62 protein-coding genes (1 of these 62 running past the window's edge) are annotated in these 55,670 nt (G+C 46.7%); 30 read left to right on the forward strand and 32 right to left on the reverse strand.

Annotated elements, in window-relative coordinates; all coding sequences use genetic code 11:
- The first annotated feature begins 164 nt into the window (after positions 1–164).
- From QUB66_RS14340 to nirD, 5 genes are all read left to right on the forward strand, one after another.
- Entirely contained in the window at positions 165–1,145 is a 981-nt protein-coding gene (locus QUB66_RS14340; RefSeq protein ID WP_332968395.1) for an ABC transporter ATP-binding protein, read from the forward strand.
- 180 nt (positions 1,146–1,325) lie between these two features.
- On the forward strand, positions 1,326–2,114 hold the full coding sequence (locus QUB66_RS14345) for an ABC transporter permease (protein ID WP_265239004.1): 789 nt from the start codon (positions 1,326–1,328) through the stop codon (positions 2,112–2,114).
- Positions 2,115–2,266: 152 nt separating this feature from the next.
- Positions 2,267–2,572: a four helix bundle protein gene (locus QUB66_RS14350; RefSeq protein ID WP_265239005.1), complete on the forward strand. Its 306-nt coding sequence runs from the start codon at positions 2,267–2,269 to the stop codon at positions 2,570–2,572.
- A 294-nt stretch (positions 2,573–2,866) separates the two neighbouring features.
- Positions 2,867–5,416 (forward strand): nitrite reductase large subunit NirB, encoded by a 2,550-nt coding sequence (gene nirB / locus QUB66_RS14355; protein ID WP_332968394.1) that lies wholly within the window; start codon positions 2,867–2,869, stop codon positions 5,414–5,416.
- Positions 5,417–5,575: 159 nt separating this feature from the next.
- On the forward strand, positions 5,576–5,935 hold the full coding sequence (nirD, locus tag QUB66_RS14360) for a nitrite reductase small subunit NirD (RefSeq protein ID WP_265239007.1): 360 nt from the start codon (positions 5,576–5,578) through the stop codon (positions 5,933–5,935).
- Between the two features lie 39 nt (positions 5,936–5,974).
- Here nirD and QUB66_RS14365 read toward each other — a convergent pair whose 3' ends face one another.
- Positions 5,975–6,130, reverse strand: coding sequence for a hypothetical protein (locus QUB66_RS14365; protein WP_332968392.1), 156 nt, complete (start codon positions 6,128–6,130; stop codon positions 5,975–5,977).
- A 113-nt stretch (positions 6,131–6,243) separates the two neighbouring features.
- Here QUB66_RS14365 and QUB66_RS14370 point away from each other — a divergent pair, with 113 nt between their 5' ends.
- Positions 6,244–8,340, forward strand: coding sequence for a HEAT repeat domain-containing protein (locus QUB66_RS14370; RefSeq protein ID WP_332968390.1), 2,097 nt, complete (start codon positions 6,244–6,246; stop codon positions 8,338–8,340).
- A 218-nt stretch (positions 8,341–8,558) separates the two neighbouring features.
- Here the strand turns inward: QUB66_RS14370 and QUB66_RS14375 are convergent, their stop codons facing one another.
- Complete coding sequence (locus tag QUB66_RS14375) at positions 8,559–8,975, reverse strand: hypothetical protein (protein WP_265239009.1); 417 nt, start codon at positions 8,973–8,975, stop codon at positions 8,559–8,561.
- Between the two features lie 255 nt (positions 8,976–9,230).
- Between QUB66_RS14375 and QUB66_RS14380 the strand changes: the two genes are divergently transcribed.
- The 3 genes from QUB66_RS14380 (at position 9,231) to QUB66_RS14390 (ending at position 11,819) form a co-directional block, all read left to right on the forward strand.
- Entirely contained in the window at positions 9,231–11,000 is a 1,770-nt protein-coding gene (locus tag QUB66_RS14380) for a S8 family peptidase (RefSeq protein WP_332968388.1), read from the forward strand.
- Positions 10,997–11,218: a hypothetical protein gene (locus tag QUB66_RS14385; RefSeq protein WP_265239012.1), complete on the forward strand. Its 222-nt coding sequence runs from the start codon at positions 10,997–10,999 to the stop codon at positions 11,216–11,218. Before QUB66_RS14380 ends, QUB66_RS14385 begins: the two co-directional genes overlap by 4 nt.
- Before the next feature lie 412 nt (positions 11,219–11,630).
- The gene (locus QUB66_RS14390) at positions 11,631–11,819 is read left to right on the forward strand and encodes a hypothetical protein (protein WP_332968387.1); all 189 of its coding nucleotides are present in this window, start codon (positions 11,631–11,633) and stop codon (positions 11,817–11,819) included.
- 68 nt (positions 11,820–11,887) lie between these two features.
- On the opposite strand, the gene QUB66_RS14395 is transcribed toward QUB66_RS14390, so the two are convergent.
- Positions 11,888–12,676 (reverse strand): SDR family oxidoreductase, encoded by a 789-nt coding sequence (locus QUB66_RS14395; protein ID WP_265239014.1) that lies wholly within the window; start codon positions 12,674–12,676, stop codon positions 11,888–11,890.
- 208 nt (positions 12,677–12,884) lie between these two features.
- On the reverse strand, positions 12,885–13,784 hold the full coding sequence (locus QUB66_RS14400) for a nuclear transport factor 2 family protein (RefSeq protein WP_265237883.1): 900 nt from the start codon (positions 13,782–13,784) through the stop codon (positions 12,885–12,887).
- Between the two features lie 212 nt (positions 13,785–13,996).
- On the opposite strand from QUB66_RS14400, the gene murG reads away from it, so the two are divergent.
- Positions 13,997–15,061: an undecaprenyldiphospho-muramoylpentapeptide beta-N-acetylglucosaminyltransferase gene (gene murG / locus QUB66_RS14405; protein WP_332968386.1), complete on the forward strand. Its 1,065-nt coding sequence runs from the start codon at positions 13,997–13,999 to the stop codon at positions 15,059–15,061.
- A gap of 249 nt (positions 15,062–15,310) precedes the next feature.
- Here the strand turns inward: murG and QUB66_RS14410 are convergent, their stop codons facing one another.
- The 6 genes from QUB66_RS14410 to QUB66_RS14435 form a co-directional block, all read right to left on the reverse strand.
- Complete coding sequence (locus QUB66_RS14410; RefSeq protein ID WP_332968385.1) at positions 15,311–15,514, reverse strand: hypothetical protein; 204 nt, start codon at positions 15,512–15,514, stop codon at positions 15,311–15,313.
- Positions 15,498–15,947: a Panacea domain-containing protein gene (locus QUB66_RS14415; RefSeq protein WP_332968383.1), complete on the reverse strand. Its 450-nt coding sequence runs from the start codon at positions 15,945–15,947 to the stop codon at positions 15,498–15,500. Before QUB66_RS14415 ends, QUB66_RS14410 begins: the two co-directional genes overlap by 17 nt.
- A 55-nt stretch (positions 15,948–16,002) precedes the next feature.
- Positions 16,003–16,599 carry an urease accessory protein UreG gene (ureG, locus tag QUB66_RS14420; RefSeq protein ID WP_194008569.1) on the reverse strand — a complete coding sequence of 199 codons (597 nt, stop codon included), beginning with the start codon at positions 16,597–16,599 and terminating at the stop codon, positions 16,003–16,005.
- Positions 16,600–16,716: 117 nt separating this feature from the next.
- A complete protein-coding gene (locus QUB66_RS14425; RefSeq protein ID WP_332968381.1) occupies positions 16,717–17,430 on the reverse strand; it encodes an urease accessory protein UreF in 714 nt (237 codons plus the stop codon).
- Between the two features lie 116 nt (positions 17,431–17,546).
- Positions 17,547–17,984 carry an urease accessory protein UreE gene (gene ureE / locus QUB66_RS14430; RefSeq protein ID WP_332968380.1) on the reverse strand — a complete coding sequence of 146 codons (438 nt, stop codon included), beginning with the start codon at positions 17,982–17,984 and terminating at the stop codon, positions 17,547–17,549.
- Between the two features lie 257 nt (positions 17,985–18,241).
- Positions 18,242–18,733, reverse strand: coding sequence for a DUF4168 domain-containing protein (locus tag QUB66_RS14435; protein ID WP_332968378.1), 492 nt, complete (start codon positions 18,731–18,733; stop codon positions 18,242–18,244).
- A gap of 660 nt (positions 18,734–19,393) precedes the next feature.
- On the opposite strand from QUB66_RS14435, the gene QUB66_RS14440 reads away from it, so the two are divergent.
- The 3 genes from QUB66_RS14440 to QUB66_RS14450 are packed head-to-tail and all read left to right on the forward strand — an operon-like array spanning position 19,394 to position 20,704.
- Complete coding sequence (locus tag QUB66_RS14440) at positions 19,394–19,771, forward strand: hypothetical protein (protein ID WP_332968376.1); 378 nt, start codon at positions 19,394–19,396, stop codon at positions 19,769–19,771.
- Positions 19,772–19,784: 13 nt separating this feature from the next.
- Positions 19,785–20,210 carry a DoxX family protein gene (locus QUB66_RS14445; protein ID WP_265237874.1) on the forward strand — a complete coding sequence of 142 codons (426 nt, stop codon included), beginning with the start codon at positions 19,785–19,787 and terminating at the stop codon, positions 20,208–20,210.
- A complete protein-coding gene (locus tag QUB66_RS14450; protein ID WP_332968375.1) occupies positions 20,207–20,704 on the forward strand; it encodes a DUF4385 domain-containing protein in 498 nt (165 codons plus the stop codon). Before QUB66_RS14445 ends, QUB66_RS14450 begins: the two co-directional genes overlap by 4 nt.
- Before the next feature lie 254 nt (positions 20,705–20,958).
- Here QUB66_RS14450 and QUB66_RS14455 read toward each other — a convergent pair whose 3' ends face one another.
- The 5 genes from QUB66_RS14455 to QUB66_RS14475 all read right to left on the reverse strand — a co-directional run bounded on the left by QUB66_RS14455 (position 20,959) and on the right by QUB66_RS14475 (position 23,050).
- On the reverse strand, positions 20,959–21,426 hold the full coding sequence (locus QUB66_RS14455) for a regulatory protein RecX (RefSeq protein WP_332968373.1): 468 nt from the start codon (positions 21,424–21,426) through the stop codon (positions 20,959–20,961).
- 90 nt (positions 21,427–21,516) lie between these two features.
- Positions 21,517–21,924, reverse strand: a complete 408-nt coding sequence (locus QUB66_RS14460) for an AbrB family transcriptional regulator (protein WP_106149805.1) — start codon at positions 21,922–21,924, stop codon at positions 21,517–21,519.
- A 335-nt stretch (positions 21,925–22,259) separates the two neighbouring features.
- Complete coding sequence (locus QUB66_RS14465; protein WP_332968372.1) at positions 22,260–22,463, reverse strand: hypothetical protein; 204 nt, start codon at positions 22,461–22,463, stop codon at positions 22,260–22,262.
- Between the two features lie 182 nt (positions 22,464–22,645).
- Complete coding sequence (locus QUB66_RS14470; RefSeq protein ID WP_332968370.1) at positions 22,646–22,819, reverse strand: hypothetical protein; 174 nt, start codon at positions 22,817–22,819, stop codon at positions 22,646–22,648.
- Positions 22,820–22,864: 45 nt separating this feature from the next.
- On the reverse strand, positions 22,865–23,050 hold the full coding sequence (locus tag QUB66_RS14475) for a hypothetical protein (protein ID WP_332968368.1): 186 nt from the start codon (positions 23,048–23,050) through the stop codon (positions 22,865–22,867).
- On the opposite strand from QUB66_RS14475, the gene QUB66_RS14480 reads away from it, so the two are divergent.
- Together QUB66_RS14480 and QUB66_RS14485 are read left to right on the forward strand one after the other, a co-directional pair.
- Positions 23,039–23,248 carry a hypothetical protein gene (locus QUB66_RS14480; RefSeq protein WP_332968365.1) on the forward strand — a complete coding sequence of 70 codons (210 nt, stop codon included), beginning with the start codon at positions 23,039–23,041 and terminating at the stop codon, positions 23,246–23,248. The genes QUB66_RS14475 and QUB66_RS14480 overlap by 12 nt on opposite strands.
- Complete coding sequence (locus QUB66_RS14485; RefSeq protein WP_265237859.1) at positions 23,245–23,391, forward strand: hypothetical protein; 147 nt, start codon at positions 23,245–23,247, stop codon at positions 23,389–23,391. Before QUB66_RS14480 ends, QUB66_RS14485 begins: the two co-directional genes overlap by 4 nt.
- Here QUB66_RS14485 and QUB66_RS14490 read toward each other — a convergent pair.
- The 3 genes from QUB66_RS14490 to QUB66_RS14500 all read right to left on the reverse strand — a co-directional run bounded on the left by QUB66_RS14490 (position 23,359) and on the right by QUB66_RS14500 (position 26,663).
- Positions 23,359–25,008, reverse strand: coding sequence for a CHAT domain-containing protein (locus tag QUB66_RS14490; RefSeq protein ID WP_332968363.1), 1,650 nt, complete (start codon positions 25,006–25,008; stop codon positions 23,359–23,361). The genes QUB66_RS14485 and QUB66_RS14490 overlap by 33 nt on opposite strands.
- A 4-nt stretch (positions 25,009–25,012) precedes the next feature.
- Complete coding sequence (locus QUB66_RS14495; protein WP_265237856.1) at positions 25,013–25,267, reverse strand: hypothetical protein; 255 nt, start codon at positions 25,265–25,267, stop codon at positions 25,013–25,015.
- A 1,201-nt stretch (positions 25,268–26,468) separates the two neighbouring features.
- Positions 26,469–26,663: a hypothetical protein gene (locus QUB66_RS14500; protein WP_332968361.1), complete on the reverse strand. Its 195-nt coding sequence runs from the start codon at positions 26,661–26,663 to the stop codon at positions 26,469–26,471.
- Between the two features lie 257 nt (positions 26,664–26,920).
- Here QUB66_RS14500 and QUB66_RS14505 point away from each other — a divergent pair, with 257 nt between their 5' ends.
- Complete coding sequence (locus QUB66_RS14505; protein WP_332971246.1) at positions 26,921–32,170, forward strand: cadherin-like domain-containing protein; 5,250 nt, start codon at positions 26,921–26,923, stop codon at positions 32,168–32,170.
- A gap of 288 nt (positions 32,171–32,458) precedes the next feature.
- Here QUB66_RS14505 and phnE read toward each other — a convergent pair whose 3' ends face one another.
- The 3 genes from phnE to QUB66_RS14520 form a co-directional block, all read right to left on the reverse strand.
- Positions 32,459–33,253, reverse strand: a complete 795-nt coding sequence (gene phnE, locus QUB66_RS14510; protein ID WP_332968358.1) for a phosphonate ABC transporter, permease protein PhnE — start codon at positions 33,251–33,253, stop codon at positions 32,459–32,461.
- Between the two features lie 76 nt (positions 33,254–33,329).
- Positions 33,330–34,070, reverse strand: coding sequence for a phosphonate ABC transporter ATP-binding protein (locus QUB66_RS14515; RefSeq protein WP_332968356.1), 741 nt, complete (start codon positions 34,068–34,070; stop codon positions 33,330–33,332).
- 168 nt (positions 34,071–34,238) lie between these two features.
- Positions 34,239–35,213 carry a phosphate/phosphite/phosphonate ABC transporter substrate-binding protein gene (locus QUB66_RS14520; RefSeq protein ID WP_332968354.1) on the reverse strand — a complete coding sequence of 325 codons (975 nt, stop codon included), beginning with the start codon at positions 35,211–35,213 and terminating at the stop codon, positions 34,239–34,241.
- 249 nt (positions 35,214–35,462) lie between these two features.
- On the opposite strand from QUB66_RS14520, the gene QUB66_RS14525 reads away from it, so the two are divergent.
- On the forward strand, positions 35,463–35,768 hold the full coding sequence (locus QUB66_RS14525) for a small RNA NsiR4-regulated ssr1528 family protein (RefSeq protein WP_332968353.1): 306 nt from the start codon (positions 35,463–35,465) through the stop codon (positions 35,766–35,768).
- Between the two features lie 359 nt (positions 35,769–36,127).
- Here the strand turns inward: QUB66_RS14525 and QUB66_RS14530 are convergent, their stop codons facing one another.
- Both QUB66_RS14530 and QUB66_RS14535 read right to left on the reverse strand, forming a co-directional pair.
- Positions 36,128–37,042: an NAD(P)H-dependent glycerol-3-phosphate dehydrogenase gene (locus tag QUB66_RS14530; protein WP_265237845.1), complete on the reverse strand. Its 915-nt coding sequence runs from the start codon at positions 37,040–37,042 to the stop codon at positions 36,128–36,130.
- Between the two features lie 267 nt (positions 37,043–37,309).
- The gene (locus QUB66_RS14535) at positions 37,310–37,738 is read right to left on the reverse strand and encodes an NUDIX hydrolase (RefSeq protein ID WP_332968352.1); all 429 of its coding nucleotides are present in this window, start codon (positions 37,736–37,738) and stop codon (positions 37,310–37,312) included.
- A 138-nt stretch (positions 37,739–37,876) separates the two neighbouring features.
- Here QUB66_RS14535 and QUB66_RS14540 point away from each other — a divergent pair, with 138 nt between their 5' ends.
- The 4 genes from QUB66_RS14540 to QUB66_RS14555 all read left to right on the forward strand — a co-directional run bounded on the left by QUB66_RS14540 (position 37,877) and on the right by QUB66_RS14555 (position 41,156).
- Positions 37,877–38,797 carry an alpha/beta hydrolase gene (locus QUB66_RS14540; RefSeq protein WP_265237841.1) on the forward strand — a complete coding sequence of 307 codons (921 nt, stop codon included), beginning with the start codon at positions 37,877–37,879 and terminating at the stop codon, positions 38,795–38,797.
- An 11-nt stretch (positions 38,798–38,808) separates the two neighbouring features.
- Entirely contained in the window at positions 38,809–40,509 is a 1,701-nt protein-coding gene (locus QUB66_RS14545; RefSeq protein ID WP_332968350.1) for a phosphatidylglycerol lysyltransferase domain-containing protein, read from the forward strand.
- Positions 40,510–40,571: 62 nt separating this feature from the next.
- Positions 40,572–40,796: a hypothetical protein gene (locus QUB66_RS14550; RefSeq protein WP_332968349.1), complete on the forward strand. Its 225-nt coding sequence runs from the start codon at positions 40,572–40,574 to the stop codon at positions 40,794–40,796.
- A 171-nt stretch (positions 40,797–40,967) separates the two neighbouring features.
- Positions 40,968–41,156, forward strand: coding sequence for a hypothetical protein (locus QUB66_RS14555; protein WP_332968348.1), 189 nt, complete (start codon positions 40,968–40,970; stop codon positions 41,154–41,156).
- A 166-nt stretch (positions 41,157–41,322) separates the two neighbouring features.
- Here the strand turns inward: QUB66_RS14555 and QUB66_RS14560 are convergent, their stop codons facing one another.
- On the reverse strand, positions 41,323–42,549 hold the full coding sequence (locus QUB66_RS14560; RefSeq protein WP_265237835.1) for a glycosyltransferase family 4 protein: 1,227 nt from the start codon (positions 42,547–42,549) through the stop codon (positions 41,323–41,325).
- On the opposite strand from QUB66_RS14560, the gene QUB66_RS14565 reads away from it, so the two are divergent.
- The gene (locus QUB66_RS14565; RefSeq protein WP_332968398.1) at positions 42,500–42,661 is read left to right on the forward strand and encodes a hypothetical protein; all 162 of its coding nucleotides are present in this window, start codon (positions 42,500–42,502) and stop codon (positions 42,659–42,661) included. The two genes, QUB66_RS14560 and QUB66_RS14565, sit on opposite strands and share 50 nt — an antisense overlap.
- Before the next feature lie 15 nt (positions 42,662–42,676).
- Here the strand turns inward: QUB66_RS14565 and QUB66_RS14570 are convergent, their stop codons facing one another.
- From QUB66_RS14570 to deoC, 4 genes are all read right to left on the reverse strand, one after another.
- Positions 42,677–44,251, reverse strand: coding sequence for an MFS transporter (locus QUB66_RS14570; protein WP_332968346.1), 1,575 nt, complete (start codon positions 44,249–44,251; stop codon positions 42,677–42,679).
- 217 nt (positions 44,252–44,468) lie between these two features.
- Positions 44,469–45,344 (reverse strand): DNA repair protein RecO, encoded by an 876-nt coding sequence (gene recO, locus QUB66_RS14575; protein WP_332968344.1) that lies wholly within the window; start codon positions 45,342–45,344, stop codon positions 44,469–44,471.
- A 105-nt stretch (positions 45,345–45,449) separates the two neighbouring features.
- A complete protein-coding gene (locus QUB66_RS14580; RefSeq protein ID WP_332968342.1) occupies positions 45,450–45,815 on the reverse strand; it encodes a four helix bundle protein in 366 nt (121 codons plus the stop codon).
- Between the two features lie 116 nt (positions 45,816–45,931).
- On the reverse strand, positions 45,932–46,609 hold the full coding sequence (gene deoC / locus QUB66_RS14585) for a deoxyribose-phosphate aldolase (protein WP_265237828.1): 678 nt from the start codon (positions 46,607–46,609) through the stop codon (positions 45,932–45,934).
- A 322-nt stretch (positions 46,610–46,931) separates the two neighbouring features.
- Between deoC and QUB66_RS14590 the strand changes: the two genes are divergently transcribed.
- The 3 genes from QUB66_RS14590 (at position 46,932) to QUB66_RS14600 (ending at position 48,766) form a co-directional block, all read left to right on the forward strand.
- Positions 46,932–47,294, forward strand: coding sequence for a hypothetical protein (locus QUB66_RS14590; protein WP_332968341.1), 363 nt, complete (start codon positions 46,932–46,934; stop codon positions 47,292–47,294).
- Between the two features lie 261 nt (positions 47,295–47,555).
- A complete protein-coding gene (locus QUB66_RS14595) occupies positions 47,556–48,578 on the forward strand; it encodes a tetratricopeptide repeat protein (RefSeq protein WP_332968339.1) in 1,023 nt (340 codons plus the stop codon).
- Positions 48,575–48,766 carry a hypothetical protein gene (locus QUB66_RS14600; RefSeq protein WP_332968338.1) on the forward strand — a complete coding sequence of 64 codons (192 nt, stop codon included), beginning with the start codon at positions 48,575–48,577 and terminating at the stop codon, positions 48,764–48,766. The genes QUB66_RS14595 and QUB66_RS14600 overlap by 4 nt, the downstream gene beginning before the upstream one ends.
- A 197-nt stretch (positions 48,767–48,963) precedes the next feature.
- Here the strand turns inward: QUB66_RS14600 and QUB66_RS14605 are convergent, their stop codons facing one another.
- From QUB66_RS14605 to QUB66_RS14615, 3 genes are all read right to left on the reverse strand, one after another.
- The gene (locus QUB66_RS14605) at positions 48,964–49,857 is read right to left on the reverse strand and encodes a hypothetical protein (RefSeq protein WP_332968337.1); all 894 of its coding nucleotides are present in this window, start codon (positions 49,855–49,857) and stop codon (positions 48,964–48,966) included.
- 65 nt (positions 49,858–49,922) lie between these two features.
- Positions 49,923–50,183, reverse strand: a complete 261-nt coding sequence (locus tag QUB66_RS14610) for a hypothetical protein (protein WP_265237819.1) — start codon at positions 50,181–50,183, stop codon at positions 49,923–49,925.
- Between the two features lie 140 nt (positions 50,184–50,323).
- Positions 50,324–51,046 (reverse strand): pyridoxine 5'-phosphate synthase, encoded by a 723-nt coding sequence (locus QUB66_RS14615; RefSeq protein WP_332968334.1) that lies wholly within the window; start codon positions 51,044–51,046, stop codon positions 50,324–50,326.
- Positions 51,047–51,103: 57 nt separating this feature from the next.
- On the opposite strand from QUB66_RS14615, the gene QUB66_RS14620 reads away from it, so the two are divergent.
- From QUB66_RS14620 to QUB66_RS14630, 3 genes are all read left to right on the forward strand, one after another.
- Entirely contained in the window at positions 51,104–51,256 is a 153-nt protein-coding gene (locus tag QUB66_RS14620) for a hypothetical protein (RefSeq protein WP_265237813.1), read from the forward strand.
- A gap of 475 nt (positions 51,257–51,731) precedes the next feature.
- The gene (locus tag QUB66_RS14625; protein WP_265237811.1) at positions 51,732–52,592 is read left to right on the forward strand and encodes a Tab2/Atab2 family RNA-binding protein; all 861 of its coding nucleotides are present in this window, start codon (positions 51,732–51,734) and stop codon (positions 52,590–52,592) included.
- Between the two features lie 223 nt (positions 52,593–52,815).
- A complete protein-coding gene (locus QUB66_RS14630; RefSeq protein WP_332968397.1) occupies positions 52,816–54,111 on the forward strand; it encodes a TldD/PmbA family protein in 1,296 nt (431 codons plus the stop codon).
- 134 nt (positions 54,112–54,245) lie between these two features.
- On the opposite strand, the gene QUB66_RS14635 is transcribed toward QUB66_RS14630, so the two are convergent.
- A complete protein-coding gene (locus QUB66_RS14635; protein ID WP_265237121.1) occupies positions 54,246–54,380 on the reverse strand; it encodes a hypothetical protein in 135 nt (44 codons plus the stop codon).
- A 5-nt stretch (positions 54,381–54,385) separates the two neighbouring features.
- Here QUB66_RS14635 and QUB66_RS14640 point away from each other — a divergent pair, with 5 nt between their 5' ends.
- Together QUB66_RS14640 and QUB66_RS14645 are read left to right on the forward strand one after the other, a co-directional pair.
- On the forward strand, positions 54,386–55,342 hold the full coding sequence (locus QUB66_RS14640) for a GDSL-type esterase/lipase family protein (RefSeq protein ID WP_265237119.1): 957 nt from the start codon (positions 54,386–54,388) through the stop codon (positions 55,340–55,342).
- A gap of 247 nt (positions 55,343–55,589) precedes the next feature.
- Positions 55,590–55,670, forward strand: partial view of a hypothetical protein gene (locus QUB66_RS14645; RefSeq protein ID WP_265237117.1) — the beginning only. The gene runs 99 nt beyond the window's last position; only the first 81 of its 180 coding nucleotides appear in the window; the start codon lies at positions 55,590–55,592; its stop codon lies off the right edge, out of view.

Raw genomic sequence — 55,670 nt, forward strand, 5'->3', positions numbered from 1 at the left:
AACATGGCTCAAGCTCAACGTCTCGCTGGCTTTAGTTGTAGCATACTCAAAGATCTGTTTAGAATGAAATAGCCCTGCGATCGTGGATATCTTACAATTATCTCCATCTTGGCACAAGCCGATCGCAAAATCGCAGATTAAAATAAAAGTTAAAAGTTAAGCCAATGCCAATTATCTTAGTTAAAGACTTAAGTAAGGTTTATCCCGTAGCGATTAAGGAACCGGGACTGAAAGGAACTATGCAGCACTTTTTTAAGCGCACTTACCGCAATATCAAAGCAGTTGAGGGCGTTTCTTTCAGTATTGAACCTGGGGAAGTGGTGGGGTTTCTGGGCGCTAACGGTGCGGGAAAAACAACGACGCTGAAAATGCTGACTGGTTTGATTTATCCGTCTGGTGGTACTGTCAGTGTGTGCGATCGCACTCCTTTCCGCCGCGAAGCAGATTTTCTGCAAAGAATCACCCTAGTCATGGGGCAGAAACAGCAGTTAATTTGGGATTTACCCGTGCTCGACTCTCTGCGAATCAATGCCGCAGTCTACGGCATTCCCGATGCAGATTATCGGCAGCGAATCGGAGAATTGACAGAAATGCTGTCACTAGAAGGCAAGTTAAATCAGGCGGTACGAAAGCTGTCTTTGGGGGAACGCATGAAAGCTGAATTAATGGCGGCGCTACTGCACCACCCGGAGGTATTATTTTTAGATGAACCGACTTTAGGTTTGGATATCAACGCACAGTTTAGTGTCAGGCAATTTCTGCGAGAATATAACGAACGCTATCAAGCAACGGTGCTTTTGACAAGTCACTACATGGCTGACATTACTGCTTTGTGCAAGCGCGTTTTGTTAATCCATGAAGGGCAATTAATTTATGATGGCAGTTTGGACGGATTGCTCGACAGGTTTGTACCTTATCGGGAAGTTCAAGTAAAATTAGCTAATCCGCTGGCAAAAGATAGCGCTTTTGGTTACGGCGAGGTAGAATCAATTGAAGGTGATTCAGTGCGGTTTTTGGTAAAAAGAGAGGAGCTAACAGGGAGCGTCTCGAAGATGTTGGCGGAGTTAGAAGTAATAGATTTGACTGTTACTGATCCGCCAATTGAAGAGGTTATCGGTCGAGTTTTTCGCACCGGAAAAGTGTAATTAATGCGAGCGCTTTGGTGAATAAAATTAACCACAATTCTTGTAGGGGCGGGTTCACAAACAATCTGTAATTCACATCCAGAATATAAATAAACCCGCCCCCACCCATCGACAGAATTCGATCGCCGGGAATTCAATGTGCACGATATAAGTATAAATTTACATGATTTGATACGCTCTATGAAAAAAATCATCAGAATTGCTAAAACTTTGCTGATTACCTACTACGCTTATATGGTCGAATACCGGGCGGAATTGCTTTTATGGGTTCTGTCGGGAGCTTTGCCGTTTATCTTGATGGGCGTGTGGATGCAAGCGGCTCAAAATGGGCAATTTGGGCTGAATTCGATCGACTTTGCCCGTTACTTTTTAGCAGCTTTTATCGTCAGACAAACAAATGTTGTATGGGTGATTTGGGAGTTTGAAAAACAGGTAGTGCAAGGGACTTTATCTAATAAGTTGTTGCAGCCTTTAGATCCAGTATGGCATCACTTCGCGTCTCATGTTTCCGAAAGGTTTGCAAGGGTGCCTTTTGTATTCGGATTGGTGCTGCTATTTTTTGCACTTTACCCGCAGGCTTTTTGGCTGCCGAGTTTGGGCAGGTTTTTGTTGTTTGTGTTGGTTCTCGTCTTGGCTTTTTGCTTGCGGTTCCTGATCCAGTATACCTTTGCGCTGTTTGCTTTTTGGATCGAGCGCGCAAGTGCGATCGAACAATTCTGGTTTTTGATTTACCTGTTTTTATCGGGACTTATTGCGCCACTAGAAGTGTTTCCCGCACCCGTGCGCGAAGTAGTTTTGTGGACTCCGTTTCCTTATTTAATTCATTTCCCAGCTTCAATTTTGATAGGATTACCCGTAGATATTGGCCGCGGTTTGTTGGTGATGCTGGGTTGGGGTGCGCTGTTTTTTGTGTGGAATCGCTGGCTGTGGCGGCAGGGTTTAAAGCAGTATTCGGGTATGGGAGCTTAAACAGTTGACAGTTGACAGTTGACAGTTGACAGTTGACAGTTGACAGTTGACAGTTGACAGTTATCAGTCATTGACAGTTGACAGTTGACAGTGGATAATGGATATTTAGGGAACAATATCTGGTGCTATCAACTATCAATTATCAACTGTCAATGACTGATAACTCACCACTAAAAAATAAATCTTTTGCCTTTGCCCTCCGAACGGTTAACCTATATAAATACTTGTCTATCAATAAAAAAGAATATGTATTGTCGAAACAACTACTACGATCTGGAACAGCTATCGGTGCATTAGTTAGAGAAGCCGAACAAGCCGAAAGCAAAGCCGATTTTATTCATAAACTAGCTATTGCCCTCAAAGAAGCCAACGAAACAGAATACTGGATATTGCTACTTCGAGAAACCGATTATCTCACTCCAAAAGAAAGCGAATCAATCTTAAACGACCTAAAATAACTCCTAAAACTACTAACCAGCATCATCAAAACAACCAAACAAAAACTCAATAACAGTTGACAGTGGACAATTGACGATTGACACTGGACAGTGGATATTTAGCGAACAATCTCCGGCGCTGTTAACTATCAACTGTCCACTGTCCACTGTCAGCAGACATCATGCAAAAATGCGATCGCAATCATTCAAGAATTGCATAAAAATTAATTTTTTGTATCCATACATACAAAAATTTACAAAAAAGTCTTCTATTAATAAAGCCAAGGACTGATAAATGAGATAAAAGAGATTCTAATGACAGCCAAAAAAAACCTGATTGTAATCGGCAATGGCATGGTAGGTCACAAGTTCCTAGAGTTAATGGTAAGCTCGGATGCTGCCAAAGACTGGAATTTAATTACTTTTTGTGAAGAAGCGCGCGTTGCTTACGATCGCGTAAACCTCAGCGGATTTTTCTCTGGCAAAACAGCGGGAGATTTATCTCTAGTTGCACCAGGATTTTATCAAGAAAATGGCATTGAAATTCATATCGGCGACAAAGCAGTCGCTATCAATCGGGAACAAAAAACAGTCACTTCTGCCAATGGTTTAGAGGTTCCCTACGACAAAATTGTAATCGCCACAGGTTCCTATCCATTTGTGCCACCCATCAAAGGCAAAGATGCTACGGGAACTTTTGTTTACCGGACAATTGATGACTTGGAGGCGATGTCAGATCATGCTAAAAATTGCCAAATTGGTGTAGTAATCGGTGGCGGTTTGTTGGGTTTAGAATGCGCGAATGCTCTGCAAAATATGGGATTGAAAACTCATGTAGTTGAGTTTTCGTCGCGGCTGATGCCTGTACAAGTTGATGAGGTTGGTGGCGCGATTCTTCGCAGCAAAATCGAAGAGTTGGGGGTTTCGGTTCACACCAGCAAATCTACAACGGAAATTGTCAGCGAAAATGGCAAAGTTACTAAGATGCTGTTTGCTGATGGTTCGGAATTGGCAACGGATATGATTGTGTTTTCTGCTGGTATTCGCCCGCGCGATGAAATTGCTAGAACTTCTGGGATAGAAGTAGGAGAACGTGGTGGTATTGTGATTAATGATAGCTGCCAAACTTCTGATTCTGATATTTATGCGATCGGCGAATGTGCACTTTATCAAAATCGCATCTACGGTTTAGTCGCGCCTGGGTACACAATGGCCAGCGTCGCCGCCGATATTTTGGGCAGTGCAGCGGATGACGGCACTAGCACTTTTACTGGTGCGGATATGTCCTCGAAACTTAAACTTTTGGGCGTGGATGTTGCGAGTTTTGGTGATGCTTTTGCCAAGTCTCCTGATGCTAAAGAAATTGTGGTTGCTGACACTTTCCAAGGCATTTACAAAAAATTAGTTTTAAATCAAGACGGTAGCCGGATTTTAGGCGGAATTCTCGTCGGAGATGCTTCTGCTTACGGCACTTTGCTGCAATTCATGCAAAATGAAATTGCTCTCCCGCCACATCCTGAAGATTTGTTGATGCCGCCGCGCGAAGGGGGATCACCTGCGGGTTTTGGTGTGGAGAGTTTGCCTGATTCGGCTCAAATTTGTTCTTGTAATAATGTCAGCAAGGGGCAGATTTGTGAGGCGATTCGCGATCGCAATTTAACTGATGTTGCCAGCGTCAAGAAATGCACTCAAGCTGGTACTGGTTGCGGCGGCTGCGTGCCTTTGGTGACGGATATCTTTAAGTCCCAGATGAAGAAAGCCGGGTTTGCAGTCAAGAATCACCTCTGCGAACATTTTGAGTATTCCCGTCAAGAATTGTACCATTTGGTGCGCTCTCAAGAGCTTAAAAGCTTTGAGGAGTTGATGGAAAGACACGGGAAAGGTAAGGGCTGCGAAATTTGCAAGCCTGCTGTTGCTTCGATGCTGGCTTCTACCTGGAATGACCATATTTTAGAGAAGTCTCATGTCGGTTTGCAAGATACGAATGATTACTATTTGGCAAACATTCAACGCGACGGTACTTATTCGGTGGTGCCGCGTGTACCGGGTGGAGAAATTACGCCGGATAAGTTGATTGTTTTGGGAGAAGTTGCTAAGGATTTTGGGCTTTATACTAAGATTACTGGGGCGCAACGGATCGATTTGTTTGGGGCGCGTGTGGATCAGTTGCCCCTAATTTGGCGCAGGTTGATCGATGCGGGATTTGAGTCGGGACACGCTTATGGCAAGGCTTTGCGGACTGTAAAATCTTGTGTTGGCAGCACTTGGTGCCGCTTTGGGGTGCAGGATTCGACGAGTTTGGCGATCAAGGTTGAATTGCGATATCGCGGTTTGCGAGCTCCTCACAAATTCAAGTCTGCTGTTTCTGGCTGCACTCGCGAATGCGCGGAAGCTCAAAGCAAGGATTTTGGAATTATTGCGACTGAGAATGGTTGGAATTTGTATGTGTGCGGCAATGGCGGGATGAAGCCGCAGCACGCGGTTTTGTTGGCGGCTGATATTGATCAGGAAACTTTGATTAAGTATGTCGATCGCTTTTTAATCTTCTATATTCGCACGGCCGATCGCCTGGAACGTACTGCTACATGGTTTAATAAGCTTGAGGGCGGGATTGAATACCTGAAACAGGTGATAATTGAGGATTCTCTGGGCATTTGTGCTGAGCTAGAAGCGCAGATGGAACATTTGGTTAATACTTATCAATGCGAGTGGAAAACGACGATTGAAGACCCGCAAAAGGTGCAACGATTCCAGCATTTTGTGAATTCCGATTTGCCAGATCCGAGTATTGTTCGTGTTGAGGAACGGGGACAAACTCGCCCTGCTTATGAGCATGAAAAGGCTCTGGTTGGAGTTTCGGAATAGTAAAATCCCCGATTAGAGTCGGCGGTTGAAACCGCCCCTACACAAACGATGTCCGAGCGAGCGAGGGACTGAAGAAAATCTCTTTCCCAGGCTCTGGCTGGGAATGAATTCCCGGAGGCAGAGCCTCCTCAAAATTGTATTTAATTAACAGGAAAAAAAATGGTTCAATCATTACAAGTTACCGAAACTGTGACAACTTGGGTAGATGTATGTTCCCTGGATGCGATCGCCCCGAATACAGGTGTTTGTGCTTTAGTTGCCGGCCAACAGGTGGCAGTTTTTCGAGTGGGAAATGGGGATGAAGTTTATGGTTTGAGCAATTACGACCCGTTTAGTAAGGCTTTTGTGTTGTCGCGGGGACTTGTGGGCGATCGCAGTGGCACTCTGAAAGTTGCTTCTCCGATTTACAAGCAGAATTTTAGCTTGGCTACTGGGCAGTGTTTGGACGATGAAACAGTAACAATTCCGACTTTTAGGGTTCGGGTGGCAGGCGATCGCGTCCAAGTAGCTGTTACCTAGATTCAACGCCCCAATTATTCGAGATCCATCCGCCAACACCTAACATTCCGATTCGGTGCTGGCGGATTTTGCATTGGGGGCGATCGAGCCAGTAGTTTTGGTATAAAATAGAGATGCAGACAACGGTTGAAACCGCTTTTTGTCAAACGATGTCCATGCCAAGCGGACTGAGAGAGGATAACGTATTTCAACCACTCGGTCTTCAACCCGCAGGCGAGTAGGTGTTGTGTGTGTAGAAGCCGTTTCAACCGCGAGCGTCTTCTTTCGGATTTTCAATGGAAACAAACTTTAGGGGGTAGGATATCAGTATGTTGTTAAAAAAACTTGTTTCCGAAAATAATCCCCAGACAGTGGCAGAGTTAATCGACGCACAACTCAAAACAGATCAATTGACTGGGGCGCAACTCAAAACACAAGTTTTCGGCCAGCACTGGCGAGACGAATCTTTGCACGAATTCCTCCGAGAAATTGCAGCCAAGCTCGACCAAGAAACAGCGAGCGAAATTATAGAATATTTGACAACTCAAAACGGTCAACAAGAAAAGTTTATTAATTTATTTTTAGCAGCTAAATGCCTGTCAAAAGTCAAAAATGGCATCAATGAAACCACAGAAAAAAAACTGTTAAACGCTTTAAAAAAGCTATCGCAATACGGCACGGTTTTCCTAATTCTTTATCAAAGCGCTGAAGAATTGCAGGAAACTTATCAAATTCGCTATCGATCGATCGCCGCGATCGCCCAAACTTGGAAAAACGACCCGCAAACGCTGCCCTGGCTGAAAATACTGGCACACTCCAGCGACAGTGGCGAAGTCCGGGCCACAGCAGTCAAAGCCATAGCCCGCGGTTGGCCCGACGAGCCTGAAATTTACCTGATGCTCAAAAACCTCGCCAAATTCGATCAAAACTGGGCAGTGCGATCGGCCGCCATCCGAGAAATGGCTTCTGGTTGGCCCTCTAACAGCGATACTTTGCCACTGCTGGCGGCCCTGGCTCAGTCCGATCGCAGTCCGGCAGTCCGCACCTGTGCACTGGAACAGTTGGCATCTAATTGGCGCGATCGCACAGATACCTTGCTGCTGCTGAGAACCGCTGCCGAATCCGACGAAAATTTGGGAGTGCGAGTCGTAGCGTGGCAAGAAATAGCTAGAGGTTGGCACAGCGTTTTAGGCACGGCCTCCCAGCTCAAAAACCTTGCCCACACAGGAAGTTCTACCCTGCGAACAGTAGCGGTGCGGGAATTGGCAGCAGGCTGGCCCGCCGATGCTGAGGTTTGCTTACTGCTGAAAACCCTAGCCACATCTGACAGCAGCGAAGAAGTGCGTACAGCAGCGATCGAAGAATTGGCCTCACGAAAGGGGCCGGGCGAACCAGACATTTACCCGCTGCTGAGAAGTCTCGCCGAGTCCGACCAGAGTTCCACCGTCCGGCAGGCAGCAGTCCAAGGAATTGCCTCTGGCTGGCCATCTAATCCGGCAACTCTGGCTTTTTTGCGAAATATAGCTACGGGCGATCGCGACGCCGAACTGCGCGAAATAGCCCTGCAACAGATTGCCGCAGGTTGGCCCGACAGCCCCGATACATTGCCCCTGCTGCAAAAAATTGCTGCCTCAGACGATTATTGGACTGTGCGGCAAGTGGTAGTTGTAGCCGCAGCCACTTTACCATCAGCCAGTCTCGAAGTCTTTGAGTGGTTGAAAAATCTGGCTGAATCAGACAGACACATCAACGTCCGAGAAACTGCGGTGGAACAGATAGCAAGAGGCTGGCGGCATCGGGGCGAGACGCTGCCTTTTTTCAAACAACTGGCGGAGTCGGAACGGGATGCTCACTTGCTGAGCGTGCTGGTGCGAGAGATAGCGCGGGGATGGCCAGAAGAGCCGGAAACCTTGGCTTGGTTGAAAATTCAGCTTGATGCTGGAGATGAGGAGGTGCGGGAAGTGGCGGTGCAGGAACTCGCTCGCAACTGGCCTTCGGGTGCTGAAACTTTGCGGATTCTGGAGGCTAAAGCAGAGGGCGATGAGAGTCCGGCCCTCAGACAAATCGCTTTGCAAAAGTTAGCGCGGGGGCGGACAAATGAGCCTCAAACTTTTGAATGGCTGAAAATTAGGGCCGCCCAAGATGAAGATTCGCAGGTGCGGGCGATCGCCCTGGTAGAGTTAATCCGGGGATGGAAGGACGAACCGGGAATGTTTGAGTTTTTGCGCCAGAGAGCTCTTACTGATCCCTGCAATCGCACAGGTTCTTTTGCTTACAATCCCCGGTTTACAGCACTCGAAGCAATTGTCGAACATTATCCCGAAAATGCGGAAACTTTGCCGCTGGTGCGATCGCTCGCAGTTACGGATGCAGACGAGCAAGTGCGGGCTTTAGCGGGCCGCAGGTTGGGTAGCGAAGACTGGTAATTCAGTTGACTGTTGACTGTTGACTGTTGACTGTTGACTGTTGACTGTTGACTGTTACCTCTACCTGGAAGGAAGAGGATTGGAGTAATGAATAGTCTGATTTTAATTTCTCTCTACAAGGGTTCCGGCTTTAAACCAATTCTTTCTGGTAATTAGTCATCAGTCATCAGTCATTAGTCAAAACAAAATGATTCAGAAGTTGTGCTGATTGGATGATTTCAGAGGAAGCGCTGCAATTCCTGCTGCAAATACTTTGCCCATTTAGTCGCTAGAGGAATTTCGGTAAAAGGAACCTGCACCGCCGCAGCATCTTTCAACAAAAACTCTAGCACGATCGCACTTCCAGAATTCGGTGGCGACTCTAAATCAACTGGCTGAGAGTTGACTAACAACCGCAGCGACTGTACATTTTTCAAAGAAAAAGTTTGCAAATTCACAGGCCCGCTGCGAGTAGGCTTTCCCCAAGTTAAACTATCTTCTTGCTGACCGAGTACAGCATAAATATCGTACTTTGCCTTAGCGAATTGTTCCGCCCAGACGCGATAAGCTTCCAGTTTTTGATACTCGTTCCATCCAGCCCAAGCCATCCCGATAAAAATTGCCAGCAGTGGCAGCCACATTAAACCTCTTTCCATGCAATATCCTTGTTGAAAATACTCCAAGTTTTGTTTGCCATCTGGTTTAATGATACAATTGATTGAACTCTGCAAACTTGCTCGGCAATTTAAACTAGAAATTACACCAATTTACGATCGCACGGGCAGCCACCGCCACCACATACCAAACGCCCGCCCGCGAGTTTGACCTGAGCCACAACCCAGAAAACTGGCGATCGCGATGAAAATTCGGTTATTCTGGTGAACAAGCCTTCCCTAAACGGACGATCGGCAATGAAAAAGTTTTTCCTTCTGTGCTTATTTTTAATCGGGCTCGGCTGGGCGATTTCTAATTTCCCAGGACTTGCTACTCAAGGCACTTACGACTCGATTGTGCTGGATTTCCGCGAAGATATCGGTAATCCTGATATTGCAAAACGAGTAGAAGAACTCGCCCAGCAGTACAAAATCGCACCCCAACTCAACAGTGAGTTTTCTAAAGAGGATAATGTATATGTTGTCAAGGGCGATCGCACTTTGCTAAACGCCCTGAGAAAATCAAAGTTGGCTAAAGATACCGAATACATTGAACCGAACTACATTTACAGCGCTTACGAGATTCCCAACGACCCCATGTATGCCAAGCAGTGGAATCTCCGCAGCATCAACGTAGAATCGGCTTGGAACGAAACAAAAGGCAGCGGCACAACAGTAGCGGTAATTGATACCGGCATTACTCCCGTCGCCGACTTAAAAGAAACCAAATTTGTACCGGGCTACGACTTTGTAAACGATCGCGCCGAAGCCTACGATGACAACGGCCACGGTACTCACGTTGCGGGTACAGTCGCCCAATCAACTAACAACAACTACGGCGTCGCAGGCATCGCTTACGAAGCAGCTTTAATGCCGCTGAAAGTATTAAGCGGCAGCGGCGGCGGTACAGTTTCCGACATTGCTGAAGCAATTAAATTTGCAGCAGACAACGGTGCAGATGTCATCAACATGAGTTTAGGCGGCGGTGGCGAAAGTCAATTAATGGCAGAGGCGATCGACTACGCCCACTCTAAAGGCGTTGTGATCATCGCAGCCGCCGGTAACTCCGGCGACAGTTCGGCATCCTATCCCGCCCGCTATCCCCACGTCATCGGCGTTTCCGCCCTCGGCCCCAACGAAGAAAAAGCCGATTATTCTAATTTCGGCGCGGGTGTTGACATTTCTGCCCCCGGTGGTTCTGAACTGGGCAAAATTCTCCAAAGTACGATCGACCCAGAAACCGGCGCCGAAATCTTTGAAGGCTACCAAGGCACAAGCATGGCGGCTCCCCACGTGGCAGGCGTTGCAGCACTTATCAAAGCATCGGGCGTCACAGAACCAGACGAAATTCGCAGCATACTCTTGCAGTCCTCGCGAAATGTCACAGAAGACCCCTTAAACCATTTTGGTTCGGGACACCTAGACGCAGGCGCAGCAGTTCAGCTAGCCCAGCGCGGACAAATCAACTTCCGCGATTTCTTCCGCTGGGTGCGCGATAACGGCTATCTCAACCCTCGCTTCTGGATCGACGGCGGTGCAGTCGCCCTGTTGCCAAAAATTGCAATGGTGCTCGGTTCTTACCTGCTGGCTTTCATTATGCGGAATTATTTTCCGTTCCAGTGGACTTGGGGCTTTTCCGGCGGCTTGATGGCTGGAAGTTCTGGGTTCTTTTTCCTCCGCAACTTGTTTGTATTTGACTTGCCACAGTGGCCGATGAGAATCATGGGCAGTTCTATTCCCGAACTCGGCGGTGCAATTAACGGTAGCAGTATGCTGAATCCCTTGTTTGCTAGTGTTTTGATTCCGGGGATTTTGATTGTTTTGCTGTTGGGACATCAACAGTGGAAGTGGATTGCGATCGCAATGTCGATCGGCTTTGCTAGCTGTTTAGCTGTGAATGCTGTGATCTCTCCCGCAGTCTGGGGATTGGGAACTGGTTTAGTAGCACAAACATTCTTGATTGTCAATGCTTTGTTGTGTTTTGGATTGGCACATTTGGCACTTAAAACAGAGGCGCAGTCAGCATGAGTATTACTGTCAAAGGCAAAATTGAACGCCAAGGATTAGGCCCTGGTACCTGGGCTTTGGTTGGCGAAGATGGAGAAACTTATGAACTTAAGGATGCTCCTTCTGATTTGAAAAAAGATGGTTTAAAAGTCAGTGTCAAAGGTATAGTCCGCAAGGATGTGATGACTTTTGCGATGATCGGCCCGGTGCTTGAGGTGCAGTCCTTTGAAGTCTTGTAGCTCGATCGACTAATCCAGCTTTCGATCAAAAAAAACCCCGGCCTTCATTGGCTGGGGTTTATTAATCAGGGTGCATCTACTAATTTAATGTCCGGCCAGACAGCACCTCATTCAGGAAAGTTTGGCAGAATTTGCGATAATTTTTGGCGGTGCGATCGACAAAAAAAAACCCGGCCAAAATTGGTCGGGAGTTAATTAATCAGGGTGCATCTACCAACTAAGCTTCCTGAGAATTCCAGCGGAATCCGGAAACTCACCTCAAATTTGTTCAGCATCAGCCTTAACACAAAAAAAACCCGGCCAAAATTGGTCGGGAGTTAATTAATCAGGGTGCATCTACTAATTTAGTCTCCGATACCACCGCACCTCTTTCGGGACAGTTTCGGAAAATTTCGGGAATTTATGGCTGGATGTGCGATCACTCAAAAAAAACCCGGCCAAAATTGGTCGGGAGTTAATTAATCAGGGTGCATCTACTAATTTAGTCTCCGGTAGCACCCCACCTCTTTCGGGACAGTTTCGGAAAATTTGCGGGAATTTATGGCTGGATGTGCGATCGCTCAAAAAAAAACCCGGCCAAAATTGGTCGGGAGTTAATTAATCAGGGTGCATCTACCAATTAAGCTTCCTGAGAATTCCATCGCCATCCGGAAACTTACCGCTGAAAACTCAAAACTCTTTTCGATGAACCAGAGTTGCGGTAGCTTGGTCTGTCGGAACTAGCAAGACTTCGCTAATATTGACGTGGGGCGATCGCGTGGCGCAAAAATATACTACATCGGCTACATCATCCGCCGTCAAAGGTGTAAGTCCTTGATAGACATTCTTCGCCTTGTCTGAATCGCCGTGAAACCGGACATTGCTAAATTCTGTTTCCACCAAACCCGGTTCTATTTCCGTCACCCGCACCGCTGTTCCCAAAAGGTCTTGTTTCAACCCTTCAGAAATCGCTCTCACCGCTGCTTTGGAAGCGCAATAAACACTACCTTTCGGATAAGCTTGGCGGCCTGCTATTGAGCCGATATTCACTACGTGGCCGCGGCCTCGGCTGACCATTCCCGGTACGATGTAGCGAGTCATGTAAAGCAAGCCTTTCACATTGGTATCAATCATTTCTTCCCAATCTTGAAAGTTGCCTTCGTGCAGTTTGTCTAAACCGCGGCTCAATCCGGCATTGTTAATCAGAATATCGATGTTTTTCCAGGCATCGGGGAGCGCAATTATCGCTGATTCGACTTGCGGGCGATCGCGCACGTCCAATTCTAGCAAATAAATATCGTTCGCCGATGCGACCAATTTTGCCTCTACAAGTTCGCTTGCCAGTCGATCGAGCTTTTCCAGACGGCGGGCTGCTAAAATTAGTTTGGCTCCACCTTTCGCGAATATCTTGGCGCAGGCTGCTCCAATACCGCTACTCGCACCCGTAATGAAAACAATTTGATTTTGGATAGAAATCATTTTTTGTCAGTTGTCAGTTGACTGTTGGCTGTTGACTGTTGGCTGCTGTCAGTTGTTAGTTGACTGTTGTCAGTTGTTAGTTGACTGTTGTCAGTTGTTAGTTGACTGTTGTTCCCAATTCCCAATTCCCCATGCCCCATGCCCCATGCCCCATGCCCCATGCCCCATGCCCCATGCCCCATGCCCCATGCCCATAACACCTATTTTATTATTTGACAACCCGCAATCGCACACTAACCATTGCAATTCCGCCTTGTCGCATCAAAACTGCTGAAATCCAGCGATTTTCAGGAGTAGCCGGAGCTTTACCTACTTTAAAAATTCCCCCGGAATTCAGCAAATCTAGATCGAGTTCTGCGGATTTGAAAAATGTTTTTTCGTTAACTGGTTCCTCCAAAATAGTTCCGATTAAAATGTCATTGCCGATCGGCTCTAGAACAATGGCATCAAAATGGTACTCTTCGCCCACCTTCACTTGCTCCGGCACATTCAATTGAATTGTTGGAGGATTTTTACCAGAACTGATCTGATTTTGTTCTGCTAAAATCTCTTGTTTAACTATTTTTTCACCCTCAAAGCGCTGCTGAGAACGGATGGTAGCTTTGAGATTTAATTCTCTACCATCCTGCTTCTGAGTGCCGGCAATTGTAGTTATGGTTTCAGCGATAATCGCGCTACCTTCGGTTTTCCAAGATTTGAGTTCGGTGCGGTAATTCAAATTCGGATATCGCTGCCAGAGTTGGATCAGAGCTTTTTCCATGCTTTGGCTGTTTAATCCGTCAGAATGAGTAAAATTCTGGCTGTAAAATGCCATTACTGCTTTGATATCGCGCCGGTTGGCTGCTGCGTCAATTTCTGTTAGCAGTTTCGTGAGTGGGGCTGGGGCATTGGCTGGGGTTTGGGCGACGATCGCCTGGGGAGTCGCTGCGATCGCCCTGACAGCACTCGGATGCAGCACGCCAGCACTTACCACTGTTAAACATAACAACATTTGAGCGATCGACTGGCCGCCGTTAAAACCAAATACGATCGGGCGATCGGCTTTTTCGTCCCGACGGCTGCAAAAATACTGAGATACACTTGGCACTAAATTCAACAAATTACGCATTAGATGATACTTTGGTTATTTGTCAGGGGTCGCGGCGCGGGCAATTGTTCGCCTGCAACGAAAACTGACAACGGAAGGAGGGACACGGCACAATCTAATTTTAGATGGCTGATTGAAAATTGGCTGAAACTGCCGGAATAATAAGCATAATAGTCTAAAACCTCTAATCTAAAATCGATCGACCTGTGGAACTTGTAAAAGAGACAAATACCTTGACAAAAGCCCCCCTGCGGTTGTTGGTTGCAGCTAGCGGTACCGGAGGACATTTATTTCCAGCGATCGCCACCGCCGCCGAGTTGGCCGACTGTCACATCGAATGGCTGGGAGTCCCAGACCGCATGGAAACGCAGTTAGTTTCATCACTTTACCCCCTCCACACGATCGCCGTCGAAGGCTTTCAGCAGCGATTTGGACTCGGTACAGCGCGCATTTTGGGCGGACTGATCGGCTCGATCCTTCAGGTGCGAAAGTTGCTCAAAGAAGGAAATTTTCAGGGAGTGTTTACTACAGGCGGTTACATCGCAGCACCGGCAATTTTGGCGGCTCGCTCTTTGGGTTTGCCGGTGATTCTCCACGAATCTAACGCAATTCCTGGGAAGGTGACGCGGTGGTTTAGTCCTTTTTGCACTGCTGTGGCGATCGGATTTGCAGCAGCAGCGAAGCATTTACCCCGCGCGAAAACCGTGGTTGCTGGTACGCCGGTGCGATCGCAATTCCTCGCCCCTCAACCTCTAAAGTTACCAATTCCTGACAGCGTACCTGTAATTTTAGTCATGGGCGGCTCTCAAGGCGCTGTCGCAGTCAATCAGTTAGTGCGCGAGTGTGCTCCGGCTTGGTTTGAGGCTGGTGCTTGGGTAATTCACCTCACCGGAAATAATGACCCAGATGCTGAGAGTTTGAAGCACGAGCAATATTTGTCAATGCCATTTTACGACAATGTGGCGAGTTTGTTGCAGCGAGCAAATATCGCAATTAGTCGATCGGGCGCTAGTGCTCTGACAGAATTAGCTGTTACCGGAGTACCTTCTATTTTAATTCCTTTTCCTTACGCCGCAGACGACCACCAAAGATTTAATGCCGAAGTATTTGCCGCATCAGGAGCCGCCGCAGTATTCCGTCAAAGCGAACTCACAGCAGAGGTATTGCAAAGCAAAGTGCTGTATTTGTTAAAAGATTCCGAATATTTGGCCAAAATGTCTCAAGCTGCTGCTCACTTAGCGGTGACAGACAGTGCGGAACGTTTGGCAAATTTAGTCAGGGAATTGTTAAGTCGGTAGTAAAAATTTGACATCGCTACTAATTTAACGAGACATTTTTTAATGAGGGTAAAGCGTAAAGTCTCTATCCAGCCAAATAATATAAAGCACAGCCCCATCTCGATAACCAACCATCGGAGCCATCCCGCAAAACCGAAAAGCAATAAAATTTACATCATCCTTAAGATGGCTAGGAATAGCCACTCTAATGGAACTTTTAGCAATCTTCTCATAGCCAGAGCCGTGACGGCCAGAAGCATTAATCTGGCTTCAGGTAAGCTGACTTAACTTGTAGAGCGTATCTGCAAAAGCTGCCTTTTCATCTTTTGTACATTGAGAAAGAGAGTAATCTTTATTCATGTATCGCAAAGAAAATAAAGGCGACTGCTGCTCTGGCCCTAAATCAACAGTTTCCCTAGCTGAAATCTTGGTTCTTTTTTCTTGGCGCTGATTTGCCTTAAACTGCTTCTTCAAAATTGAGTTGAGTCTTGAAGTATTCCTGAAGCGATTGATGAGTAATTGTACCGCTATTTTGAGCGGCAAGTTTCCAGGGATATTCTTCTTGCGTCATGTTGCGTAACTTCCATGCAGCAAACTGCCCAAACACGGAGTAAACTTCATCAAGTAGGCTCTTAGTTTTTTCGTCATAAATCGAAAAGTCTATATCTTCAGGACATGGAATTGCACCAGCACCATACTTTTTATAGTGACGGTATAAATCAGGAACAACCGGCCCGTGAGTCCATGCTTCTATCGCTTCAGGAAATAGCGGTTCATCGTACAAAGCTAAATGAAACCCTTGAGCATAGTAAAGCAATTTCTGAAGTTTGAGATTAGATATCAGATCGCCAGCATCTTCACTTACCTGAGCCAAAAAGTATTTGGCTGCATCATCACAACTCAGCATAACTTACTTGGTTATCATTAAACGGCTGATTTCCATCATACTAGATTCGATCGCCCTAGGCGACATTCAGCTTCACAAAATCAACCACCGACGCTAAACCATCCTTCGTCTTCAAATTAGTAAAAACAAAAGGTTTCTCCCCGCGCATCTTTTTAGCATCCCGTTCCATCACACCCAAATCTGCTCCCACAAACGGCGCGAGGTCTATTTTATTAATCACTAACAAATCCGATTTAGTAATTCCCGGCCCGCCCTTGCGCGGAATTTTATCACCCGCAGCCACATCGATTACATAAATTGTCAAATCCACCAATTCCGGGCTAAAAGTCGCCGCCAAATTGTCGCCGCCGCTTTCGACAAAGACTAAATCTAAATCAGTGAATTTGTGTTCTAACTCTTCTATCGCTACCAAGTTGATCGAAGCATCTTCGCGGATGGCTGTGTGGGGACAGCCGCCAGTTTCTACGCCCAAAATGCGATCGCTCTCCAAAGCTTGACTCCGAACCAAAAACTGTGCATCTTCCTGAGTATAGATATCATTAGTCACCACAGCAATCTGGTACTGCTGTCGCAGCGCCTTACACAAAGCATCAAGCAAAGCAGTTTTCCCCGAACCAACCGGGCCAGCAATTCCTACACGAAAAGCACTCATAATTATTTTGGTAATTGGGCATCGGGCATCGGGCATTGGGCATAGTTTCTTTTTCTTCCTTCTTCCTTCTTGCTTCTTGCTTCTTGCTTCTTGCTTCTTCCTTCTTCCTTCCAATTTTCAACTCCGAAACAACCGAGTGTACTGAGTTTCGTGCGCCATGCTAGCCAGTCCCAATCCCCAACTACAACTAGCAAGATCATCATCTTCTAATTGTAAAACTTCTCGCGCCGTAGAGTTAATTTGAAACTGTAAATCTAACAACAACTGCTGGCCCGCAGTTTGACCGAGGGGAATCAATTTCACGCCCGCACCCGCCAAATTTGCAGCCCAACTATACAAATATCCTACCACGGCCGCTTCCTCTTCAATCTGCCAACAGGCCGCCGCTATCCCAAAGCCGATCGCAAAATTGCACGGATTGCCGCCAACTTCCACCAAATCTTTTACAATTGTTGTTAATCCAGAAACAACGGGCGATTCCCTGCGGGATAGCTTCGCTTCACGCAAATCCAGCAATAACCGGGTCAAAGTCCGTCCCATTTGCCAACTTTGCAAGCGCAACTCTTCACTTTCCTTAGCAGCAGTCGCCCAAGCATTCCAATAACTCAAAGCCCTCAAATCCCCAATCTGGGCAGCCCTCAAAGCCCGTATCGCCACAGCAGCTTCTACTCGCACCGCCCCGAATTTCAGCGAATTTTCTAACCAATTCCTCAAACTAATCTCGCTGTCGATCGCACCCGCTTCTACCAGACTCTCAATTCCCTCAGAATAACTATAAGCTCCCACAGGTGCAAAAGCTAACTGCAACAAACATAAAAGTTGATTGTTCACTGTTGACTGTTGACTGTTCACTGTTCACTGTTGTTATTTGTTATTTGTTATTTGTTGGTTTCAATGCCCAATTCCCCATTCCCCATTCCCAATGCCCAATTCCCCATTCCCAATTCCTAATGGTTGTGTCCGTAAGCCCCAGTTTCTGGCTGAAATGGCACAACTTCTGCTATTACCTCCAAACCCATTTTTTCCAGCATTCCCTGCAAAACAGCATCGGGAGAAAACCTTAAATAATTATCAGTAACTTCTAAAGCTACGTGGCGGTTGCCTAAATGATACGCAGCCCGCATCAGTAGCAGTGGACTTGAAGCGCGTACCGTCAGCACCGATTCAGGTTTTGCTGTCACCAATACCAAGCAGCTACCGTCTTCCGACTGCAATAAATCTCGATCGCGCAATACCGTACCTCTGGGCAAACTCAGGTGCAGTTTTTCGCCACCTTCTGTCTCGAATTGGTGGCGGCTGCGAGTGCGATCGTCCGCTGTCATCGGTAAACTAAAGTTGACAACAGCATCGGGATTTCCAGGCAAATGTTTTGTGAAAGTTAGCATTTGTCTATTCTATTCCTCAAAGGAATTCACTTCACATCTAGTTTTTGAGGAATATCTTTTTTAACTCTAATTGCGATCGACAGCGAGTTACAAAATTGTGATCTCTCTGAACCGCTCCCGTCCTTGCATACCATGTTTTGCTCGTTTTGTCAAGCAATTTATTACAGGCGATCGTCATTTTTTCAAAAATGATTGCATACCGTCCAGTAACTCAAACAATAGAACGGGAGAGGAAGAAAGACTCAAACGCATCGATTTTATTGATTGCCCGCTTGTTGCAGCCGCAGCAGCTCAGCTTGAATTCGCTGTTTAACTGCCGGATTCGCTTGCTGGAGCAAAGTGAGCTGGTTGAAGCGACTCACTGTCAAACCATTGGTTTCGATAATTTTTTTAGCTTGTTGGCAATAATTCACCGCCACGCCACGCATACCTCCAGATAGGCTGTTAATTCCCTGAGTTTCGTTACAGACTATTCTAGGAACCGAGCCTCCAGTCATTCCTTTGATTTCCTTAATAGTTTCCAGCCGTCCGGGTTCTATTCCCAATACAGAGCGAGCATAGCTAGTAATTTCGGTGTTGCTAATCTCTTGAGCTTGGGCGGCCGCTCCGAAAACAAGGCTTGGGGATTGTGCGTACAAGTCAGGGGCCCATCCGCTAGCCAAAGCTGCTGCGGAAATAATGCCTGCGAACAGCGATTGCCGCAGCATCCGGTTTAGGCGAAATTTAGAGGTGTTGGTTAAGGTGTTCATGGTCGTCGGTGATTGCTTGCGTGTAAATAAAAATGACACAGCGCTGGGAGGCTCAATCTTTTTGAATCATGTGGTGGCTAAAAAGTTCCTGCCCTTGAGTGACAATTTTTAATTTAAGCAGGAAGATTTGCTAGTTGATCGGGCAATTCCCTACGGGATAGCTACGCTTTACGACTTTTTAGCAATTTCGTTCACTTGACCCATTCTAACATCTCTGGGAAGTTGACAGAACACAAAATTTAAACGGTAATTTTCATTAGAGAGCGTTCCCCAATTGCCTCTACCAAATAATTCTCAAAACTTAAATATTAAATAATTCTAAAAGTCCTTGACAAATCCCTCACATTAATAAATCAAATTAAGGTGCGATCGCCTGCAAGTCATACAATTTGAGATTTGAGATTTGGGAATGACGTATCAAATAAGGGTTTTGAGCGCGAGGCTACAATTGCCTTCAGTGTTGAAACTGGTGTCAAATTTAGCAGCAATCGCACTCATCAATGCCCTCAAAAATAGGAATAACGCTAGGGGACTAAAGAAACCGGGTTTTTTCGGGAGTTTCAGGATTTGAACCAAATATTTGGGTTCAAAACCCGGTTTCTGACCAAGCGAGTCCGATCGCGAACTAAAGAATTTATGTAATGTTAAGCTACTGCGGATTTGTCGATCGAGAAAATCCCCTCCTGGTTTGGCGCACTCAGTGAACCCGAACCCGAACCAACGTCAATTTTACTACCCGAAGACAGAGGCAGCAGCAGGCAACTAGACATTAAAATCGTCCTATCAAAACACGCGCTATCTGTTGTCGGCAATCACCTGGAGGCCTTCGATTCGAGCCCCGCTTCCTCAAGTTTCGGGCCCGAAAAGCTTGTCTCCGACTTACCCAAAAACCTGGTTGTTATCCAAAATATCCTTACAGCCACTGGAAGACTAGAAAAACCCGGAAGTCGTGAACTTTTGTTCATCAGTTTTCTTGTCATTGCGATCGCATATCGCGAATTTTGGCAAGCGTTTTCGCAGCAAGTTAACAATTATTAATTACCGATTTCCCATGAAAGCTCAAAAAGAAATTTGGCGAGTCATCCTCGCAGTAGCTATCAGTACCGTAGGCGTGCTGCACTTTGCAGTGCCCGCACCTTTTATCAGAATCATGCCGCCCCAGCTTCCTTACCCGGAAGCATTGGTCTATATCAGCGGTTTTTTCGAGATTTTGGGCGGGATTGGGCTGTTAGTTCCGCCAGTTAGCAGAGCGGCCGCGTGGGGATTAATTGCCTTATTTATTGCCGTGTTTCCGGCTAATATCAATCAAGCCGTCAACAGCATACCCATAGAAGGGATTCCCGACAACCCATTAGTGTATTGGTTCAGGCTGCCTTTTCAAGCCGTTTTGATTGCTTGGGCCTGGGTTTATACCAAACCAGACGAAAGTAAACCACGGGCTTCTATAATCCCAGATACGACAAAAAACGCCCCATGAAGCAGTTCGACTACCATGCGGATTTTAAGAGCATCGACTTTCGACAGCATCCAGAACTTTATTGCGTGGGGAAAGGAGAACAGGGAGTGCTGTTGGTGGAACCCTACAAAGGAGAAATTCTACCTTTCTGGAGATTTAAGACTCCTGAAATTGCCAGGGAGTCCAGCAGCAAAATTTACTCGTTATTTTTAGAGTATCTCGATCGCGAAAATTTTGTGGGAGCGGACATGGCGCGCAAGTTCTTGCAAATGGGGTATACTCGATCGCGCCGCTACGCCAACCACAAAAGCGGTAGAAAATACAAGCACAACCCTCAGAAAATGGAGTCTGTTGCAGAGCAAACCGCAGCTAGAAAAGATATTTTACCGCTAGAAGCAGATCCGGTGAAAGCAGAATCGGCCGCCATTTTTCAAGAGAAATGGATGCTGGCCAAAACTAACGAGAAATATCTCCAGCTTTTAGCTCGACACCGGCAGATGTACGAATCTTCTTGATGCAAGTCTGAGGATAGATCTACACTTACCAAAAACTCAGAACTCACAATTTAGCCCCCAGGACAGCAGTACAGTTGTGTGGGAGGATCTCTTTCGGAGAGTAAAAAATCTTTTCTAGGAGTGCGAGCGGGACGATCGCTATATATATACGTATAGCTAGCATCGCGCTCGCACTCCCTGTAAATTCAAAACTGAGAAGCTCCCAGTTGTGCTTGCCTATCTAGGAACCGCGCAAATTGGTGAGGTCATAAAATTTACTCATCATTTTCTTCTGTTTGCCACTGCCGCCACATTTCAAAGCCATTAAAGCCCCTGTATTGCAGGTAATTCAAGACTTTGCCCTTGGTTTTCGGATCTACTTTACCCCAAGTATCGATCTTGTATTTCCGCATCACTTTGGCTTTTAATTCGGCGAGTTTTGCGGCTTCCGAGTCCAGATTTTCGGCAATTTCTTCTTCCCAGACTTGCTCGAACAAATCGCTGGCAATTCCTTTTTGCAGGCACTTACGCTTGATTGCCGACTTCCCATATTTGCCTGTAGCAGAGGCGATCGAGTTTGCCACCAAGCGAGTGTCAGACTGATAGCCCCGGTCTTGAATTTGCGCGATCGCCTCCAATATTTCCTCATTGCCAAAACCTTTCTCTTGCCCCTTTTTTTGCAGTTCAGAGGCACTGTAGTCTTTGCGGGACAAGAGAAAATAGAAATAGTCAAGACAGCTCATCAGTTAAATCGAAGGGTAGCACGCAAATACTCATGTAGCGAATGCCAAATCCAGTAGCCTTGCTATCGGCCAACTGCATCGCGATCGCCTCTATTCTTCTGTATCCTCCTCTTCTTCCACTACCACATCCGGTCTGTCCGCATCGATCTGAATCAAGCGAATGTGCTTGTATCCGAGTTTAATTTCAAACTCGTCACCAGGCTTTAATCCCATTTCTTGGGTATAATTTGCCCCGATCACGATCGAGCCATTCTTGTGAACGCTAGCGCGATAACTCGCTTCTCGTCCGCGTCCGTCTGCTTTGGACTTCTCTAGCTCAATGCCCTTAGCAGCTAACACTGCATCGTAAAACTCAGCCAGATTAATCCGCGTTTCTCCACTCTTGCTGACTGTGAAGTAGCCGCAAAGCTTTGCAAGTTCTCTGCGCGGCAAATCGCTGCCTTTGATTTTTTGAAGCAGACCTTTTCCTGTTAAGGGTGCTGTAGCTGTTTCTGCCATTGACCGTACCTCGCTTATTGGAATTTACTTATATCAATTACAACACATTAGATGAACTTTGTTTCACTGTCAATACTAATTATTCTGAATATTAAGATTCTGGATAAATTTCTGCGACTTCAAGACCGGGGGTGCAAGTAAGGATGCTCGAAGGGCGATCTATTTGCTGCTCGCTGGTGATGCTTGCGTCAGCCTCACAGCGCGATCGCGCGGAGAATTATTGTCGCAAATTAAATGCTTTACTTTTTTACTGTAAAGTCTGTTCCCAACATTCACCAATCCCCGATCCTGTCTGCGGTCAAGGTAAAAAGCAAGACAGCCATGAATGAAAATACCTAGAGCGCTGCACAGGCAAATCTGCCGCCAGCAATTACTGGTGCGGGATTAAATTTTACCTCAACAAGGCGAGCCAGCACTTGTTCTCGATGCCACTGCCAGCTACTTGTAAACCCTGTTTTTCGGGCGGCTAATCCCTTCAAAACACCAAATACCCAAGAGCAATCTTTTATTAAGGTTTCGGCATATATAGCCTTTCTCAAAAAAGTGAGGTATGCCCATAGCCCATAGCCCTATCCACATAGCCCATAGCCCATAGCCGTTCGCGTACCTCATCTTTCTGAGAAAGGCTATATATAGCATCCACCCATCAGGGTTAGGACATTCTTAATGGCCCTTTCTCGATGGAGTCGATTGCTTCTGACTTCTGACTTCTGACTTCTTTTTACCCGCTCGCGCAGCCGTTATAGCCTTCTGCCTTCTGCCTTCTGCCTTTTGCCTTTTGCCTTCTGCCTTCTGCCTTCTGCCTTCTGCCTTCTGCCTTCTTCCTTCTTCCTTCAACATCTGCTATAACTTGCACAGAACGCAGTCCGGGGAAAACAATCCGGTAAAAAATCAAGGAAATTTCACCTGTTCGTTGAACGGGTTTGAGCTAAAACCAGACTTAATCGGCGCGGCGGCAGAAACATCGCGCAGCCACCACCAGAGGAATTAGCTGTACCAAAAAAATGTCTGTGATGTTCGAGGGGGAGAAGGGGATGGGCGACAATAACAAGGAATAGGGAATTAAAATAGACAATTTAAATACTGTAGAGCGATTTGTTTCGATCGCGCGAAATTGCTGCGCCACTCTTCACCCTTCGCCACTTTCTCAGTAGACTGCGATGGAGCGATCGGGAAAATCGTCCTCACAGGGCCCAAAGCCAGAGAATTTGACGTTATTTCCACAGGCGAATGGAAAAAGACCGAATTAAATGCAGTACAGCTTAAATATTTGATGCAACACAAATTAGCAGCCATTCCCGGCAGCGAGTTTTGGTCGAAATGATGGTAAGTCCCAGATGCGATCGAGCAGCAGCCGATCGCGAATTACCAAAGATCACCGCAGTTAATTTCGATCCCCAGCAAGCAGGTTCAAACTCAGGATGGCGATCGGTTTTAGTGGCGTTCTTGCAAGTAATTTTGCGATAGGGGAGTCCGTACCGCCGGCAGTAACTCTTCCGGTTTCGTGCCTCGTTGATTCCAGTGCCGCCACCCAAACAAGCCAGCACTCAAAGCAACGGGCAACAAGCAAAGCATCACTACCAGACCTTTTTGCAATCCCCATTGTTTTAAAGATTTCTGAGTCGGTGCAGTGGCGCGAGTTGCTTTGATCGCCGCAGACTCAGGATTAGGAATAGAGTTCGGTGAATTAGCAGCAGAAGATCGATCGTTCTGGTGAACCCAATCCTTGCGATCTGTTAATTGGTCGGGAAAATATTCCCAGACTTCGCCATCATCAGTATCTGACTCCTGCGGTTGATTGGCTGCGATTGGCGGGTATGGGGCGATCGTCGAGAGCGCAGATGGCGCCTTCCATTCTGTACCTGCTCCCGCCGTCGGCGTTCCCGGTAAGATTAAATTTTGCACCGCAGATCCGGATGGCGCGCCGGTCAGATAGCCGTCAAAGTCCGGGTGCTGGTAAAGAATCGGCAAAGCCCAGTATAACTGATGAGAACCGTAGGCAGAAATTAGTCCCGCCCTGGCCCGACTCAGGCTGAGATCGACTGGATAGCCTTGATTCAGGTTGCGGTAAAACAGTCGCGTCAGAGTTAGGGCTACATCGTCGGGAATGCTTTCTGCCATTGCTAGCACTGCTGGAATGCCCCGCTTGACTAAAGCTGCGGTTAAATTGCGTTCCGGGCTGTCGTCCCCGATGTCTGAGGGGTCGCCGTAGGCCCCGCGGCAGGAATTGAACACGGCCATCTGAATGCCGTTGTTGACGAGCAATCCGGCTAAGTCGTCGCCACTCAAGGTTTCGGTTAACCCGGTGCGACTGCTGACTAGGTAGAGTTCGCCGCCCCTAGAACCTAAGTTGCTGTGGCCTGCGTAGTGCAAGACTTGGTAGTGTCCTTGTTCTAGGGCTTGGGTAAGCTGTTCTCGATCGGGCTGTTCGAGAATAGTCAGTTGAATTTCCGGGGAATGGGGGCTGTTTTTGAGGGGATTAGCGCTGCGGTTTTGCAGTTCTTGTTGCAGGTGGAGCACTTCTCGTTTGAGCTGCAAGCTGTCTTGATCGCTCGGAGAGGCGATCGCCACTAAAATTTTTAGTGGGCCGCTGCTAGGTACCATCCGGGTTTGTTTGAACAAACTTGTACCTGGTTGGTAGCGGGAAAATACGACATCGGTGCCGGTTGCCAAAGGGCGATCGTCCGCGTGCAGAACTTCCCACGGCAGCCGCGGTAAGTGCCTGCCTTTGAGTCCGAGGCGCAGTTGCAGCACTTCTCGGCGGTGCTGGGCGATGCCTTGAGCGCAAGTCCAGCTATCGCGCAAGTTTCCTTGAAACAGCCCGCTATATAATTGTTGCCCCAGGGCTACTAAATTCGGCGCTGAGTTTTTTGTGGATCGCCCAAGTCCGCGACCGGCACCGACTCCTTGGAATACGCCCACCATCGGGTCATTCATCAGTTGAGCAGAAAGTGCCAGCCATTGGTCGATCGGCCAGCGGACTTGTTGTTCTGCTAAGGGTACACCGGGTGCAACCTTTTCTGTCCGCACTAGATATTCGTCGTCGCCAACTGGGGTGACTGAGAGTTGAAATTCCTGGCTCACTGATTTAGCGCCCTCCCGCCTCAATTTTGAATATGCCTGCGTTTTTGCAGCTAGCAATCGCGATCGGCAAACTGATTTTTACTCTTTCAATCAAAGTTTCTGAATGCGCTTCCCCCGATCGGGCGATCGCTGGGTTCAAATATATTTCTTCAAACACTTTGAGGCTATAAAAGTTGTACTTTAATAACAGTTTATTAGTTTTGATTGCCCTATGGCTCGGTGAAAGCCGAATTTTCTCCAATCTTTCTATTTTGAACATTTTGCACCTCTACCGCAGACCCCTTTACCTTCGTCGGGAACTTGAGTTTGTCATTGCTCAGTAAAGTTAAATTGGAGGCACTTTACCAGGCGGATCTCTAGTTCTTATTAAAATTACTTCAGCTATCGCCCACCACTTTCAGGGCAATATCAGAGGTAAATTTGAGTATTTTTTTGGCGGTGGCGATCTGTCGCTGTGTCTTAACCGCTTATCCTCTACCATCAACCCCCCCATCTAAAATCTTGATTTTGTGTCAATTAATTAATTGGTCAGCCGGCGAGTCCTCATCCATAAGCCCTTCCCCTCATCCATCAGCCCTGAGTGGCGATCGCTAATCGATAGAGCGACCATCGAGGATTCCTCATCGATTATTGCTAATTTACCGCTTCTATGTTATAGATATTTTTAATTTAACTGTCTTAATCTAGTTAAAGTTAAGCAGGAAAAATCAAGTCAAGTATCCAAGAAGTTTTCAGAATACAACTGCTATCAAATATTCCCAGACTCTCCAGCAACCAGCATTTTGATCATCTAGACGGTTCAGCCTCATCCAGCCTCTTTATCGTAGAAATATTGGGAAAGGCAACTATAAACCTACAAATAAACCGGCTTTGTGATGCCCGCCAGGGGTCATTCGCGATCAAAATGCCGATCGATCTTGTAACTTTAACCCAAAATAATGCCAGTTTTAAAACGTAATGGAACTGTAGGCAAGCTTCAAGACTATACAAAATCGGTTATTACTCATGTCAAATCTCAAATCTCAAATTTATTATCTCAAGTCTCAAATTCCAAATATAAAATGGTATAAATTCCGTGTTTTTTACTGTGTTGTCGGATGTTTACAACCTGTCTTAAAATAGATATTTTTTGGCGTAATTTGTATTTTAATTGTGAACATAGCGGTTCTCAAAAAAGTGAGGTATGCCCCATGCCCTATGCCCCATGCCCTATGCCCTATGCCCTATGCTGGAAGCGTACCTGATATGAGAGCTTGAAAGGCTATATAATATTTTATCGGTTCGCGAGGCTGGCTCGAATCGAGATCAACTTGTACGACAGAAAATTAAAACAAATATTTGTCTGGGCCAAATATCTAAATTTTTTATTAATCATCGGGAACTAAAATTAGGAGCGTTTAGTCAGTGGCAAAAGAGATGCAAATCCTAAGTCAGGGAAGGATTTGCCAGAGCTGGGAGTGTTACGAAAAGTTAATGCAACCAGGCTCGATCGCAGGAAAAGCAAGGGTAAAATTTTGATAATAAAGGTTTTGGGTAGTTATGTGGGAGTTGTGAGTTGCGAGTTTAAATTCTGCTAATTCACTGTAGAAATTACGTAGAAAATCTACAATTCGGCGCACTTCGGTGCAGGTTACTGTAGAAATTACGGAGAACATCAAAAGTGATCTGCGTTTCCGCGCAGCAATTACGGTGTATGTGGCGGATCAATTATTTTTGGTGCACCATTGCAGAAGAGAAAACTCGCAACTGATGGAAATAACCCCTTGCAGTTTAAATAGCATCTACAAGTAGAAACGTGGGAAATCAGCTATAGCAGGCGAAAGTATGAAATTAAAATTTTCTGCTTCTACTGCCTCATCCTTGCTGATAAACTGACTCTAAGAAACTCAGCCCTTTTTTGGAAATATCAAAGATGAAAGAAGAAATCAATGTATCGGGAACACTTTTTCCCGATCGAGATGAAACACAAATTTCTGACCTAAAAGCAACCAGTTTGTTTGTACCGCCCGTGGATGATGAGCAGCCAAAACTCGTGTTTTCTGCCAGCGAACTCGCTCGACTAGCAGATTTTCGCAACTCCAGCGCGCTCGATTCCAATAGCGAGTTAGCCAAGTTAGTTGATGATGCGATCGGCCAAAACAGGGGCAGCACTAACGGCCAAGTTCCGAATCCGCCTAACGACGCATCCCCCAAAGTTACTGATGATAGCAAAATTGCTGAATTGAGCAGCGTACCCGAAGAAGGTGTGGGCGGCAAAAATGACAAAAAAGATGACAGCGACACTGATGGCAAGACGATCGAAGGCACGGATGATGATGACATAATTGTCGCCACCGGCGCTAACCAGTCGCTCTACGGCAAAAAAGGCAAAGACAAACTCAAAGGAAAGAGTGGCAAAAATAAACTCTATGGAGGCAAAGACGACGACGATTGCGCGGGCGGCGATGGCGATGACGAAATAAAAGGCGATCGCGGCGACGACACCGTTAACGGTGGCGAAGGCAACGATACCATCTACGGCGGCAAAGACAACGACACTCTTTCTGGCGGCAGTGGCAACGATACCTGCAAAGGCGATGACGGCAATGACTGGGTGCACGGCAACGAGGGCAATGATGACGTTGACGGTGGCAGCGGCACTGATACCGTCTACGGCGGCAAAGGCAACGACAAGTGCGAAGGCGGCGAAGGCAACGATATCGTCAGGGGCGATCGGGGCGAAGACAACGTTAGTGGCGGCGAAGGCAACGACACCGTTAACGGCGGCAAAGATAACGACACCGTGATGGGCGGTGCCGGCAGCGACGTTTGCGACGGCGACGACGGCGACGACAGCGTGATGGGCGACACCGGCAACGACACCTTGATGGGCGGTGCCGGCAATGACGCTTGCGATGGCGGCGAAGGCGACGACAGCGTGATGGGCGACACCGGCAACGACACCTTGATGGGCGGTGCCGGCAATGACGTTTGTGATGGTGGCGACGGCGACGACACCGTTGTCGCTGGCGACGGCGACGACACCTTGATGGGCGGTGTCGGCAACGATACCCTCGTTACTGGCGACGGTAATGACATGGCAGACGGCGGCGAGGGCGACGACAGCGTTGTCGGTGGCGGATCTGGCAACGATACGCTGATGGGTAATGCTGGCAACGATACGATCGTTGGCGGTACTGGCAACCATACCTGTACCGGCGGTGCTGGAAATGACGTTTTTGTCATGAGTAACATGACCGCTCCCGGTAGTTCAGTCATCACTGACTACACAGCAGGTAGTGACAAGTTTCTGTTGTCTGGCGACTTGAATTTTAGCAGCTTGTCCTTTGTACAAGTCGGCCTCAATACCGAAATTCGAGGCAGCAATAACTTTGTGCTGACGATATTGTTGAATATCAACGCCACGATTATCAAAGCTGGCGACTTTTTGGGAGTTACCGCTCCAACTACAACTCCAACTCCAGCTCTACCTGTAGTTTCAGCTCCAATTACAACTCCAACTCCAACCCCTCTGTCAGTGGTAGCTAATCCCCTGACTGTCGGTTCCGGTGGCAGCCAAACTACTATTACTTCTGACTTGTTGAAGGTTGTCGATGGCCCGGCAGGCCCTAGTGGCACTGTCTTCAAGCTAACGGAACTGCCTGATGCTAAAACCGGGCAACTATTCTTTAAGGGAGTAGCGGTAACAGCAATCGGTGTTACCTTCACTCAAGCAGACATTAACGCCGGTTTGTTAACTTTCCAAGCAGTATCTGGTTTTACGGGTAAGGCTGACATTAGTTTTGGTTTTGAATTTAGCCAAGGCACAAAGATTATCACCGGTCAGCGTTTTAACTTGAAAGTCGAGCAAACTACCTTTGATTTTACTGGCAGTACAGCTCCTCAAGTTATTGTCGGTTCGGTGACGCTGGATAACGACATCAAAGGCGGCGACGGTGACGATGACATTAAAGGCGGTAACAAGACAAACAAAATTAAAGGAGGCAAAGGCAAGGACAAAATTAAAGGCGGTGATGGCGAGAATGATATCGACGGCGGCGATGACGATGACGATATCGAAGGTGGTAAAGGCAAAAACAAACTCATCGGCGGTATTGGCAATGACAAAATTAAAGGCGGCGATGGCGATAGTGAGATCGACGGCGGCGAAGGAACCAATACTCTAATTGGGGGTGCTGGGAAGGATCGCTTTATTTATCGCACTTCCCGCGAAAAGATTAAAACAGTTGCAGAAGCTGACTTAATTACTGACTTTAATGTCGATGACGATGTTTTAGATTTGTCGGCGGCAGCTTTTGGTAATCTCAGCGTTGCCAGCTTGACTCGAGTGGCGATTACTGCTACTTCTGCTGTTGGGGCGATCGGCAGTGCTAACTTACTCGACTTCAGCGCTGATATCACCGTTACCAGCATCGCCACTTTACAAGCGCGGTTTGCTGCTTTGGGTGGCAACAGCGATGCGCCTACTTTCTGTCAGTTTACAGATGCTGATACTGGCCGTTCCGTGCTCGTATTTGCTGTTGGAGTGCGCTTTGAAGTTATCGCTAGTTTCTCGATCAAAATTAGCCTGCAAATCAAGAACTTTGTCTTCAGTGGCCCATCGCTAAATGTTCCTGTCGGTACTGACGGCCCGGATACTTTTAACTTCGGTACTTATCCCGTCGGAGTTAATTTTGATGCTAAAGCAGGCGATGACAACATTGTCGGCAGCAACTTTAACGATACCATCAAGGGCGGTGACGGCAGCGATACCATCACCGGCGGTCTCGGTGCTGATGTTTTGAGTGGTGGCACTGGCGCCAATCTCTTTGTTTACACGACAACTAAAGAAGGCGACGATAAAATTACCGACTTCAAATCTGGAACAGATAAATTCCAGTTTGTATCGAGCGAATTCGGCAATTTGACTACTACTAACTTTGACGGTGTTAGCGGTTCAACTCCTGACATTACCGGCAAAGAGTTAGTAATTTTCACTGGCGGAACCTATGCCAGTCTCGAAGCCGCGCAAGCTAAGGCTTTGGGCAGTTCAACAACTCCTGGTTTCTTCGCATATAACAATGCTGCGAACGAAACGGTGTTGGTGTTTGACTCGAATGGTACGCTTCCAGGTGGTTCGACAATTGTTGCGAATCTGGGTACGGCGGCGGGGACTTTGGGCACAGCAGACTTCTTGTTTACTGGTGCGACTGGTTCTGCTCCGACTGGTACTTCTACCAATTCAGGTAGCATTGTTGATTTAACTGCTGCTGGAAATACCTATCCGACTGGAAGCATTAATTTGGGTTCTGGTGCTGGCGGTTACAACTTCAGCACACCTGTCTTATTTACCGGAGATGCGGCTGCTAATAACGTCACTGGTACTGAATTTGCTGACATCCTGACTGGTGGTGGCGGTGCGGATATTCTGACTGGTGGTTCTGGTGCAGATATCTTTGCTTACAACGCTCCAGGTGAAGGCGGTGATACGATTACTGACTTTGCTTTTGGGGTTGACAAATTGCAGTTTACTGCGAATGCTTTCGGCAATTTCACTACCACTAATTTTGCCAGTGTGAGCGGTTCAGCTCCTGATATTACTGGTAAACAGTTAGTGATTTTCACTGACGGAAATTATTCGACGGTGGAAGCGGCTCAAGCTAAGGCTGTGGGCGCTTCTACAACTCCTGGTTTCTTCGTATTTACGAATACTGCGAGCGAAACGGTGTTGGTGTTTGACTCGAATGGTACAGCAGCAGGCGGTTTCACAACTGTTGCGAATCTGGGTACGGCTGCGGGGACTTTGGGCACAGCAGACTTCTTGTTTACTGGTGCGACTGGTTCTGCTCCGACTGGTACTTCTACCAATTCAGGTAGCATTGTTGATTTAACTGCTGCTGGAAATACCTATCCGACTGGAAGCATTAATTTGGGTTCTGGTGCTGGCGGTTACAACTTCAGCACACCTGTCTTATTTACCGGAGATGCGGCTGCTAATAACGTCACTGGTACTGAATTTGCTGACATCCTGACTGGTGGTGGCGGTGCGGATATTCTGACTGGTGGTTCTGGTGCAGATATCTTTGCTTACAACGCTCCCGGCGAAGGCGGTGATACGATTACTGACTTTGCTTTTGGGGTTGACAAATTGCAGTTTACTGCGAATGCTTTCGGCAATTTCACTACTACTAATTTTGCCAGTGTGAGCGGTTCAGCTCCTGATATTACTGGTAAACAGTTGGTGATTTTCACGGGCGGAAATTATTCGACGGTGGAAGCGGCTCAAGCTAAGGCTGTGGGCGGTTCTACAACTCCTGGTTTCTTCGTATTTACGAATACGTCGAGCGAAACGGTGTTGGTGTTTGACTCGAATGGTACAGCAGCAGGCGGTTTCACAACTGTTGCGAATCTGGGTACGGCTGCGGGGACTTTGGGCACAGCAGACTTCTTGTTTACTGGTTCGATCGCAAATTCTCCAACTGGTACTTCTACCAACTCAGGTAGCATTGTTGATTTAACTGCTAATCCGGGTACTTTCCCGACAACCGGAGTTTACGACTTTGGTTCAGGTGTGGGCGGTTACAACTTTACCACTCCTGTCTTGTTTACCGGCAATTCAACCGCGAATAACGTTACCGGCACAGAGTTCTCCGATATCTTGAATGGTGGATCTGGTTCCGATATTTTCAACGGTGGCGCTGGTAATGACAGCATCTCCGGCGGCGCTGGTAATGACAGCATCTTCGGCGGCGTGGGTAACGATACTATCAACGGCGGTGACGGGAATGATACTTTAATCGGCGGTTTGGGAACGAATGTTCTCAGCGGCGGGCTTGGTGCTGATGTGTTTGTGTTCACCGGAACTACTGCTGGTGGCGGGGATATCATTACCGATTACAGCATTGTTGATGATGTCATGAACATTGACAAGATTGCTTTTGCCGGGTTGGGATCGGGGCCTTTGGCTGCGAATTTCTACCTGTACAGCAGCACTGTTGCTACTGTAAGTGCGATCGAGTCATCGTTGACTGCACCGTCGATTATTGCTCTCTTCGATAGTGTGGCTAATACTACTAAGCTGTACTACGATAGCAACGGTTCTACGGTTGGTGGCAACAGTTTGTTTGCTACTGTCAATGTCGATTTGGGAGTTTCTGGTAATTCTGAATTGGTCTTGTTCTAAAGGGCAAGAATTCCGATCTGGATATCGAGGGTATGTGTGGGGACAAAGCAATGCTTTGTCCCAATAAAATAAGGACACAGCAATGCTGTGTCCTTATTTTTGTATTATGTTAAATAATTTATAGATTGTGCGATCGATTACGATAATAAAAACGGTTCGTTCGTAGTGCGGAGTTTAGTCCGCAATCCGGGAACGGACTAAACTCCGCACTACGAACCAATTTTAGATATGGCAATCTACCGGATGCGATATTAAGCGTAGATTCTACATTTTTTTCTCAATCCATGCTTACTTCGTTTCCAACCGCTGCCGCCAATTGCTGCTAATAATATCTATTACCGTAACTACAACTAACAAAACTAACATCATTGTAGTAGCTTTATTGTACTCAAAAGAGCGGATGTAATTCACCAATTCAAAGCCAATTCCCCCAGCGCCCACCACTCCCAACACCGAAGCCGCCCGAATATTATACTCAAACATCCACAGCGTGTAACCCAACGCTAGCGGCAACACCTGCGGAAAAATGCCGTATTGCGCTACTTGCAGCCAAGATGCACCAGCAACTTGCAACGATTCGATCGATCGCGCTTCCACAGACTCGATCGCCTCCTGATAAAATTTAGCAAGATAACCTATAGTATAAATTCCCAGGGCCAAAGTACCAGCCGGCGCACCCAAACCAGTCGCCGATACAAACAGCAACCCCAGCACAATTGAAGGAACTGATCGCACCGCATTTTGCAATAAATTAGCTAACCATTGCAACCACTTTGCTGCTATATTATGGGAGCTGCAAATAGCAATTGGTATGGAAAGAATCGCCCCGATTGTGGTTCCCCATAGCGACATCTGAACTGTTTCGATTAAAGCCTTAATTGCTACATCAATAATTTCTAGATTCGGCGGCCACAAGCGCGAAAGAAAATCAGTCATGTAAGGCCAGCTACTTACCAAAGTTGTGGCATCAATTTCTAGTCCCCGCAGCGCCCAACCGTAAAGTACAATTAAACCTGCGATGATACCGAGATTTTTGATCCAACTATAGGTTTTTGATAAGTTACTTGAGTTTTTTTCGGTCATTGGCATTTATTTTAAGATTTTTTTTTAACCGCAGAGGGCGCAGAGGGCACAGAGGAAGAGTTGAGAAGAGAGGGGTTTAGGCTGGTATTTTGGGATTGGTTAATTTGCTGAATTTGTCGGAGAGGTTGTGGCATTTGCCATCATAGACTATTTGACCGGCATCTAGGACGATCGCCCTTTCGGGATAGGTGCTGGCCATTCCCAAATCGTGCAATACTACAACTATGGTCATGCCTTGTTCTCGGTGCAGTTGGGCGAGGATTTCCATTACTTGCTGGGCGGCGATTACGTCTAATCCGGTGGTGGGCTCGTCGGCGAGTAAAATCTGCGGTGATTGGATTAAGGCGCGGGCGATGGCGACTTTTTGCTGTTGTCCGCCGCTGAGTAGTCCGGTTTTTTGGTATGCTAGGTCTTGGAGTCCGAAGTCTGCTAGTAGGTCAAAAGCTCGATCGCGCTTTTGCTTCGGAAAACCCCACAAAGTCTCCCAAGTATTCAATCCTCCCAAGCAACCACATAGCACATTGTCGATCGCCGATGACGGTTTTACCAACCCGCCGCCTTGAAAAATTAAGCCAATATCCCGACGAATTTGGGCGATCGTGCGCGTATTCATCACAATATCATTAATCCGAATCTCTCCGGTTTTAACAGGGACTAAGCCGACGAAGGATCGCAATAGGGTGGATTTTCCCGCACCGTTCAAACCCAGTAGCGCCACAAATTCGCCCTGTTTGATTTTGCAATCAATGCCGTTGAGAATGGGGCGATTTAGTGATTTGGAATAAGCTGTTTCTAAATTACAACATTCGATAGTCATGATCGATATTTATTGATAAATTAGCGATAACTAAATTGCGATTTGAAGGCAAATTTTGTACAGAGGCAGAGCCTCATTATCTCCATTCCCAGGCAGAGCGAGGTAATGAGGTAATGAGGTGATCAGTCAACAGTCAACAGTCAACAGTCAACAATAGACCTAATAAAATTAAGGCTCTAATTTAGCGCGCTGCAAAGCTTGGCGCAAGGTTGCTAAATGGCGCGTATGATCGACTTTTACCAATTTCTGGGAATTGTACAAACTGCGGAACAATTGATTGTTTGCAGGTTCATTCATTTTCATGAAAGCATTGATCAGTTTTTCGCGCATTGGTGCAGGAATGCGATCATCAATCACAATTCCGTGGGCGGGAACTCCGGGAACTTGTTGCAAAACTCGCAATTTCTTGCCTTCTTCCGCTGTAATCCAAGGCGGTAGCAAAGCGTATTCAGAGACAACTCCGACATCTGCTTGACCTCTTAAAACAGCTTGCAAAGCGCTGCTGTAACCGTCGCCATAGGTGACATTTCCGAAGAAAGTTTCCAATCTATCCGGCCCTGAAACTAATCCTTGACCTACCAATTCTGAGATTGGAAAAATGAATCCAGAACCGGAAGTTCTAGAAGTGAAAGCCATTTTTTTGCCTTTCAATTGTTCGAGAGTTTGCTTTGCCGAACCTTTCGGGCGCAGGGGACTGTCTTGGCGCACTACAAACACGGAATCGTAGGTATTTCCGCCGGAATAATCGCTGCGAACTTCTGCTAAATACATCTGCGCTTTGGCCAATTGTTCTGCTTTTAATGCCGCGCGCCCTGCTACAAATGCTACATCTGCCCTGTCGGCCCTCAAAGCTTCTACAGCGGCGGTTTCGTCGCCGATGACTGCTTCTACGGGCATTCCGATTTCTTTGGATAGTATTTGCGCTACTTGATTGGCTTTATTTTGCAAATCTGTAGCATCTCTGCGGTTAGCAAATACGATTCTAATGCGAGTTATAGCAGCTTGTGTTCTTAAATTTCGATCGCCTTTTGGTGTTGTTTGGGCGTTCCCAAGCGGCCCGATTCCAACTGCATTCGCTGTCAAACCAGCTAGCAGTAATAATCCCACGCTCGCGCTTGCTATAACTTTTGACTTGACCTTCATTAATCGCTCTCCTACTTAACCACAACTATTTGACAATTTATGGCAATAATTTTCCTATCATTGTAGAGCTTTTTTGGTAATTAGTTGCAATAGTGCAAGCATAACGATTTATTATATAAAATATAAGTAATATTAATAATACTTTTACTCTATGTATGGTATTTTAAGCATTCTACGGGGAAGAAGTGGTGCAAACTAGACACCATACTGATAAAATGCTCCTAAAGCAAACTTTGACAGCACAGCACAATGTCTTCAGAAACAAACTCAGCGCCTGCATCTACAACCGGTGCAGATGCGATCGATGTTGCGATCGCATCTGGAATCGACTTTGACGGCACTCCGATTCCGAAAGCAAAATTAGACCTGTACGAGCAAGTAATGGGATTAGAAGCCGGGAGACAGCGCAGTGGTGTGTCAAATACCATGCGATCGCGCATTGTCCGAATTGGCGTCAAACACCTGCCTCAAGCAGAACTAGATCCAATGCTAATTGCTGCCGACTTTGCACCGCTAAAAGACAAAGAAATCGCCTTTTATTACGGCGCAAAATAAAGAATATCTCATATCTTTTCTTATCTTCAACCCACGGAGGTGGGTTTCGTCTGTGTAGACGCGGTTTCAACCGCCGTCTCTTTTCTTATCTTCAACCCACGGAGGTGGGTTTCGTCTGTGTAGACGCGGTTTCAACCGCCGTCTGTTTTCTTATCTTCAACCCACGGAGATGGGTTTCGTCTGTGTAGACGCGGTTTCAACCGCCGTCTGTTTTCTTATCTTCAACCCACGGAGATGGGTTTCGTCTGTGTAGACGCGGTTTCAACCGCCGTCTGTTTTCTTATCTTCAACCCACGGAGGTGGGTTTCGTCTGTGTAGACGCGGTTTCAACCGCCGTCTGTTTTCTGTATCCTACAAATTTAAATCTCAGGTTTCAAAGCACGTTCCATCAGCGATAAAACAGCTTGTTCGGGAGTAATATCACCATTCAGCAAACGATAAACTTGACGGGAAACAGGGACTTCAATCTCGCGCCGATTCGCCAAATCAATCAACACATTAGTAGTATTAACTCCTTCAGCAGTGCTCTGTAATTCCTGCAAAATTTGCTCCAAAGACTTGCCTTTCGCCAATCCGAAACCAACTCGATAATTGCGCGACAAAGAACTATTGCAAGTCGCGAGTAAATCTCCCAAACCAGACAAACCATAAAAAGTTTCGGCGCGAGCTCCCAAACGAACTCCTACCCGAATCATTTCCGGCAAAGCGCGAGTCAGCAAAGCAGATTTAGCATTAGTTCCTAATTGTAAACCATCGCAAACACCAGCGGCGATCGCAAAAACGTTCTTCAAAGTCCCACCCAACTCAGTCCCCAGGGGATCTTGATTGACATAAACTCGAAAAATATCGGAACTATAAATGGTTTGTACTTGCTTGGCTGCGGCTAAATCTAAACTCGCCGCTACCGTCGCAGCCGGTAATCCTTGCTGAATTTCCTCGGAAAGATTGGGGCCAGAAAGTACGACTATTGAATTGTGAGGAAAGGCATTTTGCCAGATTTGAGATGGAGTGCGTGTCGTCGCGGGGTCTAAACCTTTGGTGACAGTAACTATAATTGTACTGGGAGTTAGGTTTAAGGCAAGCAGGCGATCGACTGTTTCCCCAACTCCCTTCATCGAAACTGCCGAAATTACAACATCCGTGCCAGTTATAACCGATTCTAGACTAAAAGAACTGCGGCGCGACCACAAATTTACCCGATCGCCCTTTTTGCCTCCCAGATTTGCCAGTGCCAAACCCCATGCACCTCCGCCTAATATTGTCAAATTTACCATAAAATTTATTGATAAGGAAGAAGGAAGAAAGAAGAAGGAAGAAGAAATACCCAGTAAGCTTTTTCGCGAGCCGTATTTTACGTTTAACTTGGTAGATTTACTTATTTAGATCAACGAAAACGCAGGTGCACGCAGATCAACTATACATAATTTAGCATTCATCCGCGTTAATCGGCGTTATTCTGCGGTTAAAAATTTACATAATAATCTTCCCTCTTCCTTCTTCCCTCTTCCTTCTTCCCTCTTCCTTCTTCCTTCTTCCTTCTCCTACAAACGCGGGCGCAATCCATAATGACGGTAACGCCAATAATCGCGTAAAATGCGATCGTGATCGAAACACAATTCACCTGGAATCTGCCAAGATTCAAAAACTTGTAAATTTTTAGCATCATCAGCAGCTTGGGGTTCGCCCGTTGCCGCAGCCAAGAATACAATACTGATAGTATGTTGGCGCGCGTCGCGATTTGGGTCAGAATAAACGTAAAATTGCTCAATTAATTCTACATTCAAACTCGTTTCTTCTAAAGCTTCGCGTTTGGCCGCCGTTTCTACCGATTCCCCGTAATCGACAAAGCCGCCGGGAATCGCCCAGCCGTAGGGAAGATGCCGACGTTCTATGAGTACGATCGGTCGGTGCGGGCGATCGACCAATTCGATGATAATATCAACTGTAGGAGCGGGATTTTTATAAGTCATTTTGTTTGGGAATGGGGCATCGGGCATCGGGCATCGGGCATCGGGGATTAATGATTTTATATTTAACTAACAAACAACAAATAACAAATAACAAATAACACATAACAGTCAACAGTCAACAGTCAACTAACAAACATTATGCCTAAGTGGCTGAGCAAAGTTTTAGGTATCGGTGCGGGTACAATCCTCCTATTAGGTGCGACTGGATACTGGTACGTTTTTATCGCCGGAGCACCTCAATTAGACCCTCCAAAAATCATCGCCGATGCCGACATAAAATTTGAACTCAAAACATATAAAAGTGCAGCTATGAATTCCGAGCGCACCTACGGCTTAATTTTACCACCAGGGTACGCAAAAAATCCCAAACAGCGCTATCCAGTGATTTTTTTGCTACACGGCGGGCACGGAGACGCGCGCGCTTATCAAGACAAAGCTGCTGTTACTTCCGTGCTCCACGATTTATATAAAAGCAAAAGATTGTCGCCGTCAATTGTCATTACTCCTGACGGGAACGACAAGCGGGGGACGAGCCCTTTGTGGGACCCGCAGTATTTTGATGGGCCCAATGGTCAGGTCGGAAGTGCGATCGGCTCCGAGTTGGTTCAAATCGTAAAATCGCGCTACAGAACGCTGGAAGACCCCAAATTCTGGGCAATGGGAGGACAATCTTCGGGGGGTTGGGGAGCTTTTAATATCGGTTTGCGCTACTTGAATAATTTTAATATTCTGTTCAGCCACAGCGGTTATTTTACCGATCAAAGTGGCAAAGCTAACAGTCCTAAATATTTAGTTCCGAAACTCTCTACAAAAGATAGACAGCGACTGCGGGCTTATTTGGATGCGGGGGAAGGAGACAAGGAATTTCTGACTTCTACGCAACAGTTTCACGAACAATTAAACAGTTTGGGTATTGCCAACGAGTTTAACAAATTTCCTGGCGGTCACGGGATTGTCGGCCCCGATGTCGGTTGGAATTATTGGCACAAGCATTTAGCCGATTCATTGAGTTATGTTGGAAAACAGTTTAAGATATCACTGGCCGCACAGAAAAATTAAACAGGTGAACTGTGTTACCCCAAAAAACTAGGATTGGACTCTGGACTGCATCATTTTTAACCGGATTGGTAGGATTTATTAACCTGCTGTCTGCTGTAACTCCCAGTTTACCCGATCGCCGAAATTGGCTAGAACCATTTTTTCCTTTTCCGGTGAGGGCGGGCGGGCATTTCTTTGCAGCAGTTATCGGATTTATGCTGCTAACTCTGGCAACTAATTTGTTGCGACGAAAGCGGATTGCTTGGTTGCTGACTGTGGGATTATTAATTGTTTCTATTGTAGTTCATTTAGTCAAGGGATTAGATCTTGAAGAAAGTTTGCTTTCTGGCGTTTTACTGTTTCAATTGTTGGTGATGCGGCAGACATTTACTGCTCAATCAGATCGCCCTTCAATTGCTCAAGGACTCCGAGTTTTGGTAGGCGCTTTGTTGTTTACCCTCGCTTACGGTACGGCTGGTTTTTACATTTTAGATGGGCGTTTTGAAGTTAACGAACGAGCAGTTAATTTTGATTGGGACGATGCTATATTCCAGACTTTTGCCATGTTTTTTACGGCGGACAATGCGGGTTTGGTTCCGAAAACTCGGTTTGCTAATTTTTTCGCAGATTCGATTTATGCTGTAGGTGCAGTAACGCTTGGTTACGCACTTTTGATGCTGCTGCGGCCGGTGCTGCTGCGAAATTCGGCAAGTATTTCGGAACGGAATAAAGCTCAAGAAGTTGTAGCAGAATACGGGCGGACAACCCTAGCGAGACTGGCGTTACTTGAGGATAAATCTTATTATTTTAGTCCTTCGGGTAAAAGTACGATCGCCTACGTGCCCAAAGGTAGAGGCGCGATCGCCCTCGGAGACCCGATCGGGCCTGCAGAAGACCGCAAAGAGGCAATTCTGGGGTTTCAAGAGTTTTGCTATCGCAACGATTGGTATCCAGCATTTTATCAAACTTTGCCCGACGATTTAGAAATGTATTCTACTCTCGGTTTTCGAGTAGTACAAATTGGCGAAGAAGCGATTGTAAACCTCAAAAACTTTAGTCTCAAAGGCAAGGCAAATCAAAACTTAAGAACTGCGATCAACCGACTGACAAAAGCAGGCTATCGTGTCGAATTTTACGAACCTCCTTTAAGTTTGGAATTGATGCGGCAAATGAAAGCTGTTAGCGACGAGTGGCTGCAAATGGTTCAGGGCGCGGAAAAACAGTTTTCTGTGGGTTGGTTTTATGAGGCATATTTGCGGGAAACTCGCGTCGTAGCGATTCACACTCCCGACGGTAAAATTAGTGCTTTTGCTAATATGATATCTGCGGTAAATGAAGTGGTTGGAGTTGATTTGATGCGCCGTCGCACTGAGGTAGAAAATGGGACGATGGAGTGTTTGTTTGCTTCGATGTTGCAACACTGTCAAGAGTTGGGCTATGCAGAATTTGATTTGGGTTTGTCGGCTTTGGCGGGAGTCGGAGAAGAGGGTAAATCCGGGCGGTTGGAAAAGGTTTTAATTTATCTTTCGGATCACTTGAGCAAGTTTTATAATTTTAAGGGATTGCACAGTTTTAAAGATAAGTTTGGGCCGCGCTGGGAACCGCGTTATTTGGTTTATCCGAGTTTGGGAAGTTTGCCGGATGTTGTGGTTGCTTTGATTCGGGCCGATTCGGGCGATGGCTTACGCCCCGCTACGCTACGACTTTTAGATTATTTGCGCCCAGGAAGTTAGACCATTTTAGATTGAATATTAAAGGTTTTAACGCAGCAATTACCAAAAAATAGGATCAGTTTATGAATTTGACGCTGAATCTATCACCTGAGTTGGAGCAATATCTCTTACAGTCTGCTGAGTGGCGCGGTATTTCTGTAGAGGAAGTAACCTTGCAAATGCTGATGGAATGTATGCAGAGTCAGGAACAGGATTCGATCGCATCTGGGGCGGTGTGTGATGTTTGGTCGCCCTATGATGCGTTTGATGCTGCACAGACGATGCTGGGAGTTTTAAAGCAATCGTAAGCCCAAAAGGATGATTCATTCAGTTGACAGTTGACAGTTGACAGTTGACAGTTGACAGCTTGCCCTGAGCGAGTCTCAGGTTGACAGTCAACTGAATGAACCTATAACGCGGGTGTCCAACTTGGTTATGAATGGGAGCGGCAGACTACGGTTCTTAGTTTGACGGGAAATTTGGCACAGTATGAGGCGCGCATCGTGGTGATGCAGGGACAGGTTGGGCAGTTTGAACCAGTGCAGCTTGTGTTTGCTTGGACTCGGGCTGAAAATGTACCGTTGATTTTGGGACAGGTAAATTTCTTTATGGAGTTTGATGTTTGTTTTTATCGATCGCAATTGGCGTTTAATGTTAGTCCTCGTTAACTGGTTCCCAAGCAGAGAGAGCCTGGGAATCCATAACGAGTAAACGAGTAATACCAATATCGCAGAGGAAACGGCACTGCCGCTTCCCTACCAATATCGAAGAAGACACGGCACTCTTACTCTTTCCTTCCCCCTTCTTCCTTCTTCCTTCTTCCTTCTTCCTTCGTTATGCCAAGCCCCGAAGTGGCACGCGCTGCTTCTGCAAAATCTGTGAATACAGCTTTTCCAACTCAGTAATATTCTGACTGAGAGTGTACCGCTCGATCGCCCGTTGGCGCGCTTTTTGACCAAGCAGCATTCCCAACTCAGGATGTTCGCGAAATAGCGGCAGTAAAGTTTGCAACTGACTCCGCACCCGCTGAGTGTTCAAAACTACCCCTGCGCCTTCCTCCAAAGCCTCACCGTCAGCACCGGCATCCGTTGCCAAACAAGCTAAACCGCAGGCCATCGCTTCCAGCAGCGACAGCGACAATCCCTCCACCAAAGAAGGCAAAATAAATACATCTGCACCGCGCAGAATTTCGATCCGGCGTTCCTCCTCGGCGACAAATCCGAGCCACACAATGCCCTCCTCTTCGCCGTAGGACAGTTGCAGCGACGCGGCTAGGGGCCCGTCACCTACGATCGCCAATACGTTACCAGGGCCAAAATTGCACTGTTTCCAGGCTTTCAGCAAAGCCTCGACATTTTTCTCCGGGGCAATGCGGCCTTGATATACAAAAAGTCGATCGGCCTTTAACTCCGACTTCAACCCCGAAGGCCCAGGAGAATACTTCATCGCGTCTACTCCGTTGGGAATCACGGCTACCCGTTCTTGCGGTACTCCCAACTTCACCAAAATATCCCGCTGAATGTAAGAAAAGACGATCGTCGAGTCGTAGTGAGCCAAAAACGGAGCATACAGTTGATACATCAGGTGCTGAGTTCCTGATGTCAAATTCCGCAATTTGCGATCGAACGGCGGGTGAAAAGTCGCCACCAAAGGCAAATTCAATTCCTGACAAATTTCCGGCAGCAGAAAGTCCAGAGGCGAAAGCGTCAGGGAAGCGTGAACAACATCCGGTTTCAGTCGCCGCAAAGACTTCATCAACACTGTGCGGGATTTGAGAGTCGGAATCGTATAAATTTGCGATTTGTAGTGACAAGGTAAAGAAACTTCGTTGCAACTCGCGGGCGAAAGCGAATTGGTATATGAAGTTGGAGTAATTCCAGTTCCCCATTTCCCATTTGCCATGCTCCACGCCGTATTATTCCTGTCCAATGGGCCCGCTTCTTGGGCAAAGTGCAGGAAACTAACCTGGTATCCCCGGTCTAAAAGTGCGTTGGTGACTTCCCTGGAGTAAGTGACATTACCGCAAAAAGGTGATTTTTTTCCTAGCCAAGCGATGTGCATTCAAGTAAATCAGAGTTTGTTAAGCAGAAGGAAGAAGGAAGAAGGAAGAAGGAAGAAGGAAGAGTGCTTATATAGCAAGCTTTATTGCCATCTGTATCTTACGTTTAATTAGGTGGATTTACTTATTTTATTGGAGTCGATCGACTTTAGTATTGCTGTTACGGGAAATATACCAGGTTAAGACGCCACCTGCGATCGCCAATCCTGCCAAAGCCAAAAATACTGTCGGCAAACCCAGAAATGTTTCAGCTACTCCAGCCAAAGCTAATGGTAAACTCAAAGCGATATTAGTGGCATTGTTTTGCAGCCCGAAAACTTTTCCCCGCATTTCTTCTGGGGTTTCTGCTTGAATCGTCGTCTGCATCGGCACTCCCACCAACGAGGCAAACAAACCCAACAGGGTAATGAACAGTACCGAGATCCACAAATGGTGTGTAAATGCAGAAAGACCCATCAGAGCCACTGCCATGCCAACTGATCCGATTAAACTAAGTTGGGAATGAGAAAATTTGTGACCGAGATAGCCGACAGTCGTCGCCCCAATAGCCATCCCAACGCCTACGGCAGCCAGCAAAAAGCCAAATTGGGAGGCTCTCATACCGGGCAGGATTTCTGCCAGCCGCACCGCTAGAACTGCCAAGGCTGCAAAAATTGAAAATAGAATAATTAGTTGAATTAAAGCATTGCGGACTTTCGGTTGATCGTTGATGTAACGCAGGCCGTCTTTTAAATCTGCTAGGGGATGCGGCGGTTCGTGTTCGACTTCGTTTTTTTCGCCTGTTTTCATCGACAACAATAGCACTCCAGCGAAGGCGTAACTGCCGCCTACTACTAATTCTTTGCCGATGCCGAGTCCGCCGCCAATGTTGGTAAATAGGGTGTCGGCTAAAGCTAGTAAGGGTTCTCCGACTGCGAAGCCAATAATCACCGAACCCATCATGGTGGTGGTGTAGAGGGAGTTTGCCGATAGCAGGTGGCGGCGTTCCACTATTAGGGGAATTACTGACTGTTCTGCTGGGGCGAAAAATTGAGTTAGGGTCGAAACTAGGAATGTTACTAGCAGCAGCAAGCAGAATCCCAGGGGTAGTTTACCGATTTCAAAACCGTCTGAGAGCCACAGCAGCAGGGGTAATGCTAATACGAAGCCTCCCCGCAGCAGGTTTGTGGCTACGAGCACGGCTTTTTTCGGCCAGCGATCTACATACACGCCTGCGGCGGCACCGAACAGCACTGCGGGTATGGTAAAGGCGATCATGATTGCTGATACCCATCTGCTGATGCTTTGATCTGGCGCTTGAAACCGGCTGGCTACGAGGGCGATCGTCAGTACGAGATAAACTTTATCTGCTAGTTGGGAGAAAACTTGCCCACTCCACAATGCTAGAAAGTTGCGGTTTTTGAGAACCGGCAGAAATCCTGTTGCTTTTTCGGGAGTTTCGGCAACTGTTTCGGGGAGTTCTGCTGCTGGCTCTGCTGTTGGTTCCGGGGTTATGGTTGGGGGTTGTTGGCTGTTACCGTTGTTCGAGTCTGTTTCTGGAGTTGTGGGATATTTATCCATTTCTGGGTGTTGGGCGTTGCTCCATTGTCGATCGGCAGAGACGGGATAAGAGTCAAAATCTGGAAAATTTTCTCGTTCTTCCATTTTGTGGTGGGTCACAGCTAAAACAGATATTCTCAAATCAGAATCGGACAGTCGCATCATAGGATTTGGGGTGAATGGCCTGGGATGGTGGAGGTTGGGGGGATGGGAATTTGAAATTGAGGTGTTAACCCCTAAGTTTATTAATAACTCGTAACTTTATCTATTATCTGATGTCGCAACAACCTTGAGAATTTACCTGAAATTGCCGGCAGGTTCGGGTATCCCGCAGGCTGGGGGTGCGATGTACGATCGCCCGTTCACCTATTTAACTCAAAATTTAAAACTCAAAACTCTCTAGGTAGGTGTCGATCGAGCTTCCCGATCGAATCGTGCAACCTAAATGATACTGGGCATACTGCCGCAAAATATTTTCTACTGATATCCAAGCCGTGCGATCGGTAATCCCCTCTTCTAGTTCTGCACTACCCAACTGTTGCAACGCCGTTAATTCTGTAGCATTAATCTGAAAATTTGTCAAGTGTTTGCTATCGCTCGTTTGCGGGGAACGGGAGCTGGATCTGTACAAGCTACCGGTTTGTGAAGAGAGTTCTGCCTCTAGGTTAGCTAGCTCGGACAAGCTGAAGGTTCCCCCAGAAGGTATACTAAACCCGGTTTTCCAGTTTGGATCGCTGAAATTTGGGACGATCGGTTGTCTGGTGGCGCAGCAGACTTGGACTTGGGGCGCGAGGCCTGCTAGGGCTAACAAGTGAAAAATACCCTGAGCCAGATGGGCGACTAGCACGGCGGCGGATGCGATTTCTGTGCGATCGGACAAACGCTCTAAACGGCTCAAGTGTTCGCCCAGCAAAAAGAAAAGTGATTCTTGCGGTTCGTCGGAAAGGGCGCTGGCGATCGCCAATTCGGCCAGATATTGCGCGGCTGCGAGTTTTCCCAAGTTGCGGCTCAAACCCGGATGGGATTCGACGGTGCTAGCTTGGGTAATCTTGTCGAGCGATCGGCCTTTGGCGATTAGCAATTCGTTGACGACAAATAACTCGCTTCTACCGCCAATGCTCGATCGCTGTTTGCGAACCCCCGGTGCTACAGCTTTAATTAAGCCGAATTCCCGTGTCAAAACTGTCAGCAGGCGATCGGATTCGCCGATCGGCGCACTCTTCAGATTAATACCAGTTGCTTTGTAAGTTCGAGTCATTTGTTAGTTGACGGTTGGCTGTTGACTGTTGGCTGTTGACTGTTAACGGTTAACGGTTAACTGTTAACTGTTAACGGTTAACGGTTAACTGTTGGGTGTTAACTGTTAACCTTTAGCTTTTTGTTTTAGTGAGTTAAGATAGGCATTAAGTTTTGGTGAAAGTTCATTTAATAACGGATGCAATCGATCGCTCTGTTCTTGAGTTAAAAGATTACGAGCATAGGCAAGTCTTAACCAGTGCCTTGTTTCGTTTAATGAACCTCGTGCAATTTTCACAAAACGCTGATTATCCTGATAGCTGTGGCGTCCATGTCCTTCTGCAATATTAGCGCCAACACTATCAGCCGATCTGACGATTTGTTTGCCCATCGTATCCTTCGTAAAGTAGTCCCATTCTTTAACAATAAACCATATTTGATTTGATATTTTTTCGGCTAATTGATATACTTGTAACTGTTGGAAGTTCTCCATATTAACTCCTTTAAACAATTAATCACCAATAAATACAAATCAACAGTCAACAGTCAACAGTCAACAGTTAACAGTCAACAGTTAACAGTCAACAGTCAACAGTTAACAGTCAACAGTCAACGATTATCTAAATTATCACGCTGGCGGATTAATTCCGGGCCGCGAGAAGTCCCCAAACGAGTTGCACCAGCCACGATCAAATCTACAGCTTGTTCGTGAGTGCGAATTCCTCCAGCCGCTTTAATACCAACTCTTCCCTTAGTAATTTCCTTCAGCAACCGCACGTCTTCAACAGTCGCCGCGCCAAAAAAGCCGGTGTTAGTTTTGATGTAAGCCGCGCCCGCCTCCATGCAAAGCTCAGCCGCTAATTGTTTTTCCTCATCAGAAAGCATCGAGCATTCGATAATCGCTTTGATAGTTTGTCCGGTTTCTTCACAAATTTCGGCCAATTCCCGGTGAAATTCGTCACTTTTTCCGGCTTTCAATAATCCTAAGTTCACGCAGACATCTAACTCCACGGCTCCATTGTCTGCGGCTTCTAGGGCTTCGTACAGTTTTACTGCTGATGTGGTTGCTCCTGTGGGAAAACCTATAACAGTCGAGACTTTTGGCTTTCTGCCGTGCAGAAGACTTACCGCTTGTCGCACGTAGGCGGGATACACGCAAACTGTGGCAAACCCAAATCTTTCTGCTTGTTGGCAGCAGTTTTCTACTTGCTCTGGGGTGGCACTGGGGTCGATCAAGGCGTGGTCTATATAGAGGGCAATATCGATATCTGGCCCTTTTGCAGCCATTGGTGTTTTTTCTCCGAAGTAACTACTTCCTTATTATGTAGCGAATTTACCAATATTTTACTTGACTCGCCTGCCTGAGCGAGTACAAATACTCAATTTACTACTTAGAAAAACTCTTGTGGCAATTGGTTCATCCATTTATGGCAAAAAAAATAAATTTTAGTATCTGCCTTTAGATACATTTTTTCTCTTTCTTTAGGTATACTTTATTAAAAGGAGTTGGGGTAGAGCCTGCGTCAACTAGGCGATCGGGCAGAGCCTGGTAGCAGTCACTGTTTTTACTCCGATTAGTGCTTTAAAAACATAACAGCCAGTGCCAAGCATGAATCATTTAGAACTCGAACAAGAAATTGGGAAGATGACTAGAGCGATGATGACTCGCAATAGCTTAATTGGTAAAGATTTGATTGCCGATCTCAGAGGGCGGCTGTCTGTTGACAGTGTAGCTGCTTTGATGATTGTCAGTATTGAACGCTTGATTTGGTCTGACTGCGAGTCGGTGATCTGGAGTGTGAGTTATTTGATTCCTGCTGATGTGATGGAAGAAATTCGCCGGATTACGGCGCTGGTTGTTTGCAAGCGGTTGATGGGCAAGGGTTTTGTGCTGGGGAAGGATTTTAGTATTGATGCTTCTGGCAGGTTGATGTTGAGCGATCGCGCTCAAACAGCGGTTGTGGTTGCTTGAAGAAAGTCAGCAGAAGTTGGAGTGTCTGTCACGCACAGCCTGAGATCGCAGCAGATCCAAGAGTGCGATGAGTGCGGTTAGCTGAAAGAGCATTTTATGAGAGGAAAATAGTTAGTGGCGATCGCCAATTGTTGAGGTTGTTACTGACAGTTTGTACGGGCGATCGCCCTGTATCAAAATTTTCAGAATTTTAGTGAAATTACAGTTTAACTCCGGGCATTGTTTCATGTAGAATCATCCCTAAGATAGATGCGAGATATTATGAATTTAATTCAAAACTTGGAAGCGGCTTGGTATTACCATCTGGGTTCGCGCCACCTCGAAGCTAACGATCATGATAGTGCTCTGGCGAATTTTGACAGAGCGGTGAAGTTGCAATCGGATCATTATAAGGCTTGGTTCGGGCGAGGTATGGCTTTGGGGAACTTAGAACGGCACTTAGATGCCCTGAAAAGTTTTGATGAGGCCTTGGCTGTGGAGCCGAATGCGAGCTTTGGCTGGCACAACCGGGCTATTGCTTTAGGAAAGTTGGGCCGCCCTTTGGAGGCGCTCAACAGTTTTGACAGGGCTCTGGAGTTTAACCCATGCTCGGCGAGTATTTGGCACAACCGGGGACTGACGCTGATCGATATGGGGCTTTACCATAAGGCGGTTCTGAGTTTCGATCGCTCTTTGAGTTTAGAGCCGGAGGCTGCTTGGGCGTGGTACAACCGAGGCAATGCTCTGTTGGAAATGAAACTTTACTATCAAGCGCTCAACAGTTTCGATCGGGCGATCGAGTTTAGCCCAGATGATGCGAACGCTTGGTACAATCGCGGTCTAGTTGCTAACTCAATGGGACTTTACAAACAAGCAGTGGCTAGTTTTAGCCGATCGATCGTTCTGAAACCGGGCAGAGCCGAAGCTGTGGGAGAGCGTCGAGTTGCTTTGGGGAAATTAGTAGGTTTAAATCAGAAAAATGCCAAGTTCACTCCTACATCTGAGTGTGCCTTTGAGGATTATTTGATTTGGTACAATCGGGGTGTGGAATTGGCGCGACAAGGTAGCTATTCAGAGGCGATCGCTTGCTACGAAACTGCCTTAGAAATCAATCCTGATTTTGCTAACGCTTTTTACAATCAAGCTTGCTGTTATGCGCTGCTGGGCTTTGCAGATTTGGCCCTTGACAATTTGCAGCGGGCTGTGGAGTTTATGCCTAATTTATACCGAGAACTAGCTTTAGCTGACTCTGATTTAAGCTGCATTTGGAAACAAGAACGTTTTGCAGATCTGATTCAAGGTTGAGAAGGAAGAGGGAAGAAGGAAGAGGGAAGAAGGAAGAGGGAAGAAGGAAGAGGGAAGAAGGAAGAAGGAAGAGGGAAGAAGGAAGAAGGAAGAAGGAAGAAGAAGCAATTAAGGAACTTCCTAACCTTCTTGGTGGTTGCTATAGCGCGTCGTCAGGAGTTGTACAATCAATTAACGCTATTATCTAAGCGCGTTAAATTGTGAACATCTTTCTCTCCCTCTTTCTCTCTTTTCTAGCTCCTCTGCGCCCTCTGCGGTTAAAAAAATCTGATTTACAAATCAAATAGAATTGCGATGTACGCAAAAAAAGCTCGCGTTTCGGGCGAACTTTTGTGGATGGGCGACGGAAATTCGATCGCCATCAACAGTGTTTTTGCAATCTTTGCTATTGCACAGAAACTCTGATGGAGGGCTTGACCGGCCTGTTGGCAACTATTAGTACCTTGTAGGTACCGGACTCCGGGAGTTGAGCAAAAGTTTGACCTGCGCCTTGATCCAGGAGTTGTCCCGACGGAGATTCGATCGCCACACCGAGATTTTGGCTGCTAGCACTCACCCTAATTGTCTGTCCCTGTTTTCCGGGAACTGTCAGGGGCTGGATTTGGTAGCCGGACATTTTGAGTTTGACTGTGGCTTCTGTTTCCCCGTATGCTATGGGAATTGCGCGATCGGGCCTATAAGTCCACTTAGCGTTAAAGTCGCGTCCGATCACGAAGCTGCTAGTCTCACCTTTCGGGGTAACTCGCACGCGGTAAATCCCGGACTCTGGCAATTGGCCGATCCACTGATTGTCGCTTTTTTCAATAACTCCCAGATTCTCGCCGTTGGGGCTGTACAGTTCGGCTGTCAGTTGTCCCGCCCACAGCGAGAGAGTGAGTTCTCGCCCTTTGATGCCTTCAAAAATATAGGTGGTTGGTTTGTTGATGGTGGCTCGAATTTCTGAGGTTGACATTCGCTCGATGGGTTCTAGCTTGGCAACTGGGGCAGAGGTAGCTGACGTTGGCTCGATCGGTTCTAGGTTGGCAACTAGGGCAGAAGTAGCGGGTTTATTAACGGTTTGTGTAATTTCCGAGGCAGCCATCCGATCGCCCGGTGCAATTTTTGGGGCTACAGGGCTTGCAAATACTGATTTTGCCGTCATCATGAGTAGCATTCCAGTCAGTAAAATTAGTTTTTTCATGTCACGCTTGCCAAAGGTAATCAGTTGTATATGTTTACTTGTGTGGTGCTGTTTGCACCGGATTAAATCTGCCGATCGCGCGATCGGCTTGATCAGCATAGAGGATACAGCTAAATATTTCGTAATTTCACAAAAATTCGCGGTAGTAAATTGCCCTGCCGAAGCTAAATAGTAGCCTGGGTCGATCGGACATTTCCATCATATTCCCTACCCATAATATCATCGGATCGTCCTAGTAATTTGGTCAAAAATTCAAGCTTTTTCCCAAAAGCTTGCTCAAAAAATGCCAACAACCCAAAAACGCGGTGTCTGGGTTCCAAGAGAGGCTTTGCTACCAGAAAACGACCCTTAACCCAGCGGGGGTTACGGCCTCTACTTTTAACTGGTGCGAGGGCGATCGGCTTGTAGGGCGATGCACACCGCACCTTATCCTATGGGTAGCGTGTCAAACCACTTTTTGACCTTAGTCCCAATCTTGTACTATAGGGCCGGGTAAGGCAAGGATATGTAATAAAAACGAGTTTACCGATGCCAAACCCGCCCTGCCAAGCCAGGTTTATTTTTACTACGAACCAGAGAGAATTTTTAGATAAGCTTGTACCGTGTTGGATAATCCCATTTCTAGCGCTTCGGCAATTAAAGCGTGACCGATCGAGACTTCTAGTATATCAGGAATCGAGCAAAACTTAGCTAAATTGTCTAAATTTAAATCGTGTCCGGCATTCACTCCCAAACCGACAGATTGAGCGGCTTGAGCTGCTAAGACATACTGTTGAAAAACAGATTCTACATTGCCTTCACGAAAAGCAGTTGCGTAGGGTTCCGTGTACAGTTCTACGCGATCGGCTCCAACTTCTTTTGCTAGGGGCATCAGAGCAGGATCTGCATCCATAAACAAGCTGACTCTGATGCCGTTATTTTTTAATTTTTCAATAATTGGTAACAGCCGATCGCGATTTTCGGGAATATTCCAGCCGCTATCGGATGTTAGCACGTCGGGAGCGTCTGGCACTAAGGTACACTGAGCCGGTTTCACATCGCAAACTATATCCATAAATGGCGGCTGAAACGGATTTCCTTCGATGTTGAACTCGACAGTTAGCATTTTGGCTAAGTCGTAAACATCGGCAGCTTTGATGTGTCTTTCGTCGGGGCGGGGATGGACTGTAACGCCGTGAGCTCCGGCGGCAATTACTGTTTTTGCGGCTTCGGTAACGCTGGGGATGCCGATGTTTCGAGAGTTTCTCAGGAGGGCGATTCTGTTGATGTTGACGCTGAGTTTTGTCATGAGATTGGAAGTTGCGGATGTTTGTTGATTTTTAATTTTAACCGCTGATGAACGCTAATGAACGCTGATGCAGGCGGATTGATTTTTAGGGCGGCTGTTAATTGGGTTGATTTGGATGGTTGTGAATCAGCTTTTCTGCAAGCGGTAAGGTTTCGGCAAAAATCGCCTCTGCTGTTTGGTGTTTTGCTGGCAAATCTTGTAGATTGGTAATGCAGAAAAGTGGTGCGGTGCGATCGACTATTTATGCCATAAAATCTCGGCTGAAATATTTGAGTTTAAAGTCGGATCTGTGGGGACAGTAAATCATGGCCAACATTTCGAGTAATGGTAAAAGCGTCAAATTGTGACAATTAGGGTAGAAACAATATTTTCGAGCATGATTTGTCTCATAAAATCAAGCTATACTGTTTGTTTTCCCAAGCTTGCACAAGTTTAACAAACATCGCAGGTTGAGATTGCTGCGACATTGTTCTGCGAGGAATTGCTAATGTGTCCGGTTGTGGGCTGCTGCCGAAAATTGCAGGGGAAGCCGCAAAGGAGAAGGGCAATTTGGGGGAAAGTACGCGCGGCGGAGCTATCGGGTAGGAAATCGCCCGCGAGCAAAAATCAGTCTTAAATTCTCACTCATCAGAAACTTGCCCGCTGTCCGGTAACATGAGAAAGGATTAATTTTTAACAGCGCGGCATGGCTACTATTTGGGAACTCGATTTTTACAGCCGTCCAATCCTAGACGAGCGAGAGAAAAAAAAATGGGAAGTGTTGATTTGCGAAAGCCCGCTGAATGTAGGCGACAAGGCAGAATCTCTGTTTCGCTACTCGCAATTCTGCCCGAGTACAACCGTGAATTCCCTGTGGCTGGCTGGTGCAATTAAAGATGCGATCGCCTCTGCACCGAAACCACCCGAAAAAATCCGCTTTTTTCGCCGCCAAATGGCGAACATGATTACCAAAGCCTGCGAGGAATTGGATATTCCCGTCGCTTCCAGTCGCCGCACCCTCGCCCTCAGCCTGTGGCTGGAAGAACGGATGCAAGACGTTTATCCCGCCGAACCGGGCTATCAGCCGGTTGTGATCCAGAGCGTTCAATTTGTACCCGAAACGCCCGTAGCGTTGCCGGACGCCTTAATCGGCGAAAAATGGGCGTTTGTGAGTTTGCCGATCGCAGCTTTTGATGAAATGTCCGAGTGGGATATTGGATTTGGCGAAGCTTTCGGGCTCCCGATGACACGCCTCGCCCCGGAAACACAAATTCCAGGATTAATCATCTACTCATCGAGAGCAACGGCTTTAGCAGGTTGGATGTCGGGTTTGGAATTGGCTTTTCTCAAATTTGACACCCGCGAGCTCCCTAGGCTGGTATTAGATACGGGAGCTAACGATCGCTGGATTATAGCTAATCTCAGAGACGCAGCAACTGAGAAAGAAGCGAAAGGATTTGAAGCCGCGAAAAAGCAAGCAAAACAAGTACATTTCTTAGCAATTCAGTCGAATCCACAATCGGAATCTTTTGCAGGATTTTGGCTGCTGCACGAACTAACTATTTAGTCGATCGCTGGTGAATAACCGCTCTGGCATCGATCGCAAAAAATTGGTAATCGGTAATTGGTAAATTGGTAATTGGTAATTGGTAATTGGTAAATTGGTAATTGCTTCCAATGACAACTACCAACTGTCAACTGTCAACTACCAACTACCAACTACCAACTACCAACTACCAACTGTCAACTGCCAACTGCCAACTGTCAACTGTCAACTGTCAACTACTATAATGACCAATCACCAATCAGCAGAACAACTGCTAGAACTAGCCACCAAAGCAGGTGCCGAAGCTGCTGAGGTATTGGAATCGCAATCGCTCTCGCGGCCGGTCTTTTTTGAAGCAAACCGCCTCAAACAGCTAGAAACAGCCCAAGCAGAAGGCATTGCGCTGCGGCTGTGGCGGGACGGGCGGCCTGGTTTGGCGGTGGCTTACGGGCCCGTGGAACCGCAAATTTTGGTCGATCGCGCGATCGCACTTTCGCAACTCAACGAACCGGAAACCATCGAACTCGGCACCGGTGAGAAAGTTGTTTATCCCGATCGCGGAGTGTCAGTCCCAGCCGAACAGCTAGTAAACTGGGGAAAGGAGGCGATCGCGATCGTCCGCGAAGCCTATCCCGAAAGCCTCTGTACCGCCGAACTCGACTGCGAAATCGAAAGCACCCGCTTACTGAACACACTAGGCTTGGATTCGAGTCACACCGACACCACCCTCAGCGGTTACTTGTCAGCAGAATTAGTGCGTGGCGAAGATTTCCTCAACATTTGGGATGGCGAAACCGAACGCGGCACCCTCGACTTAACCACCAGCGCTAAGCGGGTTTTGCAGCGTTTGGAATGGGCGAAAGAAAATGTAGCCCCAGCCACCGGGCGCGTGCCGGTACTGTTTACAGCCAAAGCCGCTGATTTGCTGTGGGGGACTGTCTGTGCGGCGTTGAATGGCAAACAGGTAGTCGAAGGCGCTTCTCCTTGGAGCGATCGATTGGGCGAACAAGTGACTTCACCCCTTGTCACTCTCTCGCAGCAGCCGGATATCGGGCCCTATAGCTGTCCTTTTGATGACGAAGGCACTCCCACAAGGGCGATCGTCTTTATCAACAGCGGAGTATTACAGCTATTTTATACCGATCGCACCACCGGTCGAGCCTTGGGAAGCGGCACCACCGGCAACGGATTTCGCCCCGGTTTGGGCAGCTATCCCACGCCGAGTTTGTTTAATGTTTTAATTAAACCAGGAGAGCGATCGTTAATTGATTTAATCGCTCAATTAGACGACGGAATAGTCATCGATCAAATGCTCGGTGGCAGTGCCGGAATTTCCGGCGACTTTTCGATTAACGTCGATCTCGGCTACCGAGTCAAAAAAGGTCAAATAATCGGCAGAATCAAAGACACAATGGTAGCCGGAAACGTCTACAGCGTCCTCAAACAATTAGTAGAATTAGGAGGAGACTCCGAGTGGAACGGTTCTTGCCACACACCATCTGTAATTGTAGAGGGATTGTCCGTCACCGGTAAAAACTAAATTCATCGACCAAACAGGGTAAACAGGGCATCGGGCATTGGTAATTGGTAAATAGTGAGTAGTTAGTAATTAGTGGTTACTTGTTGTAGGACTACAGTTAACAGTAAATCATAACTAAGTTTTTCGACACCGAGTCAACAGTCAACAATCACCTGACGGTGCAACCGGAATTGATATAACAAATGCCCGATGCCCGATGCCCGATGCCCGATGCCCAATTCCCAATTCCCAATTTCCAATTCCCAATTTCCAATTCCCAATTCCCCCATATAATATGCGTATTTGTTTTATCGGCGACTCCTTTGTCAATGGTACGGGCGATCCCAAATATCTTGGTTGGACAGGACGAATTTGCGCAGCCGCCAGCGGGCAAAGACAGGATATTACCTACTATAATTTAGGAGTGCGGGGAGAAACCAGTACCGATATAGAAACTCGATTGTTCAGCGAAATTTCTTGTCGCTTGCCTCACTACTGCGACGGCAGAATAGTATTTTCGTTTGGCGTCAACGACACTTACTTTGAAAACGGAAAACCTCGCGTAGCACTGGAAAAATCTCTGGAAAACCTCCGCTATATTCTGACCTCTGCCAAAGAAAGAGTACCAGTTTTAATGATCGGGCCGCCGCCAGTTGTTGATGTGGAGCGCACAATCAGAATAGCTAATTTATCCCAACACTTCTCCCAAGTTTGCAGCGAATTAAACGTGCCTTATTTAGATATTTGTACCCCCCTGGAAAAATCAGAAATTTGGCTCAAAGAACTTGCCGAAAATGACGGTTCCCATCCCCGCGCCCCTGGTTATACTGAACTGGCTAAAATAGTTCACAATTGGGACGGTTGGAAAGATTGGTTTAAGAATATAAACATATCAGATAAAGAGACGGTAACGCTGTTTAGAGCAGTCGGGAAAAAAGAAATGGAATTAATTAAAGAAAGCGATTTTATGGCATTTCCGCCGCGACTGTCTTTTCAGCCTATTTTTTATCCCGTACTTCACAAAGCTTATGCTATAAAAATTGCGCGAGATTGGAATACCAAAGATGCAGCATCGGGATATTTTGGCTATGTAACCCAGTTTCGAGTTTTGGCTGAATTTTTGAATGAATATCCCGTCCAAACTGTCGGCAATTCGATTCACCAAGAGTATTGGATTCCAGCAGAAGAGTTGGCAGATTTTAATCGCCATATTGTCGGAAAAATTGAGATTTTTGCTGAATATCAACCGTAGAATAGGATAAACATGACTTAGGAATGGGTGATCAAAAAGCGGCGACTTTGGCGAAAGACGGGTTTATAATTTTTAATTTCTGTAATATTATGTCCGGTTGTAGTGGGTTTTGGAGTCCTCGGTTTAATAGCGGACGGTTGTCCGCACTACGAACCTTACGCGCTACGGATTAATCGATCGGACACGATATAAAAATCCGGTTTCTAGACGGAGCGGATCGTTCTCTATACAATAGGAGCAATGACAGATGTTAGATTTTAATCAATTTGAAGTTGTGAGTTTTGATTGCTACGGTACTCCGATTGATTGGGAAAGCGGCATATTGCCA

It is taken from the genome of Microcoleus sp. A2-C3 (assembly GCF_036706065.1).
Classification (GTDB): Bacteria; Cyanobacteriota; Cyanobacteriia; order Cyanobacteriales; family Microcoleaceae; genus Microcoleus.

Excerpts from the sequence above, each read along its gene's own strand:
- QUB66_RS14340 (WP_332968395.1), top strand. The coding sequence starts at position 165 with ATGCCAATTATCTTAGTTAAAGACTTAAGTAAGGTTTATCCCGTAGCG.
- QUB66_RS14345 (WP_265239004.1), top strand. The coding sequence starts at position 1,326 with ATGAAAAAAATCATCAGAATTGCTAAAACTTTGCTGATTACCTACTAC.
- QUB66_RS14350 (WP_265239005.1), top strand. The coding sequence starts at position 2,267 with ATGACTGATAACTCACCACTAAAAAATAAATCTTTTGCCTTTGCCCTC.
- nirB (WP_332968394.1), top strand. The coding sequence starts at position 2,867 with ATGACAGCCAAAAAAAACCTGATTGTAATCGGCAATGGCATGGTAGGT.
- nirD (WP_265239007.1), top strand. The coding sequence starts at position 5,576 with ATGGTTCAATCATTACAAGTTACCGAAACTGTGACAACTTGGGTAGAT.
- QUB66_RS14370 (WP_332968390.1), top strand. The coding sequence starts at position 6,244 with ATGTTGTTAAAAAAACTTGTTTCCGAAAATAATCCCCAGACAGTGGCA.
- QUB66_RS14375 (WP_265239009.1), bottom strand. The coding sequence starts at position 8,975 with ATGGAAAGAGGTTTAATGTGGCTGCCACTGCTGGCAATTTTTATCGGG.
- QUB66_RS14380 (WP_332968388.1), top strand. The coding sequence starts at position 9,231 with ATGAAAAAGTTTTTCCTTCTGTGCTTATTTTTAATCGGGCTCGGCTGG.
- QUB66_RS14385 (WP_265239012.1), top strand. The coding sequence starts at position 10,997 with ATGAGTATTACTGTCAAAGGCAAAATTGAACGCCAAGGATTAGGCCCT.
- QUB66_RS14395 (WP_265239014.1), bottom strand. The coding sequence starts at position 12,676 with ATGATTTCTATCCAAAATCAAATTGTTTTCATTACGGGTGCGAGTAGC.
- QUB66_RS14400 (WP_265237883.1), bottom strand. The coding sequence starts at position 13,784 with ATGCGTAATTTGTTGAATTTAGTGCCAAGTGTATCTCAGTATTTTTGC.
- QUB66_RS14415 (WP_332968383.1), bottom strand. The coding sequence starts at position 15,947 with ATGCTGAGTTGTGATGATGCAGCCAAATACTTTTTGGCTCAGGTAAGT.
- ureG (WP_194008569.1), bottom strand. The coding sequence starts at position 16,599 with ATGAGTGCTTTTCGTGTAGGAATTGCTGGCCCGGTTGGTTCGGGGAAA.
- ureE (WP_332968380.1), bottom strand. The coding sequence starts at position 17,984 with ATGCTAACTTTCACAAAACATTTGCCTGGAAATCCCGATGCTGTTGTC.
- QUB66_RS14435 (WP_332968378.1), bottom strand. The coding sequence starts at position 18,733 with ATGAACACCTTAACCAACACCTCTAAATTTCGCCTAAACCGGATGCTG.
- QUB66_RS14445 (WP_265237874.1), top strand. The coding sequence starts at position 19,785 with ATGAAAGCTCAAAAAGAAATTTGGCGAGTCATCCTCGCAGTAGCTATC.
- QUB66_RS14450 (WP_332968375.1), top strand. The coding sequence starts at position 20,207 with ATGAAGCAGTTCGACTACCATGCGGATTTTAAGAGCATCGACTTTCGA.
- QUB66_RS14455 (WP_332968373.1), bottom strand. The coding sequence starts at position 21,426 with ATGAGCTGTCTTGACTATTTCTATTTTCTCTTGTCCCGCAAAGACTAC.
- QUB66_RS14460 (WP_106149805.1), bottom strand. The coding sequence starts at position 21,924 with ATGGCAGAAACAGCTACAGCACCCTTAACAGGAAAAGGTCTGCTTCAA.
- QUB66_RS14485 (WP_265237859.1), top strand. The coding sequence starts at position 23,245 with ATGATGGTAAGTCCCAGATGCGATCGAGCAGCAGCCGATCGCGAATTA.
- QUB66_RS14495 (WP_265237856.1), bottom strand. The coding sequence starts at position 25,267 with ATGTTCAAAATAGAAAGATTGGAGAAAATTCGGCTTTCACCGAGCCAT.
- QUB66_RS14500 (WP_332968361.1), bottom strand. The coding sequence starts at position 26,663 with ATGTTCTCCGTAATTTCTACAGTAACCTGCACCGAAGTGCGCCGAATT.
- QUB66_RS14505 (WP_332971246.1), top strand. The coding sequence starts at position 26,921 with ATGAAAGAAGAAATCAATGTATCGGGAACACTTTTTCCCGATCGAGAT.
- phnE (WP_332968358.1), bottom strand. The coding sequence starts at position 33,253 with ATGACCGAAAAAAACTCAAGTAACTTATCAAAAACCTATAGTTGGATC.
- QUB66_RS14515 (WP_332968356.1), bottom strand. The coding sequence starts at position 34,070 with ATGACTATCGAATGTTGTAATTTAGAAACAGCTTATTCCAAATCACTA.
- QUB66_RS14520 (WP_332968354.1), bottom strand. The coding sequence starts at position 35,213 with ATGAAGGTCAAGTCAAAAGTTATAGCAAGCGCGAGCGTGGGATTATTA.
- QUB66_RS14525 (WP_332968353.1), top strand. The coding sequence starts at position 35,463 with ATGTCTTCAGAAACAAACTCAGCGCCTGCATCTACAACCGGTGCAGAT.
- QUB66_RS14530 (WP_265237845.1), bottom strand. The coding sequence starts at position 37,042 with ATGGTAAATTTGACAATATTAGGCGGAGGTGCATGGGGTTTGGCACTG.
- QUB66_RS14535 (WP_332968352.1), bottom strand. The coding sequence starts at position 37,738 with ATGACTTATAAAAATCCCGCTCCTACAGTTGATATTATCATCGAATTG.
- QUB66_RS14540 (WP_265237841.1), top strand. The coding sequence starts at position 37,877 with ATGCCTAAGTGGCTGAGCAAAGTTTTAGGTATCGGTGCGGGTACAATC.
- QUB66_RS14550 (WP_332968349.1), top strand. The coding sequence starts at position 40,572 with ATGAATTTGACGCTGAATCTATCACCTGAGTTGGAGCAATATCTCTTA.
- QUB66_RS14560 (WP_265237835.1), bottom strand. The coding sequence starts at position 42,549 with ATGCACATCGCTTGGCTAGGAAAAAAATCACCTTTTTGCGGTAATGTC.
- QUB66_RS14570 (WP_332968346.1), bottom strand. The coding sequence starts at position 44,251 with ATGATGCGACTGTCCGATTCTGATTTGAGAATATCTGTTTTAGCTGTG.
- recO (WP_332968344.1), bottom strand. The coding sequence starts at position 45,344 with ATGACTCGAACTTACAAAGCAACTGGTATTAATCTGAAGAGTGCGCCG.
- QUB66_RS14580 (WP_332968342.1), bottom strand. The coding sequence starts at position 45,815 with ATGGAGAACTTCCAACAGTTACAAGTATATCAATTAGCCGAAAAAATA.
- deoC (WP_265237828.1), bottom strand. The coding sequence starts at position 46,609 with ATGGCTGCAAAAGGGCCAGATATCGATATTGCCCTCTATATAGACCAC.
- QUB66_RS14590 (WP_332968341.1), top strand. The coding sequence starts at position 46,932 with ATGAATCATTTAGAACTCGAACAAGAAATTGGGAAGATGACTAGAGCG.
- QUB66_RS14595 (WP_332968339.1), top strand. The coding sequence starts at position 47,556 with ATGAATTTAATTCAAAACTTGGAAGCGGCTTGGTATTACCATCTGGGT.
- QUB66_RS14605 (WP_332968337.1), bottom strand. The coding sequence starts at position 49,857 with ATGCTGATCAAGCCGATCGCGCGATCGGCAGATTTAATCCGGTGCAAA.
- QUB66_RS14615 (WP_332968334.1), bottom strand. The coding sequence starts at position 51,046 with ATGACAAAACTCAGCGTCAACATCAACAGAATCGCCCTCCTGAGAAAC.
- QUB66_RS14620 (WP_265237813.1), top strand. The coding sequence starts at position 51,104 with ATGAACGCTGATGCAGGCGGATTGATTTTTAGGGCGGCTGTTAATTGG.
- QUB66_RS14625 (WP_265237811.1), top strand. The coding sequence starts at position 51,732 with ATGGCTACTATTTGGGAACTCGATTTTTACAGCCGTCCAATCCTAGAC.
- QUB66_RS14630 (WP_332968397.1), top strand. The coding sequence starts at position 52,816 with ATGACCAATCACCAATCAGCAGAACAACTGCTAGAACTAGCCACCAAA.
- QUB66_RS14635 (WP_265237121.1), bottom strand. The coding sequence starts at position 54,380 with ATGGGGGAATTGGGAATTGGAAATTGGGAATTGGAAATTGGGAATTGG.
- QUB66_RS14640 (WP_265237119.1), top strand. The coding sequence starts at position 54,386 with ATGCGTATTTGTTTTATCGGCGACTCCTTTGTCAATGGTACGGGCGAT.